60 protein-coding genes and 3 tRNA genes (1 of these 63 only partly in view) are annotated in these 55,461 nt (G+C 68.2%); 34 read left to right on the top strand and 29 right to left on the bottom strand.

Annotation, left to right across the window (positions count from 1 at the left end; all coding sequences use genetic code 11):
* From RU09_RS18700 to RU09_RS18900, 9 genes are all read left to right on the top strand, one after another.
* The coding region (locus RU09_RS18700) for a hypothetical protein (protein WP_042539704.1) at positions 1-225 on the top strand (225 nt) is incomplete at its 5' end.
* 97 nt (positions 226-322) lie between these two features.
* The gene (gene topA, locus RU09_RS08865) at positions 323-3,181 is read left to right on the top strand and encodes a type I DNA topoisomerase (RefSeq protein WP_042539705.1); all 2,859 of its coding nucleotides are present in this window, start codon (positions 323-325) and stop codon (positions 3,179-3,181) included.
* Entirely contained in the window at positions 3,178-3,807 is a 630-nt protein-coding gene (gene tmk / locus RU09_RS08870) for a dTMP kinase (RefSeq protein WP_042539707.1), read from the top strand. The genes topA and tmk overlap by 4 nt, the downstream gene beginning before the upstream one ends.
* A 90-nt stretch (positions 3,808-3,897) precedes the next feature.
* Complete coding sequence (locus RU09_RS08875; protein WP_042539709.1) at positions 3,898-5,055, top strand: DNA polymerase III subunit delta'; 1,158 nt, start codon at positions 3,898-3,900, stop codon at positions 5,053-5,055.
* Positions 5,052-6,608 (top strand): alpha/beta hydrolase, encoded by a 1,557-nt coding sequence (locus tag RU09_RS08880; protein ID WP_042539711.1) that lies wholly within the window; start codon positions 5,052-5,054, stop codon positions 6,606-6,608. The genes RU09_RS08875 and RU09_RS08880 overlap by 4 nt, the downstream gene beginning before the upstream one ends.
* Positions 6,609-6,659: 51 nt before the next feature.
* Positions 6,660-6,735: transfer RNA gene (locus tag RU09_RS08885), tRNA-Thr, on the top strand.
* Between the two features lie 85 nt (positions 6,736-6,820).
* On the top strand, positions 6,821-7,402 hold the full coding sequence (locus RU09_RS08890; protein ID WP_042539713.1) for an isochorismatase family protein: 582 nt from the start codon (positions 6,821-6,823) through the stop codon (positions 7,400-7,402).
* Complete coding sequence (locus tag RU09_RS08895) at positions 7,399-7,926, top strand: DUF1697 domain-containing protein (protein ID WP_042539715.1); 528 nt, start codon at positions 7,399-7,401, stop codon at positions 7,924-7,926. Before RU09_RS08890 ends, RU09_RS08895 begins: the two co-directional genes overlap by 4 nt.
* Entirely contained in the window at positions 7,923-8,135 is a 213-nt protein-coding gene (locus tag RU09_RS18900; protein ID WP_042539717.1) for a hypothetical protein, read from the top strand. Before RU09_RS08895 ends, RU09_RS18900 begins: the two co-directional genes overlap by 4 nt.
* An 8-nt stretch (positions 8,136-8,143) precedes the next feature.
* Here the strand turns inward: RU09_RS18900 and RU09_RS08905 are convergent, their stop codons facing one another.
* Positions 8,144-8,344 (bottom strand): hypothetical protein, encoded by a 201-nt coding sequence (locus RU09_RS08905; protein ID WP_042539719.1) that lies wholly within the window; start codon positions 8,342-8,344, stop codon positions 8,144-8,146.
* A gap of 25 nt (positions 8,345-8,369) precedes the next feature.
* Between RU09_RS08905 and RU09_RS08910 the strand changes: the two genes are divergently transcribed.
* Positions 8,370-8,891 carry a CGNR zinc finger domain-containing protein gene (locus RU09_RS08910; RefSeq protein ID WP_042539721.1) on the top strand — a complete coding sequence of 174 codons (522 nt, stop codon included), beginning with the start codon at positions 8,370-8,372 and terminating at the stop codon, positions 8,889-8,891.
* 23 nt (positions 8,892-8,914) lie between these two features.
* Here RU09_RS08910 and RU09_RS08915 read toward each other — a convergent pair whose 3' ends face one another.
* From RU09_RS08915 to RU09_RS08925, 3 genes are all read right to left on the bottom strand, one after another.
* Entirely contained in the window at positions 8,915-9,463 is a 549-nt protein-coding gene (locus RU09_RS08915) for a type 1 glutamine amidotransferase domain-containing protein (protein ID WP_042539723.1), read from the bottom strand.
* 109 nt (positions 9,464-9,572) lie between these two features.
* Positions 9,573-9,645 (bottom strand) — tRNA-Lys (locus RU09_RS08920).
* A 129-nt stretch (positions 9,646-9,774) separates the two neighbouring features.
* Positions 9,775-10,437: a fasciclin domain-containing protein gene (locus RU09_RS08925; protein ID WP_042539725.1), complete on the bottom strand. Its 663-nt coding sequence runs from the start codon at positions 10,435-10,437 to the stop codon at positions 9,775-9,777.
* Between the two features lie 223 nt (positions 10,438-10,660).
* On the opposite strand from RU09_RS08925, the gene sigK reads away from it, so the two are divergent.
* The 4 genes from sigK to RU09_RS08945 all read left to right on the top strand — a co-directional run bounded on the left by sigK (position 10,661) and on the right by RU09_RS08945 (position 13,804).
* A complete protein-coding gene (gene sigK, locus RU09_RS08930) occupies positions 10,661-11,260 on the top strand; it encodes an ECF RNA polymerase sigma factor SigK (RefSeq protein ID WP_194285951.1) in 600 nt (199 codons plus the stop codon).
* The gene (locus RU09_RS08935) at positions 11,257-12,078 is read left to right on the top strand and encodes an anti-sigma factor (RefSeq protein WP_042539726.1); all 822 of its coding nucleotides are present in this window, start codon (positions 11,257-11,259) and stop codon (positions 12,076-12,078) included. Before sigK ends, RU09_RS08935 begins: the two co-directional genes overlap by 4 nt.
* Positions 12,079-12,106: 28 nt before the next feature.
* A complete protein-coding gene (locus RU09_RS08940) occupies positions 12,107-12,736 on the top strand; it encodes a hypothetical protein (RefSeq protein ID WP_042539728.1) in 630 nt (209 codons plus the stop codon).
* A 183-nt stretch (positions 12,737-12,919) separates the two neighbouring features.
* Positions 12,920-13,804: an aminodeoxychorismate lyase gene (locus tag RU09_RS08945; protein WP_042539730.1), complete on the top strand. Its 885-nt coding sequence runs from the start codon at positions 12,920-12,922 to the stop codon at positions 13,802-13,804.
* Positions 13,805-13,880: 76 nt separating this feature from the next.
* Here the strand turns inward: RU09_RS08945 and pstB are convergent, their stop codons facing one another.
* The 7 genes from pstB to RU09_RS08980 form a co-directional block, all read right to left on the bottom strand.
* The gene (gene pstB, locus RU09_RS08950) at positions 13,881-14,660 is read right to left on the bottom strand and encodes a phosphate ABC transporter ATP-binding protein PstB (protein ID WP_042539732.1); all 780 of its coding nucleotides are present in this window, start codon (positions 14,658-14,660) and stop codon (positions 13,881-13,883) included.
* A 34-nt stretch (positions 14,661-14,694) separates the two neighbouring features.
* Positions 14,695-15,798: a phosphate ABC transporter permease PstA gene (gene pstA / locus RU09_RS08955; protein ID WP_042539734.1), complete on the bottom strand. Its 1,104-nt coding sequence runs from the start codon at positions 15,796-15,798 to the stop codon at positions 14,695-14,697.
* Between the two features lies 1 nt (position 15,799).
* Complete coding sequence (pstC, locus tag RU09_RS08960) at positions 15,800-16,768, bottom strand: phosphate ABC transporter permease subunit PstC (protein WP_042539737.1); 969 nt, start codon at positions 16,766-16,768, stop codon at positions 15,800-15,802.
* 128 nt (positions 16,769-16,896) lie between these two features.
* Complete coding sequence (gene pstS, locus RU09_RS08965; protein ID WP_042539739.1) at positions 16,897-18,000, bottom strand: phosphate ABC transporter substrate-binding protein PstS; 1,104 nt, start codon at positions 17,998-18,000, stop codon at positions 16,897-16,899.
* A 183-nt stretch (positions 18,001-18,183) separates the two neighbouring features.
* On the bottom strand, positions 18,184-19,161 hold the full coding sequence (locus RU09_RS08970; protein ID WP_042539741.1) for an NUDIX hydrolase: 978 nt from the start codon (positions 19,159-19,161) through the stop codon (positions 18,184-18,186).
* Positions 19,158-21,323 carry an RNA degradosome polyphosphate kinase gene (locus tag RU09_RS08975; protein WP_042539743.1) on the bottom strand — a complete coding sequence of 722 codons (2,166 nt, stop codon included), beginning with the start codon at positions 21,321-21,323 and terminating at the stop codon, positions 19,158-19,160. Before RU09_RS08975 ends, RU09_RS08970 begins: the two co-directional genes overlap by 4 nt.
* Before the next feature lie 54 nt (positions 21,324-21,377).
* On the bottom strand, positions 21,378-22,061 hold the full coding sequence (locus RU09_RS08980; protein WP_042539745.1) for a winged helix-turn-helix transcriptional regulator: 684 nt from the start codon (positions 22,059-22,061) through the stop codon (positions 21,378-21,380).
* Positions 22,062-22,133: 72 nt separating this feature from the next.
* Here RU09_RS08980 and RU09_RS08985 point away from each other — a divergent pair, with 72 nt between their 5' ends.
* From RU09_RS08985 to ygfZ, 3 genes are all read left to right on the top strand, one after another.
* The gene (locus tag RU09_RS08985) at positions 22,134-22,421 is read left to right on the top strand and encodes a hypothetical protein (protein ID WP_042539747.1); all 288 of its coding nucleotides are present in this window, start codon (positions 22,134-22,136) and stop codon (positions 22,419-22,421) included.
* Positions 22,422-22,585: 164 nt separating this feature from the next.
* Positions 22,586-23,188, top strand: coding sequence for an FABP family protein (locus RU09_RS08995; RefSeq protein ID WP_042539751.1), 603 nt, complete (start codon positions 22,586-22,588; stop codon positions 23,186-23,188).
* 1 nt (position 23,189) lies between these two features.
* Positions 23,190-24,311 (top strand): CAF17-like 4Fe-4S cluster assembly/insertion protein YgfZ, encoded by a 1,122-nt coding sequence (gene ygfZ / locus RU09_RS09000; protein ID WP_042539752.1) that lies wholly within the window; start codon positions 23,190-23,192, stop codon positions 24,309-24,311.
* 38 nt (positions 24,312-24,349) lie between these two features.
* Here the strand turns inward: ygfZ and RU09_RS09005 are convergent, their stop codons facing one another.
* Entirely contained in the window at positions 24,350-25,174 is an 825-nt protein-coding gene (locus RU09_RS09005; protein WP_042539753.1) for a class I SAM-dependent methyltransferase, read from the bottom strand.
* Between the two features lie 60 nt (positions 25,175-25,234).
* On the opposite strand from RU09_RS09005, the gene RU09_RS09010 reads away from it, so the two are divergent.
* Positions 25,235-25,984: a phosphoglyceromutase gene (locus RU09_RS09010; RefSeq protein ID WP_042539756.1), complete on the top strand. Its 750-nt coding sequence runs from the start codon at positions 25,235-25,237 to the stop codon at positions 25,982-25,984.
* Between the two features lie 63 nt (positions 25,985-26,047).
* On the opposite strand, the gene phoU is transcribed toward RU09_RS09010, so the two are convergent.
* The gene (gene phoU, locus RU09_RS09015; protein ID WP_042539758.1) at positions 26,048-26,746 is read right to left on the bottom strand and encodes a phosphate signaling complex protein PhoU; all 699 of its coding nucleotides are present in this window, start codon (positions 26,744-26,746) and stop codon (positions 26,048-26,050) included.
* A gap of 221 nt (positions 26,747-26,967) precedes the next feature.
* On the opposite strand from phoU, the gene RU09_RS09020 reads away from it, so the two are divergent.
* Together RU09_RS09020 and RU09_RS09025 are read left to right on the top strand one after the other, a co-directional pair.
* On the top strand, positions 26,968-28,185 hold the full coding sequence (locus tag RU09_RS09020) for a sensor histidine kinase (protein ID WP_042539760.1): 1,218 nt from the start codon (positions 26,968-26,970) through the stop codon (positions 28,183-28,185).
* Positions 28,182-28,865 carry a response regulator transcription factor gene (locus tag RU09_RS09025; protein WP_042539762.1) on the top strand — a complete coding sequence of 228 codons (684 nt, stop codon included), beginning with the start codon at positions 28,182-28,184 and terminating at the stop codon, positions 28,863-28,865. The genes RU09_RS09020 and RU09_RS09025 overlap by 4 nt, the downstream gene beginning before the upstream one ends.
* A gap of 69 nt (positions 28,866-28,934) precedes the next feature.
* Here RU09_RS09025 and RU09_RS09030 read toward each other — a convergent pair whose 3' ends face one another.
* Complete coding sequence (locus tag RU09_RS09030; protein WP_042539764.1) at positions 28,935-29,468, bottom strand: hypothetical protein; 534 nt, start codon at positions 29,466-29,468, stop codon at positions 28,935-28,937.
* Positions 29,469-29,603: 135 nt separating this feature from the next.
* On the opposite strand from RU09_RS09030, the gene RU09_RS09035 reads away from it, so the two are divergent.
* From RU09_RS09035 to RU09_RS09060, 6 genes are all read left to right on the top strand, one after another.
* Positions 29,604-30,086 carry a CarD family transcriptional regulator gene (locus RU09_RS09035; protein ID WP_042539766.1) on the top strand — a complete coding sequence of 161 codons (483 nt, stop codon included), beginning with the start codon at positions 29,604-29,606 and terminating at the stop codon, positions 30,084-30,086.
* A gap of 67 nt (positions 30,087-30,153) precedes the next feature.
* Positions 30,154-31,371 carry a 2-C-methyl-D-erythritol 4-phosphate cytidylyltransferase gene (gene ispD / locus RU09_RS09040; protein WP_042539875.1) on the top strand — a complete coding sequence of 406 codons (1,218 nt, stop codon included), beginning with the start codon at positions 30,154-30,156 and terminating at the stop codon, positions 31,369-31,371.
* 89 nt (positions 31,372-31,460) lie between these two features.
* Positions 31,461-32,051: a short chain dehydrogenase gene (locus RU09_RS09045; protein WP_042539768.1), complete on the top strand. Its 591-nt coding sequence runs from the start codon at positions 31,461-31,463 to the stop codon at positions 32,049-32,051.
* A gap of 73 nt (positions 32,052-32,124) precedes the next feature.
* Positions 32,125-33,531: a cysteine--tRNA ligase gene (cysS, locus tag RU09_RS09050; RefSeq protein WP_042539770.1), complete on the top strand. Its 1,407-nt coding sequence runs from the start codon at positions 32,125-32,127 to the stop codon at positions 33,529-33,531.
* Complete coding sequence (gene rlmB, locus RU09_RS09055) at positions 33,524-34,531, top strand: 23S rRNA (guanosine(2251)-2'-O)-methyltransferase RlmB (RefSeq protein WP_042539772.1); 1,008 nt, start codon at positions 33,524-33,526, stop codon at positions 34,529-34,531. Before cysS ends, rlmB begins: the two co-directional genes overlap by 8 nt.
* Before the next feature lie 11 nt (positions 34,532-34,542).
* Positions 34,543-35,184, top strand: coding sequence for an NAD(P)-dependent oxidoreductase (locus RU09_RS09060; RefSeq protein WP_042539774.1), 642 nt, complete (start codon positions 34,543-34,545; stop codon positions 35,182-35,184).
* A gap of 10 nt (positions 35,185-35,194) precedes the next feature.
* On the opposite strand, the gene RU09_RS09065 is transcribed toward RU09_RS09060, so the two are convergent.
* Entirely contained in the window at positions 35,195-36,499 is a 1,305-nt protein-coding gene (locus tag RU09_RS09065) for a DUF4032 domain-containing protein (protein ID WP_042539777.1), read from the bottom strand.
* 77 nt (positions 36,500-36,576) lie between these two features.
* A complete protein-coding gene (locus RU09_RS09070) occupies positions 36,577-37,680 on the bottom strand; it encodes an ABC transporter ATP-binding protein (protein WP_042539779.1) in 1,104 nt (367 codons plus the stop codon).
* Between the two features lie 229 nt (positions 37,681-37,909).
* Between RU09_RS09070 and RU09_RS09075 the strand changes: the two genes are divergently transcribed.
* Both RU09_RS09075 and RU09_RS09080 read left to right on the top strand, forming a co-directional pair.
* Positions 37,910-38,884, top strand: coding sequence for a DsbA family protein (locus RU09_RS09075; protein ID WP_042539781.1), 975 nt, complete (start codon positions 37,910-37,912; stop codon positions 38,882-38,884).
* A gap of 42 nt (positions 38,885-38,926) precedes the next feature.
* Positions 38,927-39,002 (top strand) — tRNA-Thr (locus RU09_RS09080).
* A gap of 100 nt (positions 39,003-39,102) precedes the next feature.
* On the opposite strand, the gene RU09_RS09085 is transcribed toward RU09_RS09080, so the two are convergent.
* Positions 39,103-39,567: a hypothetical protein gene (locus RU09_RS09085; protein ID WP_231567499.1), complete on the bottom strand. Its 465-nt coding sequence runs from the start codon at positions 39,565-39,567 to the stop codon at positions 39,103-39,105.
* 282 nt (positions 39,568-39,849) lie between these two features.
* Here RU09_RS09085 and RU09_RS09090 point away from each other — a divergent pair, with 282 nt between their 5' ends.
* Positions 39,850-40,803: an aldo/keto reductase gene (locus RU09_RS09090; RefSeq protein ID WP_042539785.1), complete on the top strand. Its 954-nt coding sequence runs from the start codon at positions 39,850-39,852 to the stop codon at positions 40,801-40,803.
* Positions 40,804-40,831: 28 nt separating this feature from the next.
* On the opposite strand, the gene RU09_RS09095 is transcribed toward RU09_RS09090, so the two are convergent.
* The 6 genes from RU09_RS09095 to RU09_RS09120 form a co-directional block, all read right to left on the bottom strand.
* On the bottom strand, positions 40,832-41,527 hold the full coding sequence (locus RU09_RS09095) for a response regulator (RefSeq protein WP_042539788.1): 696 nt from the start codon (positions 41,525-41,527) through the stop codon (positions 40,832-40,834).
* Positions 41,524-42,789: a sensor histidine kinase gene (locus tag RU09_RS09100; RefSeq protein WP_052492915.1), complete on the bottom strand. Its 1,266-nt coding sequence runs from the start codon at positions 42,787-42,789 to the stop codon at positions 41,524-41,526. The genes RU09_RS09095 and RU09_RS09100 overlap by 4 nt, the downstream gene beginning before the upstream one ends.
* Before the next feature lie 42 nt (positions 42,790-42,831).
* Positions 42,832-43,641 carry an ABC transporter permease gene (locus tag RU09_RS09105; protein WP_042539790.1) on the bottom strand — a complete coding sequence of 270 codons (810 nt, stop codon included), beginning with the start codon at positions 43,639-43,641 and terminating at the stop codon, positions 42,832-42,834.
* Positions 43,638-44,549, bottom strand: a complete 912-nt coding sequence (locus RU09_RS09110; RefSeq protein WP_042539792.1) for an ABC transporter ATP-binding protein — start codon at positions 44,547-44,549, stop codon at positions 43,638-43,640. Before RU09_RS09110 ends, RU09_RS09105 begins: the two co-directional genes overlap by 4 nt.
* Positions 44,550-44,653: 104 nt before the next feature.
* Positions 44,654-45,037, bottom strand: coding sequence for an MmcQ/YjbR family DNA-binding protein (locus RU09_RS09115; RefSeq protein WP_042539794.1), 384 nt, complete (start codon positions 45,035-45,037; stop codon positions 44,654-44,656).
* 2 nt (positions 45,038-45,039) lie between these two features.
* The gene (locus tag RU09_RS09120; RefSeq protein ID WP_042539796.1) at positions 45,040-45,693 is read right to left on the bottom strand and encodes an SOS response-associated peptidase family protein; all 654 of its coding nucleotides are present in this window, start codon (positions 45,691-45,693) and stop codon (positions 45,040-45,042) included.
* A gap of 75 nt (positions 45,694-45,768) precedes the next feature.
* Here RU09_RS09120 and RU09_RS09125 point away from each other — a divergent pair, with 75 nt between their 5' ends.
* Positions 45,769-46,710: a DMT family transporter gene (locus RU09_RS09125; protein WP_052492916.1), complete on the top strand. Its 942-nt coding sequence runs from the start codon at positions 45,769-45,771 to the stop codon at positions 46,708-46,710.
* A gap of 1 nt (position 46,711) precedes the next feature.
* On the opposite strand, the gene RU09_RS09130 is transcribed toward RU09_RS09125, so the two are convergent.
* Positions 46,712-47,311 carry a nitroreductase family protein gene (locus tag RU09_RS09130; RefSeq protein ID WP_042539798.1) on the bottom strand — a complete coding sequence of 200 codons (600 nt, stop codon included), beginning with the start codon at positions 47,309-47,311 and terminating at the stop codon, positions 46,712-46,714.
* Positions 47,308-47,712, bottom strand: coding sequence for a peptide-methionine (R)-S-oxide reductase MsrB (gene msrB / locus RU09_RS09135; RefSeq protein ID WP_042539800.1), 405 nt, complete (start codon positions 47,710-47,712; stop codon positions 47,308-47,310). The genes RU09_RS09130 and msrB overlap by 4 nt, the downstream gene beginning before the upstream one ends.
* A 68-nt stretch (positions 47,713-47,780) precedes the next feature.
* On the opposite strand from msrB, the gene RU09_RS09140 reads away from it, so the two are divergent.
* From RU09_RS09140 to groL, 4 genes are all read left to right on the top strand, one after another.
* Positions 47,781-48,776 carry a DUF2332 domain-containing protein gene (locus tag RU09_RS09140; RefSeq protein ID WP_042539802.1) on the top strand — a complete coding sequence of 332 codons (996 nt, stop codon included), beginning with the start codon at positions 47,781-47,783 and terminating at the stop codon, positions 48,774-48,776.
* 9 nt (positions 48,777-48,785) lie between these two features.
* Positions 48,786-49,043, top strand: a complete 258-nt coding sequence (locus tag RU09_RS09145; RefSeq protein ID WP_042539804.1) for a DUF3263 domain-containing protein — start codon at positions 48,786-48,788, stop codon at positions 49,041-49,043.
* A gap of 68 nt (positions 49,044-49,111) precedes the next feature.
* Complete coding sequence (locus RU09_RS09150; protein ID WP_331452205.1) at positions 49,112-49,690, top strand: LytR C-terminal domain-containing protein; 579 nt, start codon at positions 49,112-49,114, stop codon at positions 49,688-49,690.
* Positions 49,691-49,812: 122 nt separating this feature from the next.
* Positions 49,813-51,432 (top strand): chaperonin GroEL, encoded by a 1,620-nt coding sequence (gene groL, locus RU09_RS09155; RefSeq protein ID WP_042539806.1) that lies wholly within the window; start codon positions 49,813-49,815, stop codon positions 51,430-51,432.
* A 73-nt stretch (positions 51,433-51,505) separates the two neighbouring features.
* On the opposite strand, the gene RU09_RS09160 is transcribed toward groL, so the two are convergent.
* The 4 genes from RU09_RS09160 to RU09_RS09175 all read right to left on the bottom strand — a co-directional run.
* A complete protein-coding gene (locus RU09_RS09160) occupies positions 51,506-51,793 on the bottom strand; it encodes a WXG100 family type VII secretion target (RefSeq protein ID WP_042539808.1) in 288 nt (95 codons plus the stop codon).
* 171 nt (positions 51,794-51,964) lie between these two features.
* Positions 51,965-53,662 (bottom strand): sensor histidine kinase, encoded by a 1,698-nt coding sequence (locus tag RU09_RS09165; protein ID WP_042539810.1) that lies wholly within the window; start codon positions 53,660-53,662, stop codon positions 51,965-51,967.
* 56 nt (positions 53,663-53,718) lie between these two features.
* Positions 53,719-54,405, bottom strand: coding sequence for a response regulator transcription factor (locus RU09_RS09170; protein WP_042539813.1), 687 nt, complete (start codon positions 54,403-54,405; stop codon positions 53,719-53,721).
* 101 nt (positions 54,406-54,506) lie between these two features.
* Positions 54,507-55,461, bottom strand: the 3' portion of a protein-coding gene (locus RU09_RS09175; protein WP_042539815.1) for a DNA repair helicase XPB. 686 nt of this gene lie beyond the right edge of the window; only the last 955 of its 1,641 coding nucleotides appear in the window; its start codon lies off the right edge, out of view; its stop codon occupies positions 54,507-54,509.

Genomic DNA, 55,461 nt, shown 5'->3' on the forward strand with positions numbered 1-55,461 from the left:
GGGGCCGCCGACGCCGCGGCGCTCGCCGCGGCCGACGCGGCCAGCGGTGCGATCGTCACGGCCGACGACCCGTGCGCCCTCGCCGCGCGGGTCGCGGCTGCCTCAGGCGCGGCCCTCACCGAGTGTGCCGTCGAGGGCTTCGTGGCGACTGTGCAGGTGAACGCGGCGTACGCTGGACTCGCTGCCGTCTCCCGAGCCCGTGCTGGGCCACCCGAGGGATCCTGACGGCGGCACGAGCACTTTCCGGCGAAAATGCAGGCGACCACTGTGACCAACCCATCACGGCGGTGTGTATGGTGTGCTTCGAAGAAAGGACGCTCCCTTGGCTGAAGGCAAGAAGCTCGTCATTGTCGAGTCCCCGACGAAGATGCGGTCGATTCAGGGATACCTCGGCGATGGCTACGAGGTGCTCAGCTCCGTCGGCCACATCCGCGACCTCGCAGACAAGAAGGACATCCCCGCCGCCGACAAGCAGGCGTACGGGAAGTACTCGATCGACGTCGACAACGACTTCGATCCCTACTACGTCGTCTCCGATCGCAAGACGAAGACCGTCGCCGAACTCAAGCGTGCGCTCAAGACCGCCGACGAGCTCCTGCTCGCCACTGATGAGGACCGCGAAGGCGAGGCCATCGCCTGGCACCTGCTCGAGACTCTGAAGCCGAAGGTCCCCGTCAAGCGCATGGTCTTCCACGAGATCACGAAGGACGCGATCCAGGCGGCCATCGGCAACACCCGTGAGCTCGACACCGACCTCGTCGACGCGCAGGAGACCCGCCGCATCCTCGACCGGCTGTACGGCTGGGACGTCTCGCCCGTGCTCTGGTACAAGGTCAAGACGGGGCTGTCTGCCGGACGCGTGCAGTCCGCCGCCACCCGCATGATCGTCGAACGAGAGCGCGAGCGCATGGCGTTCGTCTCCGCCGAGTATTGGGACGTCGAGGCGCTCGCCTCGTCGTCGTCAGCATTCAAGGTTCGTCTTGTGCGTGTCGACGGCGGCCAGCTCGCCCGAGGCACCGACTTCGACGACAACGGAAAGCTCAAGAAGGCCGTCGTCATCCTCGACGAGAAGCAGGCCGCTGAGCTCGCACTCGCCGTCGACGCCGCCGGTACAGGCTCGGTCACGAAGGTCGAGGCGAAGCCGGGAACCCGCAGCCCCTACGCGCCGTTCACCACCTCCACCATGCAGCAGGAGGCGGGCCGCAAGCTCTCGATGAGCGCCAAGCAGGCGATGAGCGTCGCGCAGCGGCTGTACGAAAAGGGTTACATCACCTATATGCGAACCGACTCGGTCGCGCTGAGCACCCAGGCCGTGCAAGCCGCTCGCAGCCAGGCCGTCGCGCTCTACGGCGACACCGCGGTGCCGCTGAAGCCGCGCGCCTACAAGTCGAAGAGCAAGAACGCGCAGGAGGCGCACGAGGCGATCCGTCCCTCGGGCGAGAACTTCCGCACCCCGAAGTCCGTCTCGTCGGAACTGGACCGCGAGGAGCACCGTCTCTACGACCTGATCTGGAAGCGCACCGTCGCCAGTCAGATGGCCGATGCGAAGTACGAGACCACGACCGTCACCATCGCGGTCGACGCCGCGGGGCGCAACGCCGAGTTCACCGCGTCCGGCACCGTGTACACCTTCAAGGGCTTCCTCGAGGCCTATGAAGAAGGACGCGACGAGAAGCGCAACGACAGGGACACCGACGAGAACCAGTCGCTCCCGGTCGTCGCCGTCGGCGACGAGCTGCGCATGTCGGAGTCCGAGGCCAAGGGGCACCGCACGACCCCCAAGCCGCGCTATACCGAGGCATCGCTGGTCAAGGCACTCGAGGAGCACGGCATCGGCCGCCCCTCGACGTTCGCCAGCATCATCGGCACGGTGATCGACCGAGGCTACGCGACCAAGCGCGGCCAGGCCCTCGTGCCGACCTGGCTCGCGTTCAGCGTGGTCCGTCTGCTCGAAGAGCATTTCGCCGACCTGATCGACTACGACTTCACCGCGGCGCTCGAAGACGACCTCGACGCGATCGCACGAGGCGAGCAGAAGCGCGTCGAGTGGCTGCGTTCCTTCTATTACGGCTCCGATTCGCACGTCGGCCTGCGTCAGACCGTCGACAACCTCGGCGAGATCGATGCGCGGGCGCTCAACTCCACGCCCATCACCGACACCGCCACGCTGCGCTTCGGCAAATACGGTCCCTACCTCGAGGTCGCGAACCCCGAGGCGCCCGACGAGAAGCCGCGCATCGTGAACGTGCCCGAGGATCTCGCCCCCGACGAGCTGACCGCTGCGAAGGCGCAGGAGCTCATCGACGCGCCGGTCGCCGGCGACCGGGTGCTGGGCACCAACCCCGACAACGGCAAGATCGTCGTCGTCAAGGACGGACGCTTCGGTCCCTATGTGCAGGAGAACGACCCGGTGTCCGAAGATGCCGCCGTCGACGAGGCGACCGGCGAGGTCGTCGACGCCCCCAAGCCGAAGCGGGGGGCCAAGAAGGCGGCCGCGCCCAAGCAGCGCACCGCCTCACTCTTCCGCTCGATGTCGGTCGACACGATCGACCTCGACACCGCCCTGCAGCTGCTCAGCCTGCCGCGGGTCGTCGGCGCCGACCCCGAGAGCGGCGAGGAGATCACCGCACAGAACGGCCGATTCGGTCCGTACCTGAAGAAGGGCACGGACTCCCGATCGCTCGAGAGCGAGTCGGAGATCTTCGACGTGACGCTCGAGAAGGCGCTCGAGATCTACGCGCAGCCGAAATACGGCGCAGGGTCCCGCCGTGCGTCCAGCGCGCTCGCCGAGTTCGAGGCCGACCCCGTCAGCAACAAGCCGATCCGCATCCGCGACGGTCGCTTCGGTGCCTACGTCACAGACGGAGAGACGAACGTGACGATCCCTCGCGGCCAGAAGGTCGAAGACATCACGTTCGAGATCGCCGTGCAGATGCTCGCCGACAAGCGCGCCAAGGGTCCGGCCCCGAAGCGCGGCGCAGCCGCGAAGAAGGCGCCGGCCAAGAAGCCGGCCGCGAAGAAGCCTGCGGCCAAGAAGCCTGCCGCGAAGAAGCCCGCGGCGAAGAAGGCGCCGGCCAAGTCGACCGGGACGGATGCCGAGAAGGCCGCCGCACGGTCTGCAGCAGCCAAGAAGGCCGCGGCGACGCGTGCCGCGAACGCCGCGAAGAAGGCCGGTTCGTGACATCAGGTCCCGGAATCTGGATCACCCTCGAGGGCGGAGACGGATCGGGGAAGACCACGCAGTCGAACCTCCTCGCCCAGTGGATGACGGATGAAGGGCGAACCGTCGTGCGCACCCGCGAGCCCGGCGGTTCGGAGGTCGGCCAGCTGATCCGAGACATCGTGCTGCACCATCGTGGGGACATCGCGCCGCGTGCCGAGGCTCTTCTCTACGCCGCCGACCGCGCGCATCACGTCGCGACGGTCGTCCGGCCTGCTCTCGCCCGCGGTGAGGTCGTGCTGCAGGATCGCTATCTCGACTCATCCGTCGCCTATCAGGGCGCAGGGCGAGTGCTCGACGGCGACGAGATCCGCGACCTGTCGCTGTGGGCCGCCGAGGGCGCGCTGCCCGACCTCACCGTGCTGCTCGACCTCGACCCCGAATCGGCGCGTGTGCGACTCGACTCGGCTGACAAGCCCTTCGACAGACTCGAAGCCGAGAAGAACGAGTTCCACGCGCGAGTCCGCGACGCGTACCTCGCTCTGGCGCAGGCCGAGCCGGATCGTTTCCTGGTTCTCGACGCCGCAGCGACGCCCGAGGTCATCGCCGAGCAGATCCGCGAGCGGGTCGCCACGCTGATCGGCTGAGCCTTCCGCACAGCACGCCGTCCGCCTGTGCGCCCCTCGCAGACGGGGACGGTTGCCGCGCACGTCGGTGCTCCCGATTAGGCTGAGGGCATGCCCCAGACTGTCGCCGCACCTTTCCCGTGGGCCGATGTGTGGGGGCAGGATGCCGCGGTCGACACGCTTCGCAACGCCGCATCCGATCCCTCCGCGCTGTCGCACGCCTGGCTCATCACGGGTCCGCCCGGGTCGGGGCGCTCCACGCTCGCGCACGCCTTCGCCGCAGCGCTCGTGGCGGACCACCCCGATGACGAGGCGTCGATGCGTCAGGTTCTCGCGGGAACGCATCCGGATGTGACGGCATTGCGCACCGACAAGGTCATCATCACGATCGCGGAGGCTCGTGCGCTCGTCGAGCGCTCGTACTTCGCCCCGTCTGCCGGCCGCTATCGCGTGATCGTGGTCGAAGACGCCGACCGCATGGTCGAGCGCACCTCCAACGTGCTGCTGAAGGCTCTCGAAGAGCCGCCAGAGCAGACGGTCTGGATACTCTGCGCCCCGAGCGAAGCCGACCTGCTGCCGACCATCCGTTCGCGCGTGCGCTCACTGCGACTGCGCGAGCCCGATGTCGCAGACGTGGCACGTCTGATCACGCTGCGCACAGGGGTCGATGAGGGCATCGCCGAGCAGGCCGCTCGTCATGCGCAACGGCACATCGGCATGGCCCAGCGACTCGCCACCGATGAGGCTGCCCGCCGCCGCCGTGACGAGACCCTGCGGTCTGTGCTGGGGGTTCGCGGTGTCAGCGACGCCGTCGAGGTCGCCGGCCGCATCATCCAGGCGGCCACTGACGACGCCAAGGCGCTCACCGCCGAGCGCGACGCGGCCGAGCGCGCATCCCTGCTGCGTATGGTCGGGATCGCCGAGGGGCAGGCCGTTCCGCCGGCCCTGCGCACGCAGATCTCCGCGCTGGAGGACGACCAGAAGAAGCGTGCGACCCGAAGTCTGCGTGACGGGATCGACAGAGTCCTCACCGATCTGCAGTCTCTCTTCCGTGATGTCGTCATGCTGCAGTTCGGCCGAGACGACGAGCTGATCAATCGCGAGCTTCGCGAAGACCTGGCCGCGCTGGCTGCGGCCTGGCCGGAGACCCGTACTCTTGTCGTACTCGACCACCTTGCCAACACACGCCAGTCGCTGGAGCGCAACGTCGCACCGCTGCTCGCCCTCGAGAGCTTGCTCGTGACTGTCACGAGCGGGAGGACACCGTGAACAATCGACCGACTTCCCGCATCCGACGTGCCGTCGCCGTGATCGCCGGCCTCGCCGCGGCCTCGGTCGCCCTCTCCGGGTGCCTGTACTCGATGATCCCCGAGCAGGCCGAGCCGAAGCCGTCCACCACGAACGCGCCAGACACCGAAGGCGTGGCAGAAGACCTGCTGCCGTTCTACGGCCAGACGCTCACCTGGAGCGAGTGCGGCACGGGGTTCGACTGCACCGAGGTGACCGCTCCGCTCGACTGGGAGAACCCGGGCGAGGGCGAGATCACCCTCTCCGTCGTGCGCCACCAGGCGACGGGAACGGCTCAGGGCTCACTGCTGACGAACCCCGGTGGTCCTGGCGCCAGCGGCGTCGAGCTCATCCGCGACAGTCTCGACTTCGCGGTCGGCGCCGATCTCATCGAGAACTACGACGTGATCGGATTCGACCCCCGCGGCGTCGGAGAATCCACCGCAGTGACGTGCTTCGACGCTGCAGGCATGGACGACTACCTCTACACGATCCCCGCAGGCAAGCGGGGGAGTGCGGAGTGGGAGGCCGAGCTGCTCGAGGCCCACAAGGAGTTCGCCGACGCGTGCGAGGCGAACAGCGGCGGCATCCTGCCCTACGTCACCACGATCAACGCCGCACGCGACATGGATCTGATCCGCGCGGTGCTCGGCGACAAGCAGCTGAACTACCTCGGCTACTCCTACGGCACTTTCCTCGGTGCGACCTACGCCGACCTGTACCCCGAGAAAGCGGGCCGACTCGTGCTCGACGGTGCGATCGACCCGGCCGTCTCGGGGCTCGATGTCGGTGCCACTCAGGCGCTCGGATTCGAATCGGCCCTCCGCGCGTACATGCAGAACTGCCTCGACTCGGGCGAGTGCCCGTTCAACGGCACGGTCGACGAGGCCATGGCCGATCTCGGTGCACTGCTCGCGAGCGTCGACGCGTCTCCGCTCGAGAACGGCGACGGGCGCATGCTCGGCGCGGACTCGCTGATGACCGCGATCATCGCCGCCCTGTATTCGGCAGACAGCTGGCAGTACCTCACGCAGGCGCTCGACGAGGCTCTGCAGGGCGATCCGACGACGGCGTTCTTCCTCGCCGACTTCTACAACGGACGTGAGAACGGCACCTATCTCGACAACTCGAGCGAAGCCTTCCGCGCCTACAACTGCATGGACTATCCCGTCGAGGACGACCCGGCGGCCGAGGCGGCGACCGAGAAGAGGATCGCCGACGGCGCACCGACCATCGCTCCGTACTGGAACGGCCCCGACTCCTGCTCGGTGTGGCCCTACCCGCCGACCGGGACGCGAGGCGAGATCAACGCCGAGGGTGCCGGCCCGATCCTCGTGGTCGGCACGACCAACGATCCGGCGACCCCGTACGAGTGGTCCGAGTCGCTCGCCGAGCAGCTCGACGAGGGCGTGCTGATCACCCGCGTGGGCGAAGGCCACACCGGATACAACAAGGGCAACACGTGCGTCGACAGCGCCGTCGAGGCGTTCCTCCTCGACGATGTCGTGCCCGAGAGCGACGTCCGCTGCGAGTGATCGCGGCTCGATTCGCGGTGCGGCTCCGGAACGGGTAATATCGATGATCGCGCCGCTTTAGCTCAGTCGGCAGAGCATTTCACTCGTAATGAAAAGGTCGTCAGTTCGATTCTGACAAGCGGCTCCAGCAGGCCCCGTGATGTGAACAACATCTCGGGGCCTTTTGGTTTCCTGCCTTGGGGAGACCCGCGAGGGCGGCGTACGCTCAGACCATGAGCAGAGCGCTTCTGATCGTCGATGTGCAGAACGACTTCACCGAGGGCGGCGCTTTGGCCGTCGACGGCGGGGACGCCGTGGCATCCGCTGTCTCAGCGTTCCTCGCCGCACATGCGACGGAGTACGACGTCATCATCGCCTCGCGCGACTGGCACGACGCCGAAGGCGACAACGGCGGCCACTTCGGAGAGGCGCCGGACTACGTCGACACGTGGCCCGTGCACTGCGTCGCAGGCACGCCCGGCGCCGACTACGACCCGCTGCTGGTGACCGATGCCGTCACGCACCATGTGCACAAGGGGCAGGGTCGCCCCGCCTACTCGATGTTCGAGGGCGCGACCGAAACGGGAGACACCGTCGGCGCGATCCTCACCGCCGCGGGTGTCCTCGAGGCCGACGTCGTCGGCATCGCCACGGACCACTGCGTGCGGGCCTCTGCGCTCGACGCGGTGGCGCACGGAGTCCGAGTGCGCATCCTCACTGACCTGATCGCGGGTGTCGCACCGGGGCCGAGTGCGGCGGCTCTCGCAGAACTCGCCCATGCGGGTGCCGTGCTCGTCGAGAGCGACTCTGCGTGACACGCAGCGTCCTGCTGCTGCGAGCGGTCAACGTCTCGGGCCGCAATCGAGTGCCGATGGCACAGCTGCGCGAGGTGCTCGCTCCGGTGCTGGGTGAGGTCTCGACCTACATCGCGAGTGGGAACATCGTGTGCGAGCATCCGGATGATCCGACGTCGGTGAGCGCTCGGGTCCGGGAGCTGATCGCCGACGAGTTCGACGTCGACACCCCGGTCATCCTGAGGACTCACGACGACCTCGTGCACGCCCTGGATGCGCGCCCGTTCGGCGGAGCGTCGGAGAAGCTGCTCCACGCGATGTTCCTCGAGGCGCCGGCCGCGCCCGGGGTCGTCGAGGCGCTGCAGGAGCGGCTCGTGCCGGGGGAGCGGATCGCGCTGGTCGGCGACGATCTGTGGATCGACTACGCCGAGGGCGGTGTGCACAGCACGAGGCTCACCAAGGCCGTCCTCGATCGTGCGCTCGGCGTCGCAGGCACGGCGCGCAACCTCCGCACGATCCGGAAGCTCGCCGAGCTGACCGCATGAGCGAGAGGGCGCCGTTCACGCTGGCTCTGCCCTTCACGGGGCGGTGGATCGTGCAGAACAGCCCGGCGTCGCGCGTCCCCAGCCACAGCACAGAGCTGTTCGGCAGCTCGCACGCGATCGAGCAGGACGGCCGGGGGATCCCGCTCGCCTTTCTCCGCGAAGGAGAGCAGGACTGGGTGCCGCGGAACGGCGAGATCGTCGCTGTCTGATCAGTGGTTCAGTCCGAGGTCTCGCGGCTGATCGCCGAGGGAGGCATCAGCGGGTGCGCCTGCAGGTCGACGCGATGCGTGCCGCAGTCGGCGCAGCGGACGTACACGACGACGCCTTCGCTGGTCGGATGCCGCGAGTCGGCGACCCAGGCATGCTCGTGTGCGGTGGTGGTCTGACGAGGGATCGGCAGAGCGTGCAACGTGGTCATGCATCCAGCGTGATGTAATGGCCTTATGCATCTCAACCCTTACGGCGAATATGCGGTTCTCCTGGCCGCGTCCCTCGCCGACGACTTCCCCGTCGATCGAGCGGGAATCGAGGAGCGCACCCTCGAGATGGGGATGACGATGACGTTCCCTCCCGCCGCCGACGACCACGAACGGGTCAGAGAGGTGGTCGACGACTGGCTGCGGATCGTCGACGCGGCGGACCCGGACTCTCGCGCGGAGATCCTCAACGCGCAGATGGCGGAAGCTGCGGCGTACCCGCGCCTGACGAACCACGACGGCGAAGGCTGGCACCTGCACTACCGCGACGATGTGCGATCTCTGCCGTATGTGCTCCGGGCCGTCTTCGCGGTCGGCACGTCGCTGCACCTCGTCACCCGCGGCATGGACCGACTGGGTCGCTGCGAGGCCTCACCCTGCACGAACGTGGTCGTCGACGTGACCCGCAACGGGCGGCAGCGATTCTGCTCGGTGCGCTGTGCGAACAGAGCGGCGGTCCGGCGTCACAGGGCGCGCGCTGGCGCCTGACTACGGACCGCCGGGAATTCAGATCACGCGGTCTGCCCTGCGTGCTTCCCCTCGGCGACCTCTTCGATCAGCTTCGCGTTGAAAGCGGGGAGGTCGTCGGGAGTGCGGCTGGACACGAGACCTTCGTCGACCACCACTTCCTCGTCGACCCAGGTGGCTCCGGCGTTGCGGAGGTCGGTCGCGAGGCTCGGGTAGCTGGTCAGCGTGCGTCCGTCGACCACGCCGGCTTCGATCAGGATCCACGCGCCGTGGCAGATGACCGCGACCGGCTTGTGCTGCTCGAAGAACGAGCGGGCGAGGTCGATCGATGCCTTGTCGAGCCGCAGGTGGTCGGCGTTCACGACGCCGCCCGGGAGCACGAGAGCGTCGAACTCGTCGGCCTTCGCCGTCTCGGACGTGAGGTCGACGTGCTGCACGTGACCGTTCTTGCCGGTGATCTGCTGTCCGTCCGGTGCGATGAGCGTGGCGCTCGCGCCTTCGCCCTGCACCGCTTCCCACGGACTGGTCAGCTCGCTGTCCTCGAATCCGTCTGTCGCGAGGAATGCCACTCGGCTGTCGGTGAGAGTCGCCATGATGCGTCCTTTCGTGGGGTGAATGTCCCGGATGGGGACGCCACGACTCTCTCGCAGGGTGCCGACGGAGTGAAGGGGGTGGCCGGATCCGGCCGGTGGTGATAAACGGTGGGCCCCGTGGGGCTCGAACCCACGACCCGCGGATTAAAAGTCCGATGCTCTGCCAACTGAGCTAGAGGCCCGCCCCTCCAGTCTAGGGCGCAAAGAAGGAGCCGCTGACGACGTGTCGTCAGCGGCTCCTTCTCCATCCCACCGACCTCCCCCGAGAGGTGGGACGGCTTACCGAGTGTCCGCCTCGGCGTTCCCGGGCCTTACTCGGCCGGGGGCATCAGGACCGTGTCGATGAGGTACACGGTCGCGTTGGCGGTCTGGACTCCACCGCAGATGACGGTGGCGTCGTTGACCATCAGGTCGTCGCCGCTGCCGGTGACCTCGAGGTCAGCACCCTGGACGGTGGTGTGCATGCCGGCGATCTCGTCAGGTGCGACCTGGCCGGGGACCACGTGGTAGGTCAGGATCGAGCTCAGCGTGGCGCTGTCGGTCTTGAGTGCCTCGATGGTGGCCGGGTCGATCTTCGCGAAAGCGTCATCGACGGGTGCGAAGACGGTGAACTCGTCGCCGTTCAGCGTGTCGACGAGGTTGACGTCGGGGTTCAGCTGTCCGCTGACTGCGGCCACGAGCGTGGTGAGCAGCGGGTTGTTGGATGCTGCGGTGGCGACCGGGTCGAGCGACATGCCCTCGACGGATCCTGCGCCGTCCGGAACAGCCTCTGCGTATGCGGCGCAGCCGGGGCCGACCAGGTTCGCGGCCGGGTCCATCGTCTCGGTCTCGGGAGCCATCGTCTCGGACGACTCGGGGGCCGTCGACTCTGCCGGCTCTTCGGTGGTGCCGCCCATGGAACATGCGGAGAGCAGGAATGCGCTCGCAAGGCCGAGGGTGATGGCTGCGGTGACCTTCTTCTTGGTGCTGAACATCTCAAGCTCCTTCAGAACACTGCCACGGCCTCTCCGTGGCGTTGACAGTCGTTCGGAGCCCCACCGGGATCGGATGGGAGAAACGTCAAAGTTTTTTCCGAGCCGCCGAATCCAATCCGTTTCGAGGGTCTGCAGCGAACAGGTTTCGACGAGGAGCACTTAAGAGGACTCGTTTCCGTCACTTTCAGGTGGCGGCTGCACGGGAAAGCGGGGTGAATGCGGCATGCTGTTAGAGATGGTCATCGATGGAATGGACGTACCCGAAGACGGTACGGCTCGGGATGCTGTCGCTGACCTGCTCCTTCGCATCGGCGACGGTGATCAGCGCGCATTCGCGGAGCTCTACGACACTCTGTCGTCACGCGTCTTCGGCCTCATCCTCAGGGTCCTCGTGAATCGCTCGCAGAGCGAAGAGGTGCTCCAAGAGGTCTTCTTGGAGATCTGGCAATCCGCTACGAAGTTCGCTCCGAACAAGGGTCAGGGAAGAACCTGGGTGATGACGATCGCGCACCGTCGTGCGGTCGACCGGGTTCGGGCGTCCCAGTCCAGCGCGGACCGAGACGTACGAGCCGGGTTCAGGGACATCGGGGTCGCGCACGACAGTGTGGCGGAGACGGTGGAGCTGGGCATCGAGGGCGAGAAGGTGGTTCACGCGCTCTCAGGCCTTCCCGAGGTGCAGCGCGAAGCTCTCGTCCTGGCCTATTACGGCGGTTACAGTCAGAACGAAGTGGCAGCTCTCGTCGGGGCGCCGCTGGGGACGATCAAGACACGGATGCGAGATGGGCTCTCGCGACTGAGGACAGCTATGGGGGTGACGGCATGAACGAGAAGGACTTCGCAGAACTCGCGGCAGGAGCAGCGCTCGACGCGCTGTCGCCCGATGACCAGCAGCGGTATCACGCCGCACTCGCAGCGCACCCGGAATGGCAGGGCATCGTGGATGCCGATGCCGACAGTGCCGGCTTCCTCGCCGACGGAGTGGCGCAGGCCGTTCCTTCGCCCGACATTCGTGCCGCTCTGCTCGCACGTATCGCCGTCACGCCGCAGAGCGGCGATGTCGTTCTCTCGGACTCGGCGCCCGACTCGATGCCCGACCCGGCGCCCGGCGAGACGGCAGATGCCGCGCCCGTGGCGGACTCAGCGCCCGCCGCACGCGATGGCGACGACGCCCCGAAGGCTCCGGCACATCGCCTCCGCTTCCTCTTCGCGCTCGCGGCATGCCTCGCGCTGCTCGTCGGTGTGGGGGCAGGCGCCGTCGCGATCAACACCTACATCAACCGACCGGCGAGTGTCGTCGCACTCGAGGACATCCAGGCGGCCGGCGACGCTCAGCAGGCCAGCGTGTCGCTCGAGAGCGGCGGCACTGCGACCGCGCACTGGTCGGCGTCGCTCGGCAAGTCCGTGCTCGTGACCGACGGCATCCCGTCGCTCGCCGAGGGCAAGACCTACGAGCTCTGGTATGTGCGCGGTGACACTCCGGTGTCGGCGGGCGTGTTCGCGGCCGACGACGGCGAAGCGACAGCGGTGCTCGCGGGCGAGATGCACGCGGGTGATGTGATCGCCGTCACGGTGGAGCAGGACGGAGGCTCGCCCTCGGGCCTGCCGACATCCGATCCCGTCGTCGTGATCCCGACGGCCTGATGCCTCGGATCGCGCGTACCCTGGACTGATGCCTGAGCAGTTCTCCCGTCCGGTGCGCCGGCCCACCAGTGCCTTCGACAACATCGTGGGCAGTCACGATCCCGCCGAGGAGACGCGCGTCGCGCATGCGACCGCATCCGCTCTGCTGACCCGCGTGCGCGCCGATGAGAGCGGCGTGAGCGCCGACCGGCTCGTCGCCTTCACCGACGAGCACGGCATCGACGAGATCGCCGAGCTCTGGTCGAAGGCTCCGTCTCGCACTCTGCCGGGCGCGCTGTGGCGGCTGTACCTCCTGCAGCTGGCCATCCACGGCGATCCGCACACCGCGGCCCTGCTGTACGAGCGGGGCAGAGTGGAGCTCGCATCCGTGGATGCCGTGATCGCCGGAGCACCGGTGCCGGCGAACCCCGACGAGCTCGTCGCACTGATCGACACGATCCTCCGCGGTGCGTTTCGCGGCGACTTCGCGGTCGCCCTCGATCGGGCCGCGGCGTTCTGCCGAGTCCAGGCCTCTGGCGCGACCCACGCGGCGGACGACTACGAGCCGACCGAACCGTCGCGCGCGAGCGAGCTCACCACCCGCGCCCTGCGGCTGAGCAGCTATGCGCAGGACCTGTCTGCCGCTGCCGTGCTGTGGCGCTCGGGCGCATTGGCCTGAATCGACGCGGCGGCCGGGTTCTCGTCGGGCGCCGTGCCCGCATGAAAAGACCGGGCCGCAAAAACGCCTCTCGGCGGAAGGCCGCTCGCAGCGGCAAAAATTGGAGCCCGGGGTTATGCGGCCCGGCCACTCCAGTGTAACAAGTTCGCGCTGAAGCTATTCCCGGGGCTCTAGGCTCGGATCATGACACGGCGCTTTGCTCTGATGATCGATCCTGCGGCGGCCGACGTCGCCCGCTCCGACTTCGCAGACACGTTCACCCTCGTGGATGCGGCCGCACCGGCGCTGAGCGTGGGGGAGCTGAGCACGCAGCGCGGCGACGGGGTGTTCGAGTCGATCGGCGTGATCGACGGGCATGCGCAGGAGGTCGTGCCGCACCTCGAGAGGCTCGCGCACTCGGCGCAGCTGTGCGACCTGCCGCTCCCCAATCAGGCGCAGTGGCACCAGGCCATCGAGCGAGCGGCCGCCCACTGCGAACAGGGCGAATACGTCATCAAGCTCATCCTCAGCCGTGGGGTCGAGCACGGCCCCACACCGACCGCCTGGGTCACGGCCGCACCGGCATCCGACTTCTCGGCGGTGCGCGAGCAGGGGATCCGCGTGGTCACCCTCGACCGCGGGTACGACCTCGACGTTGCTGAGAAGGCACCGTGGCTGCTGCTCGGGGCCAAGACCCTCTCGTATGCGGTGAACATGGCGGCGCTTCGCGAAGCGCACCGACGTGGAGCTGACGACGCGATCTTCCTCTCGCGTGACGGCTTCGTGCTCGAGGCGCCGACCGCGTCGCTGATCCTGCGCTTCGGCGAGCGTTTCGTGACGCCGGCGCCCAACGGCGGCATCCTGCACGGTACGACACAGCTCAGCGTCTACGAGCACCTCACCGCGCGCGGATTCGTCGCCGAGTATGCGCAGGTGCCGGCATCCGATCTGTCGCGTGCTGACGCCGCCTGGCTCGTCTCCAGCGTCCGCCTCGCCGCCCCGATCACCGCCGTGGACGGGGTCGAGCTGCCCGTCGATCGCGCGCTCACGGCCGAGCTCAACGACTACCTCCTCTCGCCCCGAGACTGAGGCGCGCCCGGTCGCAGGACCGAGAGAGGGCCCGACGCCGAAGCGCCGGGCCCTCTCTCGGTCCGAGACCGGTTGCTTATCCGAAGCGTCCCGAGACGTAGTCCTCGGTCGCCTGCACCGACGGGGTGGTGAACATCGTGCGGGTGTCGTCGTACTCGATGAGCTTGCCGGGCTTGCCGGTGCCGGCGATGTTGAAGAATGCGGTCCGGTCGGACACGCGGCTCGCCTGCTGCATGTTGTGCGTCACGATGACGACGGTGTACTCCGACTTGATCTCGGCGATGAGCTCCTCGATCGCGAAGGTCGAGATCGGGTCGAGCGCCGAGCAGGGCTCGTCCATCAGGATCACGTCGGGGGAGACGGCGATGGCACGCGCGATGCACAGACGCTGCTGCTGGCCGCCCGAGAGACCCGAACCGGGGCGGTCGAGGCGGTCCTTGACCTCGTTCCAGAGGTTCGCGCCACGCAGGGACTTCTCGACGAGAGCATCCTGATCGCTCTTCGCCATGCGCGTGTTGTTGAGCTTGACGCCCGCGAGCACGTTCTCCTTGATCGACATGGTGGGGAACGGGTTGGGACGCTGGAAGACCATGCCGACCTGACGGCGCACCAGCACGGGGTCGACGCCGGCGCCGTAGAGGTTCTTGCCGTCGATCAGCACTTCTCCCTCGACACGCGCGCCGGGGATGACCTCGTGCATGCGGTTGAGGGTGCGCAGGAACGTGGACTTGCCGCAGCCGGACGGGCCGATGAACGCCGTGACGGTGTTGGGCTTGATCTCGATGCTGACGCCTTCGACGGCGAGGAAGTCGCTGTAGTAGACGTTGAGGTCGTTGACTTCGATGCTCTTGGACACGTGTGATCCTTCTTCTTCAGTCGGGAAAGACGGCTCAGCGGCCGTTGATCTTGGGGGCGAACACCTTGGCGATGATCCTGGCCAGCAGGTTCAGCACCATCACGATGACGATCAGGGTGAGGGCGGCGGCCCAGGCCCTGTCGAGGTAGGCATCGACGGGGATGCCGGGGTACTTGGCCTGCATGTACGAGAACACGGGCAGCGTCGCCATCTGCCCGCTGAACATGTTCAGGTTCATGCCCTGCACGATGCCGACCGTGAGCAGCAGCGGCGCGGTCTCGCCGATCACGCGTGAGATGGCGAGCATGATGCTGGTCAGGATTCCGGCGATGGCGGTCGGCAGGACGACCTTGATGATCGTCAGCCACTTCGGCACACCGAGCGCGTATGCGGCCTCTCGGAGCTCGTTCGGGACGATCCGCAGGAGTTCCTCGGAACCGCGCACGACCACGGGGATCATCAGCACCGAGAGGGCGAGCGAGCCCATGATGCCCATGCGGGTGCCGGGGCCGACGATCAGCGAGAAGACGGAGTAGATGAACAGACCGGCGACGATCGACGGGATGCCCGTCATGACGTCGACGAGGAACGTGATGCCGCGGGCGAGCTTGCGTCCCTCTCCGTACTCGACGAGGTAGATCGAGGTCATCAGACCGATCGGCACCGAGATGATCGTGGCGCCCAGCGTGATGAGGAGCGTGCCCCAGATGGCGTGCACCGCGCCGCCGCCTTCGCCGACGATGTTGCGCATCGAGAAGCTGAAGAACTCGCCGTCGAACCGCATGAGGCCGTTGACGACCACGGTGTACAGCAGCGAGATGAGCGGGAGGAGCGCGACGACGAAGGCGCCGGACACCAGCGCCGTCATGAGGCGGTCGATCGCGTGGCGACGGCTCTCGACCACGGTGGAGATCACGAAGATCAGAACCATGTAGAAGATGAGGCCGACGACGAGGGTGAGTGCGATGTTGAAGTCGGCGGGGTCGTTGCCCGCGTTGACGAAGGCGAAGATCGTGGCCGACACCACGAAGGCGGCCAGCAGCAGCGCCCAGGGTGCCCACCGGGGAAGATGACCTGCCGACGTGCTGTGCACCGGAGCGGCGACGGATGACGGCGAGGGCGTGAGGGTGGCGGTCATGTCAGTTGGCTCCCGAGAACTCAGCACGGCGCGAGACGATCCAGCGGGCCACGAAGTTGACCGCGAAGGTGACGATGAAGAGGATCAGACCCGCCGCGATGAGCGTGTTGACGCCCTCGTCGTGGGCCTCGGGGAACCGCAGCGCGATGATCGCGGGGATCGTCGTCGGGTTCTCCGGGTTGATCAGGTTGAACGTGACGATGCCGAGAGGCGAGAGCACGAGGGTCACGGCCATGGTCTCGCCGAGCGCGCGTCCGAGGCCGAGCATGGCGCCCGACACCATTCCGCTGCGTGCGAAGGGCAGGACGGCCATGCGGACCATCTCCCAGCGGGTGGCCCCGAGCGCGAGCGCCGCCTCCTCGTGGAGCTTCGGCGTCTGCAGGAACACCTCGCGGCAGATCGCGGTCATGATCGGCAGGATCATGACGGCGAGCACGAGGGATGCGGTGAGGATCGTCTTTCCCGTGCCCGAGGGCGTGCCGCTGAAGATCGGGATCCAGCCGAGGTTCTCGTTGAGCCACTTGTAGAAGGGCACGAGCATCGGGGCGAAGGTGAGGGCTCCCCAGAGGCCGAAGACGACCGACGGGACCGCCGCGAGCAGGTCGATGATGTAGCCGAGGAACCCGGCGAGGCGCCGCGGGGCGTAGTGCGAGATGAACAGCGCGATGCCGATAGCGATGGGAGCGGCGATCACGAGGGCGATGAAGCTCGACCACAGCGTTCCGAAGACGAACGGCCAGACCCAGGACAGGAACGACTGACCCTCGAGGATGTGGTTGCCGCTCGTGTCTCCCGAGAGCGCGGGGATCGACTGCACGATGAGGAACAGGGCCACGGCGGCGAGCGTGACGAGGATGATGATTCCCGCGGCCAGCGCGGTGCCCGAGAAGACGAGGTCTCCCCGTCGACGCAGCTTGGGGGGTGTCCCGGCTGAACGGGTGGTATCGGGACCCGTTGTGGTTGTGGACATCGGAGCGACTCCAGGCTCTGAGGGACTTTCGGGGGTTTTCATGCGGGTGCCCCCGGGTGTCGGTCGAGTCCTCTCGACCGACACCCGGGGGCGTCGGACCGGGGCTCAGCGGTGGGCTGAGCCTTCGGTCACTCCGTGACGATCGCGTCGATCGCGGTGCTGATCTGGTCGCGCAGGCTGTCCGAGATCGGCGCGCTGCCCGCGGCCTCGGCTGCGGCATCCTGACCCTCGGCCGATGCGACGTACTGGAAGTACGCCTTCACGAGGCCGGCGGTCTCGGCGTCGTCGTACTCGACGCAGCCGATGAGGTAGGACACGAGTGCGATCGGGTACGAGCCGGCGGGTGCGGCGGCCGGGTCGACGGCGAACGCGAGGTCGTGGTCCGAGCGGCCCTCCTCGAGCGGCGACGCCTCGACGAGCGCGGCCGCGGCGTCTGCCGAGTAGGGGACGTACTCGCCCTCGACCTCGACGGCGACCTGTCCGAGCTCGGAGGTGCGCGACGCGTCGGCGAAGCCGATGTAGCCGGAGCCGTTGGTGATCGCGTCGACGACGCCCGAGGTGCCGTCGCCGGCCTCGCCGGTCTGCAGCGGCCACTCGTCGCTGGGCTCGTAGGTCCACACGTCGGGGGCGACGGCGCTGAGGTACTTGGTGAACGTCTCCTGCGTGCCCGAGGGGTCGGAGCGGTGCACGGTCACGATGGCCTGGTCGGGCAGTTCGACGCCCTCGTTCTGCGAGGCGATCGCGTCGTCGTTCCACTTCGTGATGGTGCCCGCGAAGATCTTGGCGATGGTCTCGCCGTCGAGGTTCAGCTCGTCGACGCCCTCGAGGTTGAACGCGACGGCGACGGGGGAGATGTAGACGGGGATCTCGACGATCTCGTCGGAGGCGCACGAGCCGAAGCCGCCCGCGGCGAGCTCGTCGGCGTTGAACGCGCGGTCGGAGCCGATGAAGTTCGACGAACCGGCGATGAAGTTCTCGCGGCCGGTGCCCGAACCCGTCGCGGTGTAGTTCACCGTGGTGTCGGGGTTGGCGGTCTGGAATGCGGCGACCCAGGACTGCTGGGCTGCTTCCTGCGAGGAGGCTCCGGTGGCCTCGATGGTGCCGGAGAGAGTGGATTCGCTCGGCGCGTCGGTGGTTCCGCCGGTTCCGCCTTCGTTCGCGGCACAGCCGGCGAGGGCGAGAGCGGCCACGGCGCCGACGGCGCCGATACGTGCGATTCGGGAGATCTTCACTGTGGATCCTTCGATCTTTGATGTGGTGGGGCCCGGTGCAGGGCACACAGTGACGCTATGTGCGGCGGTTAACGAGACTCTCCCGCGCAGGTGAACGGCAGGTGAACGGCGCGCGTCTCTCTGGGGCATGCGAAAGGCCGCATCCGTTGACGGATGCGGCCTTTCGTCGTCTTTCGCAGCGCGCTAGACCTTGGGGATGTGCGTCTCGATCGCGATGATCCCCGACCCCGGGTTGGAGGCCGAGAGGTGCGCGACCGAGAAGGCGGCCGGTTCGAGGTCGGCCGCGCTGCTGACATAGGAGCCGCGGACGGTTCCGGTGGCCAGGGCGATCTCGGTCAGGATTCCCGGGAGCACAGGGCCATGGCTGCACAGCACTGCCGGCTTGCCCGACCGCACGCGGCGACCGACGATCGAACGCAGATCGTCTTCGCCGTCCTCCCACGCGTCCTGACTGATCTTCGGCGTGGTGACGGTCTTCCGATCGAGGGCCTTCGCGAGCGGGGTCACGGTCTGCATGCAGCGCACGGCATCACTCGTGATGATCTTGCGCACGCCGAAGGCCCGCAGCGGGCCGACGATCGACTTCGCCTGATTCAGGCCTCGATCGGTCAGAGGACGTTCGGCATCCGCTCCGTCCCAGTCGCCGCGCGAGAGCGCCTTCGCGTGGCGCAGGGCGATGATCGGGAACGTGCGCAGCACGCCGTCATCGACGAGCTGAGCGAAGAAGTCGAGGATCTCGATGTCGACCGGGTAGCTCAGCCGGTCGCGCGCCTTCTTGACGCTGACCCATTCGAGCGCGGCGATCTCGCGATTCGGCACGAACGTCGAGGCGCGGATCGCGTCGGACGTGGCCTCGGCCGCCCAGTAGTGCACGACCTTCTGCTTGCTGGAGGGCAGATGGTAGCGGCTCACACCGACGGGGACTCCGAGCGAGACGCGGATGCCGGTCTCTTCGTGCACCTCCCGCACAGCCGTCTCGGCGAGCATCTCACCGGGGTCGACCTTGCCCTTGGGAAGCGTGACGTCGCGGTATTTGGTGCGATGGATCAGAAGGATCCGCAGCTTGCCGTCGATGAGTCGCCAGACGACCGCGCCGGCCGCGTACACGGCCTTGTCCGTCCACTTCGACCGTGCTGCTCTGGTGCTCGAATCGTCGTTCATCGAACCGCCCGTGCGCGACGGCGTCGCTGGACCAACCCCATGGTCTTGTCCTGCAGGTCGATGAGCGGCTTGCCTGCGGCATCCGTGGCGTGCCGGGTCCAGACGCCGTCGGCGCCGAGGTGCCACGAGGTGGTTCCTGGGTCCATGGCGAGGTCGAAGAAGTCGAGCAGGTCCTTCATGTGACCGGGGTCGGTGACGCGCACCAGCGCCTCGACGCGGCGGTCGAGGTTGCGGTGCATCATGTCGGCGCTGCCGATGTACACCTGCGCGTCGCCGTCGTTGTGGAACGCGAAGATGCGCGAGTGCTCGAGGTAACGACCGAGGATGCTGCGGACGGTGATGTTGTCGCTGATCCCCTCGAGGTCGGTGCGCAGACTGCAGATGCCTCGCACCCACACGTCGACCTTCACGCCGGCGGCGCTCGCGCGGTACAGGGCGTCGATGACCTCTTCGTCGACCATCGAGTTCACCTTGATGCGGATGCTCGCCGGCTTGCCGTTCTCGGCATTGCGGCGCTCGTGGTCGATCTGGCGCACGAGGCCCTTCCGCAGGTGGAGCGGCGCGACGAGCAAGCGCTTGAACTTCTTCTCGATCGCGTATCCGCTGAGCTCGTTGAACAGGCGCGTGAGATCCTTGCCGACCTGGGCGTCGGTGGTGAACAGCCCGAAGTCCTCATAGATGCGGCTGGTCTTCGGGTTGTAGTTGCCCGTGCCGATGTGCGAGTAGTGACGCAGCACCCCGTCTTCCTCACGGATGACGAGCGCGAGCTTGCAGTGGGTCTTGAGTCCGACGAGGCCGTAGACGACGTGGACGCCCGCCTTCTCGAGCTTGCGCGCCCAGACGATGTTGTTCGCCTCGTCGAAGCGGGCCTTGACCTCGACCAGCGCCAGCACCTGCTTTCCCGCTTCGGCGGCGTCGATCAGCGCCTCGACGATCGGGCTGTCGCCCGAGGTGCGGTAGAGAGTCTGCTTGATCGCGAGCACGTGCGGGTCGCGCGCCGCCTGCTCGAGGAACGAGACGACGCTCGTGGTGAACGACTCGTACGGGTGGTGCACGAGCACGTCCGACTTGCGGATCGCCTTGAAGATGTCGGCTCGGGTGTTGCTCCCGGTCGGCTGGAAGGCGACCGCCGTGGTCGGAAGATGCGGCGGGTAGCGGAGATCCGGGCGATCGATGCGCGACAGGTCGAAGAGACCTCGGAGGTCGAGCGGTCCGGGGAGTCGATAGATCTCCTGGTCGGTGATCTCGAGCTCGCGCACGAGGAGGTCCATCGTGACCTCGTCCATGTCGTCGGTGATCTCGAGGCGGATCGGCGGACCGAAGCGGCGGCGGAGCAGCTCGGCCTCGAGCGCCTGGATGAGGTTCTCGCTCTCGTCCTCCTCGATCTCCACATCCTCGTTGCGGGTGAGGCGGAAGGCGTGGTGGTCGAGGACCTCCATGCCCGGGAAGAGATCGCCGAGGTGGTTCGCGATGAGCTCTTCGAGCGTGAGGAAGCGCTTGATCTCGCCGGAGCCCGGAACCTCGACGAATCGGGGAAGCATGGGCGGCACCTTGAGGCGCGCAAACTCCTGACGCCCGGTGCGGGCGTTGCGGATGCGGATGGCGAGGTTCAGCGACAGCCCGGAGATGTACGGGAACGGGTGCGCCGGGTCGACCGCGAGCGGCATCAGCACGGGGAACACCTGGGCGCCGAAGTACTCGGAGAGCTTGGCTCGCTCCTCGTCGGTGAGCTCGGCCCACTCGGTGATCTCGATGCCGGACTCGGCCAGCGCCGGACGCACGAGCGACTTCCAGGCGTCGGCGTGACGCAGCTGCAGCGCGTGCGCCTCACGGGCGATGTCGGCGAGGGCGTCGGCGGGGGAGCGGCCGATGTTGGTGGGCACCGCCAGACCGGTCAGGATGCGGCGCTTGAGTCCGGCGACGCGCACCATGAAGAACTCGTCGAGGTTGCTCGCGAAGATGGCGAGGAAGTTCGCACGCTCGAGTTCGGGGAGCGACGGATCCTCCGCGAGTTCGAGCACGCGCTGGTTGAAAGCGAGCCAGCTCAGCTCGCGATCGTGGTAGCGGTGGTCGGGGAGGAGCGAGTCGGGGGACTCGACGGCATCGAAGTCGTCATCTTCAGCGTCACCGAGACCTGCGTCGGCGAGTGCGGGATCGATCATGGGGTACATCTAAGCACCGTGAGGTGACGCGCGTGTGAACTGACGGTGCGTGCGTCACCGCGATGCGGCGACCGTCTCCTCGTCGTACACGTTGAATCGGTAGCCGACGTTGCGGACCGTGCCGATGATCTGCTCCTGGTCGCCCAGCTTCGCCCGCAGGCGTCGCACGTGCACATCGACGGTTCTGGTGCCGCCGAAGTAGTCGTAGCCCCACACCTCGCTGAGCAGCTGCTCGCGCGTGAACACCCGCGACGGGTGCGTGGCGAGGAAGTGCAGGAGCTGGAACTCCTTGTACGTGAGGTCCAGCGGGCGCCCTCTGAGCTTCGCCGAATACGACTGCTCGTCGATCGTGACGCCGGAGGCCTGCACGCGCGTCGGCTCTGCGACCTCGTCCCGGCGGGCGAGGGCGAGCCGCACGCGGGCATCGGTCTCGGCCGGGCCGGCGGTGGCGAGGAGCACGTCGTCGATGCCCCAGTCTCCGGACAGCGCGCTCATCCCGCCCTCCGTCACGACGAGCAGCAGCGGCGCATCCTGACCGGTGGCTCGCAGCAGGCGGCAGAGCGACTTCGCGCCGACGAGGTCGAGACGCCCGTCGACGATCACGATGTCGTATTCGGGGGCGCTCACGAGTTGGGCGGGCTCGGCCGGGATCTGGCGCACTCGATGGCTGAGGAGCTCGAGTGCGGGCAGGACCTGCTCCGAGACCGGAGCATTGGTCAACACCAGGACCTGGGCCACACGCACTCCTTCCGGACGGCGGGGTACGCCGTGCCGCAATGATACCGGGCGCCGATGGGTCACAATGGAGTCATGACGGATCCAGCGCTCGCACCGCGTAATGCTTTCGTCGGCGTGCTCATCGTCTGGGCGGTCGCCTTCGTCGCCTCGATCGGCGTGGGCATCTTCGTCGCCGAGGAGTGGCGAGTGCCGTGGCTGCTCGTGGTCTTCGGCGCGATCGTGCTCCTCTCCTTCGCCGTGCAGCTGCAGTACGGGCGCACGCAGGGCTTCATCTTCCGCGTGGGTGCCAGCACCATCGGCGCCTTGCTGCTGATGGGCGTGATCTCGGTCGGCTTCGGCCTCGCCGCTCTCGTCACCTGATCAGCGGACGAGACACCCGGCCTGCTGGAGGGTAAAGTGGAGGCCATGGACCTCATGGCGCTCGAACTCTTCTTCATCGGCCTTCTGGGCCTGGCGAGCCTCGCGATCGCCTTCGTCTCGGTCGTCGTGCTGCGGAACCTCTTCCGCGGCCAGCGCTGAGCATCGTGCTCGAGCTGCCCACCGATCTCTCGGCCGACCTCGCGCCGCTCTCGTGGCTGATCGGCGTCTGGGAGGGCACCGGGGTCATCGACTATCCGGTCGGCGACGACCGTCTGCAGGGCGAGTTCACCCACCGGGTGAGCTTCAGCCATGACGGCGGTCCCTTCCTGAACTACTCCGCGACGGCGATTATGGCGGGCGAAGACGGCGCCGTCTCGATCCCGCTCGTCGCCGAGAGCGGCTACTGGCGTCTGTCCCGGCCGGCCTCCGACTCCGACGCCGGCCCCGCACTGCTGCCGCCGCGCGCCGAGCAGGTCGTGCGCAGCGTCGACGACGTGGAGGAACTGCGCGCTCCCTCAGGCGGCTTCCCGATCGAGGTCTCGATCGCCCACGCCGACGGGACGCTCGAGCTCTACCTCGGCGAGATCAACGGTCCGCGTATCGACATCGCGTCCGACGCCATCGTGCGCGGAGCCGGGGCCAAGGAGTACGGCGCAGCCACGCGGATGTACGGCCTGGTCGACAACCACCTTCTCTGGGCCTGGGACATCGCGGCTCTCGGCACGCCGATGCGGTCTCACGCCTCCGCTCGACTCGCGAAGGTCTGACATGACCGGATTCACCGACCTCCCGGGAGCTGTGATCGCCGAGCACGGGATCGCGCACTTCGGCGACGCCTTCCGCGAGCAGCGTCGTCTCGCAGACGGCGCGGCCCTGGTTCCGCTCGACGACCGGACGGTCATCGAAGTCGCCGGTCCCGAACGGCTGGGGTGGCTGGACTCGATCACCTCTCAGTCCGTGGGGCGACTCGCTGCCGGCGAGAGCACGGAGCTGCTGGTGCTCGACCCTCAGGGGCGCGTCGAGCACGCGGCAGGGGTCGTCGACGACGGCTCGTCGACCTGGCTGATCGCCGACACCGACGACGCGGAGGCACTCGCGACCTGGCTGACGCGCATGAAGTTCCGCACCCAGGCGACCGTGGCTGTGCGCCCCGATCTGGCGTTGCTCGGCTTCGTCGACGGTGGCGCGGCGGCTGAGCGGGCGACTGCTGCCGCATCCGCTCCGTCCGGCGCTCCGCTGATCTGGGCCGACCCCTGGCAGCGCGTGAGCGCGGGTGGTCATCAGTACGCCGAGGTCACCGATCACCCGGGCGCAGAGCTCGCGTGGAGGGTGGCGATCGCGACGACGGACGCCGCTGACGCGCTCGCCGCGACCCTGTCGTCCGAAGAGGTGGCAGGGCTCCTCGCCGCCGAGGCACTGCGCGTCGCCGCCTGGCGTCCGCGGTGGTCGGCCGAGGTCGACGAGCGCTCGCTGCCCCACGAATCGGACTGGATCCGCACCGCGGTGCACCTGAACAAGGGGTGCTACCGCGGCCAGGAGACGGTGGCCAAGGTGCACAACCTCGGACACCCGCCTCGCAGGCTCGCGGCGCTGCACCTCGACGGCAGCGAGGCGGTGCTGCCGGCAGTCGGCGATGCGGTCTTCGCCGGCGACGGCGAGGTGGGGCACATCACCTCCGTCGCCAGACACCATGAAGACGGCCCGATCGCGCTCGCGATCCTGTCTCGTCGCACACCGGTGGGCGATCTCGTCGTCCGAGCCGAGGGCGCCGACATCGCCGCGACCCAGCAGGTCATCGTGCCGGCGGATGCGGGTGCCATGGCCGACATCCCGCGCCTCACCCGGCTGTCCCGTCGCCCCAGTGCCCCGGATCCCCGTCAGGCGGGCTGAGCGAGGCGTGCAGGGCCCACCCGTCAGGGAAGCACCCGTCAGGGGAGCGGAGCCACCGCATCCCAGGGGAGCGTGAGCTCGCCCAGTCGCCACCTGGTCTTGCCGCCCAGCACCGGCCACCCCTGATCCCGGAGCGCCGCGACCGCGGCCAGGAACCGCTGCGTCGCGCCGAAAGTCGACAGCGGTGCTGCACGGTCCCATTCGCGGTCGAGGTCGACGAGCAGGGAGTGGATCCGCTCGCCAGGCACGTTGCGGTGGATGAGAGCCTTCGGCAGGCGCTCTGCGACGATGCTCGGATGTTCGAGGTCGGCGAGTCGGAGCGAGATCGTGAATCGCAGCGGCGCCCCCGTCGGGCCCACGTCGACCCAGCTCGACACGCGCCCGATCTCATCGCAGGTGCCTTCGACCAGAAGCCCGTCACGAGACAGCCGAGTCGACATGGTGCGCCAGGCGCTCGCGACGTCGCCCTCGTCGTACTGCCGCAGCACGTTCATGGCCCGGATCACTGCGGGTCGGCGTCCGGCCGGCAGCGGCACCTCGAACCCTCCACGGGCGAACGAGACTCGAAGGTCGGGTGAGAAGGGCGTGCGCGCAGCCCGCACCTCGGCGAGCTGGCGGTTCGCGGTGGCCACTCGCTCCGGATCGATCTCGAGGCCACGCACCTCGGCATCCGCGCGGACGCGCTGCAGACGGGTCGCGAGCTCGAACGCCGTCACGCCGCTGGCGCCGTAGCCGAGGTCGATCACCAGCGGGTCTTCGGCTCGGCGGAACGCGGGGCTCGCCGCGATCCATCGATCGTTGCGGCGCAGCCGGTTCGTCCCGGTTGTGCCGCGGGTCGGCCGACCGAGAGGAGATGACGCCATGCGTCAATCCTCGCAGGGCACGGGCGTGGACGCGTCGAGCTGCGCCGATAAACTGACGTCATGACTTCGAAGCGCACCCTGATCCTGCTCCGTCACGGCCGGAGCGAGTGGAACGAACTGAACCTGTTCACCGGCTGGGTGGACGTCCGCCTCAACGAGCAGGGAAAGAAGGAGGCTCAGCGCGGCGGCGAGCTGCTGGCCGAGGCCGGCATCCTTCCCGACGTGCTGCACACCTCTCTGCTCAGCCGTGCGATCCAGACCGCGAACATCGCGCTCGACGCAGCCGACCGCCTGTGGATTCCCGTGACGCGCTCGTGGCGCCTCAACGAGCGTCACTACGGCGCCCTGCAGGGCAAGGACAAGGCGCAGACCCTCGAGGAGTTCGGCCCTGAACAGTTCCAGCTCTGGCGTCGCTCGTTCGACGTGCCGCCGCCCCTGCTCGACGATGAGAGCGAGTTCAGCCAGGTCGGCGATGTGCGATACGCCGACATCGACGGCGAGGTGCCCCGCACCGAGTCGCTGAAGCTCGTGATCGACCGTCTGCTGCCGTACTGGAACGACGCGATCGTCCCCGACCTCGAGGCCGGCAAGACGGTTCTCGTCACCGCCCACGGCAACTCGCTGCGCGGCCTGGTGAAGCACCTCGAGGGCATCAGCGACGACGACATCGCCGAACTCAACATCCCCACCGGCATTCCGCTGGTCTACGAGCTCGACGAGAACAACGTCCCGACCGGCCCCGGTCGTTACCTCGACCCCGAGGCCGCTGCCGCAGGCGCCGCCGCCGTGGCTGCGCAGGGCAAGAAGTAGCACCGGACGACGAAGGGGGCGGATGCTGTCAGCATCCGCCCCCTTCTTCTCTGTCGTGACGCCTCAGGCGTGACCGAACTCGCGCTGCTGCTCGGCCGCGAGGGGGATGTCCTCCTCTTCGACGCGCCAGTCACCGGTCGCGAGGTACACGACCTTCTTGGCGACGGCGACGGCGTGGTCGGCGAAGCGCTCGTGGTAGCGGCTGGCGAGCGTGGCGTCGACCGTCGCGGTCGCCTCGCCCTTCCAGTTGTCGCTGAGCACCTTCTCGAACACGCTGGCGTGCAGCTCGTCGATGTCATCGTCGGTGTTGCGGATGGTGTCGGCCAGGCGCAGGTCCTGGGTGCGCAGCAGCTCCGAGAGAGTGCGCGAGATCTCGACGTCGAGCTCGCCCATCTTGGTGAAGGTGCCCTTGAGACCCTTCGGGATCGCGCGCTCCGGGAAGCGGAGGCGAGCGAGCTGGGCGATGTGCTCTGACATGTCGCCCATGCGCTCGAGCGAGGCGCTGACACGCAGCGCGATCACCACGATGCGCAGGTCGCGGGCGACGGGCTGCTGACGGGCGAGGATCTCGATGGCCTGCTCGTCGAGCTTGACCGCCAGCTCGTCGATCTTCGCGTCGTCGGCGATGACCTCTTCGGCGAGCTCGACGTCGCTGGTGGCGAACGCACGCGTCGCCTTGTCGATCGAGACCGTGACGAGGTCGGCGATCTCCACGAGACGGGACTGCAGGTCCTCGAGGGACTGGTGGAAGACTTCGCGCATGTGGGCGCAACCTTTCATTCGGGTCTCGACTGTGGTGACAGCGCGAGACGGCTGGGTCGTCCGCGCGGGAGGAGAGGTCCGCGCTCCCGCACAGGCCCGAAAGCGATTGTCTGCTTCGAAGGTTAACGAACGGTGCCCAGCACGTGAATAGTACTTCTCGCGTTGTTGCCAGCACAGGAGAACCCGCCGATCCGGCGGTGAACGCACTCTACGCTGTGGTTATGACCTTGCCGCAGATCGCGCTGCTCGCGTTGGCCGTCGGCCTCGTGATCGGCATCGGCCTATCGCTTCTCATCGCCTGGGCGTACCGCGCCAGGGCACGGGTCGCCGACGAGACGTCACTCGCCGTTCCGGCGGGCGTCACCGCGGTGCTGGGCAGCATGGACGACGCAGCCTGCGTGGTCGATTCCTCGGGGCTCGTGCTCGCCGTCTCCAAAGCAGCCACGCGATTCGGCATAGAGGTGGGAGCACCGCTGGAGAATCCCGAGCTGCGTCAGCTCGTGCGCGGCGGCCGCAACGACGGCGGCTCGGCGACCGAATCCCTGCGCATCACACGGGGCGGGCTCAGCCTCGATCCCCGACTCGTCTCGGCACGCGCGAGTGTGATCAGCCCCCGCATGACCCTGCTGATCATCCGCGATGTCACCGAGCAGGAGCGCCTGGATCAGATGCGCCGCGATTTCGTCGCCAACACCAGCCACGAGCTCAAGACCCCCGTCGGGGCGGTGACCCTGCTGGCCGAGGCCATCGAGTCCGCGGCGGACGATCCTGCGCAGGTGCGCCATTTCGCCACCCGGATCTCGGCCGAGGCCGCTCGTCTCGGTCAGCTGACCGGCCGCATCATGAGTCTGTCGAGGCTCCAGACCGACGACGCGCTGTCGGACGTGCGCCCCGTCTCGATCGACGAGGTGCTGGCGACCGCCCTCGAGGCGCATGTCGTGCAGGCCGACTCGGCCGGGGTCGAGCTCGCTCGCGGCGGCGACCGGGGAGTCTGGGTGCGCGGTGACTCGCAGATCCTGATCGAGGCATTCGGCAACCTCATCGCCAACGCGATCGTGTACTCCCCGAAGGGGTCCCGCGTCGGCATCGGAGTGAAGGCCGACGACGGTGTCGTCGAGATCGCGGTGTCCGACCAGGGCATCGGCATCGCGGAGGCGGATCGAGAGCGGATCTTCGAGCGCTTCTACCGTGCAGACGAGGCGAGGTCGCGCCGCACCGGCGGAACCGGACTCGGACTCTCGATCGTCAAGCACGCCACACAGCGCCACGGTGGCGAGGTGCGCCTCTGGTCGCGCCCCGGACGAGGCTCGACCTTCACCATCAGGCTTCCCACGATCGATGCTCCCCCGAGTATCGACAGGGACAAGAAGAACAAGAAGAAGCGCGAGCGCAAGGCGGCGAAGGCCGCAGCTCGCGTCCGAAACGGAGAGAACGCATGACCCGCATCCTTCTCGTCGAAGACGAGCCCGACCTCGCCGACCCGCTCGCCTATCTGCTGCGCCGAGAGGGGTACGAGGTCGAGATCGCCGAGGACGGCCCGGGGGCGCTGACCGCGTTCCGCGAGCGCGGCGCCGATGTGGTGCTCCTCGACCTGATGCTGCCCGGCATGCCGGGCACCGAGGTGTGCCGGCAGATCCGCTCGACCTCTGCCGTGCCGATCATCATGGTCACGGCCAAGGACTCGGAGGTGGACATCGTCGTCGGGCTCGAGCTCGGCGCCGACGACTACGTCACCAAGCCGTACTCGTCGCGTGAGCTGCTGGCTCGGATGCGTGCTGTGCTGCGCCGCGTGGTCCAGGCCGACAGCGAGCTCGACGAGCGCGTGCTCGACGGCGGCCGCGTCTCACTCGACATCGACCGCCACACGGTGACGGTCGCCGGTCAGCAGATCAACATGCCGCTGAAGGAGTTCGAACTTCTCGAGGTGCTCATGCGCAACTCGGGTCGCGTGCTCACGCGCGGCCAGCTGATCGACCGGGTGTGGGGCAGCGACTACTTCGGCGACACCAAGACCCTCGACGTGCACATCAAGCGCATCCGCTCGCGGATCGAGGAGAACCCGGGCGAGCCGGTCATGCTCGTCACCGTCCGGGGCCTCGGCTACCGCTTCGAGGGCTGAGCCCCAGCGCCGTACAGAAGAGGCCGTCACCCCGGGGGTGACGGCCTCTTCTTCAGCGTGTGCGCCGGATCACTCCGAGGGAGCGGGGGCGGCCGTGTCGGACGGGACCGGCTCGGGCGTGGGGGTCGACTTCGTGGCGCTGGGCACCAGGTCGGCGTAGTACGGCAGCGCGCCGTCGAGAACCGGGACCTCGGTCTTGGTGCCGGCGCCGTCACCCGACTGGAAGTGGATCTCGATCGTCGCACCGGGCATCGTGTCGAGGTCTTCGATGCGCAGCGGCTCCTCGTCGGCGCCGAAACTGACGGTCTTGCCTGCGGGCACCGACACGGTGAACGGGTCGAGCCCCTCGATCGTCATCGTGAGCGTGGCCTTCTCGGTGGTCGGGTTCACAACGGCGGCGACGAAGTTGCCGACGGAGCCGTCTTCGTTCGCGACGATGAACGCGTTGCGCACGTCGATCGGGCCGTCCGAGTCCGAGACGTTGACGCCGTCCGAGGCCGAGTACTGGACCTCCGTCGACTGCGGCGTAATGAACGTGCAGCCGGTCGCGCCGAGAAGAACGAGGGCGCTGATGGCGGCAGACGCAACAAGGCGCGATTTCACGGGTCCTCCTGAGGTCCGACGGGATATCCGCATCCATTCTATGCGCATGCGGGGTGCCCCCTGAGGACGTGGAGGCGCGAACCTTAGCGCATTCCCCCTGTGGTATCCTTGAGGTTGCCGAAAGGACAAGTTTTTATGCTTTTTGAGGTTGGCGAAACTGTCGTCTATCCGCACCATGGCGCTGCGACCATCATCGAGGTCAAGGAGCGCATCATCAAGGGTGAGGCGAAGAAATACCTGAAGCTCAACGTCACCCAGGGGGACCTCATCATCGAGGTGCCCGCTGAGAACGTCGATCTCGTCGGGGTCCGCGATGTCATCGGCCGAGAGGGCCTCGACGCTGTGTTCGAGGTGCTTCGCGCGCCGTTCACCGAAGAGCCGACCAACTGGTCGCGTCGTTACAAGGCGAACCTCGAGAAGCTCGCCTCCGGCGATGTCATCAAGGTGAGCGAGGTCGTGCGCGACCTGTGGCGTCGTGACCAGGACCGCGGGCTGTCTGCGGGTGAGAAGCGGATGCTGGCCAAGGCGCGTCAGATCCTCATCTCCGAGCTCGCGCTCGCTGAGAAGACCGACGAGGACAAGGCGAGCGCACTGCTCGACGAGGTCCTCGCGTCCTGAGTGGACTGAGAGAAGGCGGGTGCTTCGGCATCCGCCTTTTTTCGTGCGCGCCGGTAACGTGAACCTGGTGAGCATCCTTCCCGTTCCTGACACCGCGATCATCGTCGTCGCCGCCGGTTCCGGCACCCGACTGGATGCCGGAGCGCCCAAGGCGTTCGTCGGCATCGACACGCATTCGATCCTCCGCCACGCGCTCGACGGCGTCTTCGCCGCCGCCCCCGCCCAGGTCATCGTCGTCGCGCCTGCCGGGTTCGAGGGCGATGCCGAGACCGAGGTCCGCGCAGCCGCCGGCGACCGCATCGATCTCGGCAGGGTCGTGACGGGCGGGGCTACGCGGCAGGAGTCCGTCTCCGCCGGTCTCGCAGCGCTGTGGGGCGATGTCACGCGAGTGCTCGTTCATGACGCGGCGCGCGCTCTGACGCCCCCCGAGATCATCGATGCGGTGGCGGCGGCCATCGACGGCGAGAGCGGGGTGATCCCGACGCTCCCGGTCGTCGACACGCTGAAGCGGGTCGAGGGGGATGCCGTCATCGCGCCGGTCGATCGCTCCGAGCTCGCCGCGGCGCAGACTCCTCAGGGGTTCCCGCGGGCTCTGCTCGAGGCCGCATACGAAGCGGCGGCCGCGTCGGGCATCGAGTACACCGACGATGCGGCGCTGTTCGCGGCGGCCGGGCATCTCGTGCGACAGATCGCCGGGTCGCCTCGCGGATTCAAGATCACCACGCCGGCCGACCTCGAGCGCGCCCGTCATCTGCTGGCGGACGTGCAGACGCCGACGTCCGTGCCGGACTCCGCACCGGACTCCACATGGACCGGACCCCGGGTCGGGCTCGGCACGGATGTGCACGCGTTCGGCGGAGACGGCAACCTGTGGCTGGCCGGCATCGAATGGCCGGGCGAGCGAGCGCTCTCGGGTCACTCCGACGGCGACGCCGTGGCCCATGCGATGGTCGATGCCCTGCTGGGCGCCGCAGGGCTCGGCGACATCGGCGAGCACTTCGGCACCGCGCACCCCGAGTACGCCGGCGCTCACGCAGAGGTCTTCCTCGCCCGCACCCGCGAGCTCCTCCACGAAGCGGGCTATGCGATCGGCAACGTGTCGGTGCAGTTCCAGGGCAATCGACCGCGCTTCAGCGGCCGCCGTGCCGAGGCTGAGCGGGTGCTCTCGGCGGCACTCGGCGGCGCGCCGGTCTCGGTCACGGCCACCACCACCGACGGCTTGGGGTTCCCCGGGCGCGGTGAGGGCATCGCGGTGACCGCGGTCGCCATGGTCCACCCGACCTGACGCTGCGGACGGCATCGGGGAATGCGTCGGCATCCGCCGTCGTTGTGGGGCATCGTCGTGCGGCAGTCGCATGCGGAGAAGGAGGCGTCATGAGGATTCTCGTCATCGGAGCCGGCGGTCAGGTCGGACGAACCGCCGTCCACGCCTTGGACGGTCATGAGATCATCGCCGCGTCGCGCAGCAGTGAGCCCTCGGTGGACGTCACGGATCCGGCTTCCGTCGAACGCCTGTTCGCGACAGTCGGCCAGGTCGATGCCGTGATCGTCGCGGTGGGGGAGGTGCCGTTCCGGCCCCTCGACGGGCTGACCCGTGGAGACTACGAATCCGCTTTCCGCGGCAAGGTGCTGTCGCAGCTCGACGTCGTGCGCATCGGCACGTCGTTCGTGCGCGACCGCGGGTCGTTCACCCTGACCTCCGGCATCCTCGCGCGTGAGCCCATCGCGGCGGGCGCCGCCGCGTCGTTCGCGAACGGGGCCGTCGAGTCCTTCGTGCTCGCGGCGGCCACCGAACTGCCCCGCGGCATCCGCATCAACGCCGTGAGCCCGTCGGTGCTCGAGGATGCGCCGTCGTATCACTCGTCGTTCCCCGGCTTCGTGCCCGTGTCGTCGCACCGCGTCGGACAGGCGTACGCGAAGAGCGTGCTCGGAGTGCAGACCGGGCAGGTGTTCCCGGTCGACTGAGGGTCGGCGAGGCGGTTCGAGGGCCCGGGGTCACACCCAGTCAACGGGATCGGCGGCCCGGTAAGCTTGTGCGGTGACTCTCCGCCTCTACGACACCCGCGCACAGCAGCTGCGCGACTTCGTGCCTCTCGATCCCGAGAACGTCACGATGTATGTCTGCGGACCCACGGTGCAGTCGGGCCCTCACATCGGGCACGTCCGCGCAGCTCTGAGCTTCGATCTGCTGCGACGCTGGCTGACGCACCGGTACGGCCGGGTCACGTTCGTGCGCAACGTCACGGACATCGACGACAAGGTGCTCGCGAACGCGACCGACACCGAGCCCTGGTGGGCGCTGGCGTACCGGATGGAGCAGGAGTTCACCGCGGCGTATGCCGGAGTCGGCATCCTTCCGCCGACCTACGAGCCCCGCGCGACGGCCTCCGTGCCCCAGATGCAGGAGATCATCGCGACCCTCATCGAGCGCGGTCACGCGTACCCTGCGCCGGACGGCTCGGGAGATGTCTATTTCGACGTGCGCTCGTGGTCGGACTACGGCTCACTGACGAATCAGTCGATCGACGCCATGGAGGCAGCGGAGGACGCCGACCCCCGAGGCAAGCGCACCCCTCAGGACTTCGCGCTCTGGAAGGGCGCGAAGGTCGATGAGCAGGCGGATGCCACGTGGCAGTCTCCCTGGGGCGCGGGCCGCCCTGGCTGGCACATCGAGTGCTCGGCGATGTCGAAGCGCTACCTCGGCCCCGAGTTCGACATCCACGGCGGCGGCCTCGATCTGCGCTTCCCGCACCACGAGAACGAGCTCGCGCAGTCGACCGCTGCCGGAGACCGCTTCGCGAGGTACTGGGTGCACAACGGCCTCGTGACGGTGGGCGGGCAGAAGATGTCGAAGTCCCTCGGCAACTTCACGCTCGCTCGCGATGTGCTCGCCGAACGCGACCCGCAGGTCGTGCGCTACGCGCTCGCCGCCGCGCACTACCGGTCGAGCCTCGACCTCTCGGAGTCGTCGTGGACCGAGGCCGAGGCGGCGCTGGGGCGGATCCGCACGTTCGTCGAACGCGCGGAGCGCATGCTCCCCCGGGCGATCGGCTGGGCGGAGCCCACCCCGATGCCCGACGCCTTCGCGACCGCGATGGATGACGACCTCGGCATTCCGCAGGCGCTCGGGGTGCTGCACGACACGGTGCGCGCAGGCAACGCGGCGCTCGACGCGGGCGACATCGACGGTGCGGCCTCGGCGAGGCACGAGGTCATCGCGATGCTCGACGTGCTCGGATTCGATCGTGTCGGTGAGGCGTCGGGAGGCGGCGACGCGCAGGCGTCCGCTCTCGACACGCTCGTGCAGACGATGATCACGCAGCGTGCGCAGGCGCGCGCTGACAAGGACTGGGCGGCGGCCGATCGCATTCGTGATGCGATCGCCGCCGCAGGAATCACGCTGGAGGACTCTCCGGCCGGAACTCATTGGAGTATCGATGGCTAAGCCAGGCAACCCCTCAGCGGGCAAGGGCAAGAAGAAGGGCCCGAGCAAGGGCACAGGCGGACTCGGGCGCAAGGCGCTCGAGGGCCGCGGACCGACCCCCAAGGCCGAGGACCGCGCATGGCACCCTGCCGGCAAGCGCAAGGCCGCGGCCGAGCGCTATGCGGCGTCCGGTGGAAAGGGCAAGCCGGGGCAGCGTCAGACCGCCGGCGGCAACCCCAACCGCTCGGCACGCGCGAAGGACAACACCACCGAGGTCGAGGTCGTCACCGGCCGCAACTCGGTGCTCGAGGCTCTGCGTGCGAAGATCCCCGCGTCGGCGTTCTACATCGCGCAGCGCGTCGAGATGGACGACCGCGTGAAGGAGATGCTGTCGCTCGCGACCAACCGCGGCATCCCGGTGCTCGAGGTCACGCGCCAGGAGCTCGACCGCATGGCCGGGTACGACGGAGTGCACCAGGGCGTCGCCGTCAAGGTTCCGCCCTACGAGTACGCCCACCCGCAGGATCTGCTCGAGGCAGTGATCGACAAGGGCGAGGTTCCGCTGTTCGTCGCCCTCGACGGCATCACCGACCCGCGCAACCTCGGCGCGATCATCCGCTCGACCGGTGCTTTCGGCGGCCACGGCATCATCCTGCCGCAGCGTCGCTCGGCCGGTGTGAACTCCGCGGCCTGGAAGACCAGCGCCGGCGCGGCAGCGCGTGTGCCGGTCGCTCTCGCGACGAACCTCACGACGCAGCTCAAGGAGTTCAAGAAGCAGGGTGTGTTCGTGCTCGGCCTCGACGGCGACGGCGACGTGCTGCTGCCCGAGCTGCAGCTCGCAGACCGTCCTGTCGTGATCGTCACCGGTTCCGAGGGCAAGGGCCTGTCGCGCCTCGTCGCCGAGACCTGCGACCAGATCGTGTCGATCCCGATCTCTGCTGTGACCGAGTCGCTCAACGCCGGTATCGCGACCTCGGTCGCGCTGTACCAGGTGTCGACCATCCGCAACGCGAAGAAGTAGGGGAGAAGCTCATGGCTCGCATCGTCGTGCTCGGGGGAACCGGCTATGCCGGACGCCACATCGTCTCGGAGGCGGTGAGCCGCGGGCACGAGGTCGTCTCGGTCTCTCGCTCCGCACCGTCGAACCCGGTCGAGGGTGCGCAGAACGTCCAGGGGTCCGTGCTCGACCTCGCGAGCCTGGGCGACGTCTTCGACGGTGCTGACGCCGTCGTGTCGGCATTGTCTCCTCGCGGCGACATGGAGAACTCGGTGCTCGATGCGCTCGGCGGCCTCGTCGAGAAGCTGAGCGGCACCGAGACGCGCCTCGGCGTGGTCGGCGGCGCGGGCGGAAGCCTGATCGCCCCCGGAGGGCCGCGACTCTTCGACCAGGGCTTCCCGGAGGAGTACAAGCACGAGGCGCAGGTCGGCATCGACTCGCTCGCGCTGCTGGAGCAGACCGACGACTCGCTCGACTGGTTCTTCATCCACCCCGCCGAGGTCTTCGGACCCTGGGCGGAGGGCGAGCGCACCGGTCACTACCGCGATGGCGGCGACGTCATCGTGCGCGACGCCGACGGCAAGTCGTTCATCTCGGGTGGCGACTTCGCCGTCGCCGTGGTCGACGAGATCGAGCAGGGCAACCACCACCGCGAGCGCTTCACGGTCGGTTACTGAGGCTGCACGGTCAGACCAGGTCGCGCCAGTCGACCTCGTCGTCGTCATCGGCGACCGGATTCGTGCCGGTGACGACGGGCAGGCTCATCGTCTCGGTGGGCGGGCCCATGATGGTCGCCTCGTCGCGGCGGTGCCGCAGCACCTCGTTGATGTAGCTCGTCAGCACCTCGGCGAGCGGAACGGAGCGTCCCTGGGCCTGTGACAGGTACCACCGGTGCTCGAGGACCTGGTGGAACACCTCGGCGGGTTCGAGCTTGGCCCGCAGCTCCCAGGGGATCGCACGGACGACCGGTTCGAAGACGCGGGTCAGCCACTCGTGCGCGTACATCTCCTCGTCGGCCCACTGCTTGGTGGAGCGCGCGCGGAACTCATCGAGGTCGTTGAGCAGGCGTCGAGCCTGGTTCTCTTCGACGTCGAGGCCGGTCAGACGGATCAGGCGACGCTGGTGGTGTCCCGCGTCGACGACCTTGGGTTGGATCTCGACGACGGTGCCGTCGGAGGTCGTCGACATCGACATCTCATCGATGTCGAACCCGAGGGCGTTGAGACGCTCGACACGTTCGGTGATGCGCCAGGTCTCGGCAGAGGCGAAAGACTCCTGCGCGGTCAACTCGGCCCACAGCGAGCGATATGACGAGACGATGCCGTCGGCGATCGCGACCGCATCGACGCCGTGCTCCAGGCGCCCGCCGGCGGCGAGGTCCATGATCTCGCCGGCGATGTTGGTGCGGGCGAGGTCGAGATCGTAGGCGCGCTGGCCGTCGGTCAGTCCCTCCTCGTGCAGCTCGCCGGTCTCGGCATCGACGAGGTAGGCCGCGTACGCACCGGCGTCGCGGCGAAAGAGCGTGTTCGACAGCGACACGTCGCCCCAGTAGAAGCCGACGTTGTGCAGGCGCACGAGCAGCACGGCCAGGGCGTCGACGAGACGCGTGGCGGTGTCGGGGCGCAGCACGCGGGTGAAGAGCGCACGGTAGGGCATGGAGAACCGCAGGTGCGATGTGACGAGGGCGGCAGCGAGCGGTTCGCCGTCGGCATCCGAGCGCCCGGCGATCACTGCGACGCGGTCGACGCAGGGCACGTCGAGCCTGGCGAGGTTGCCGAGCATCTCGTACTCGCGCCTCGCCATCTCATCGGTCGTCTCCTTGACGGCGACGACCTTGCCCGACAGATCGGCGAACCGCACGAGATGGCGCGAGAGCCCCTTCGGGAGCGACACGATCAACTCGGACGGCCACTTGGCGAGCGGTGTCGACCAGGGCAGCGCGAGCAGTCCCGGATCGATCGAGCTCGCGGTGATCCGCAGCGCATCCTGCATGTCTCTCCAGTCGGTGGGGGAAAAGAAGAAGCGGCGCGGGCGACCGAAGTCAGCCCGCGCCGCGTCCGTGGATCCGATCAGGCGGAGACGATCGGCTTGTCGTTCAGGCGCACGCCCGACTCGATGTCGAACGCGTGCACGTGGCCCGCGTTCGCCGCGAGGGTGACGGTCTCGCCGGCGTTGGGGTGGCTGCGGCCGTCGACACGAGCGACCAGGTCGGCGCGCTTGCCGTTGATCTCGGTGTGACCGTAGAGGTAGCCGTCGGCGCCGAGCTCCTCGACGAGGTCGACGACGACCGAGAGGCCCTTGCCGTCGGCCGGGCCGACGGTGATGTCCTCGGGGCGCACACCCACGGTGACCTGCGAGCCGTTGGCGCGGCCGACCGTGTCGCGGTCGAGCGGGACGACCTCGGTGCCGAAGCGCACACCGCCCTCAGCCAGGTCTGCGCTGAACAGGTTCATGGCAGGCGAGCCGATGAAGCCGGCGACGAACACGTTCTCGGGCTTCTCGTACAGGTCGCGCGGCGTTCCGACCTGCTGGAGCAGGCCGTCCTTGAGCACGGCGATGCGGTCGCCCATGGTGAGCGCCTCGGTCTGGTCGTGCGTGACGTAGACCGTGGTGACGCCGAGACGACGCTGCAGCGACGCGATCTGCGTACGGGTCTGGACGCGGAGCTTGGCGTCGAGGTTCGACAGCGGCTCGTCCATGAGGAAGACCTGGGGCTGACGGACGATCGCACGGCCCATGGCGACACGCTGACGCTGACCACCCGAGAGGGCCTTCGGCTTGCGGGTCAGGTACTCCTCGAGGTCGAGCAGCTTCGCGGCCTCCAGAACGCGGGTCGCACGCTCTTCCTTGCCGACGCCGGCGATCTTGAGCGCGAAGCCCATGTTCTCGGCGACGGTCATGTGCGGGTACAGCGCGTAGTTCTGGAACACCATCGCGATGTCGCGGTCCTTCGGCGGCACGTCGGTGACGTCGCGGTCACCGATCAGGATGCGCCCTGCGTTGACCTCTTCGAGGCCGGCGAGCATGCGAAGCGAGGTGGACTTTCCGCAGCCGGACGGGCCGACGAGGACGAGGAACTCGCCGTCGGCGACCTCGAGGTTGAGCTTGTCGACAGCCGGGCGGGTTCCGCCGGGGTAGAGGCGGGTGGCCTCGTCGAAAGTCACAGATGCCATTGTGTTTCTCCTTCACCGGCAGGTACGTGCCGGACGATCCGTAGTGATAGAGCGGCGGAGCGATCCACCGTGACCCCTCATCGGGTCGGAATCAGTATGGCAGAAGCTCGTCCATCTGGGTATTTCTCAGCCTGGCTGGTTAACATCGATCTCGGCCGCCTTTCGCGGCGTTCGCCGCCCGAGTGGCGTCCGGGGCCACCCTGCCCCCCTGAGACTGTCTAGAGGAACGATGTCGAGCGACGAGACGCCGAACGTCCCCAGCCCTCGCAACACGCGTGAGGCCGTGCGGGAGAAGGCCCAGAAGGTGCACGCCCAGCAGTCGAGGGCGCGCGTGATGCGACGGATCATCCTCGGCGCGATCGCCATCGTCGCCGTGGGCGCCATCGGCACCGCCATCACCCTCGCCGTCTCGGCGCAGGTGTCGAAGCCCCAGCTCACGCCGGGCGGCATGGACGACGACGGCATCCTCGTCTCGGACATCAGTGCGTCCGCGATGTCGGATTCGACCGTCGCACCCCCGAGCCCGGGAGAGACGGAAGCGGGTGGCGAGGCCACGCCGACCCCGGAGCCCACCACCTCGAGCACGGTCGACATCCACATCTACGTCGATTACCTGTCGCCGGATGCCGGCGAGTTCGAGCGCGCGAACGCGCGTCAGCTCGTCAACTGGATCTCCGAGGGAGCGGCCACCGTCACCTACCACCCGGTCGCCCTGCTCACCGCGAGCTCGAACGGCACCAAGTACTCGCTGCGTTCCGCGGCAGCCGCGGCCTGCGTCGCCACGCACTCGCCCGCGCAGTTCTACGCGTTCAACCACGACCTGCTCGACGATCAGCCAGAGGTGAACACCGACGGCTTCTCGGATGCGCAGCTGGCCGACATCGCCGGCGCAGTCGGCTCGGACAACGTGAAGAGCGTCCGATCGTGCATCGAGGACCAGGACTACGTCACGTGGGCGAAGGAAGCCACCTCGCGCGCTCTCGAGGGCCCGCTCGTCGGCTCGGACGATCTCGTGCTCACCGCCGCTCCCATGATCGTCGTGAACGGCGAGGCCTATGTGGGCGCGCTCGACGACCCGAGCGAGTTCTCGCAGTTCGTTCTCACCGTCGCCAGCGACGCCTACTACGCCACGGAGACCCCGACGCCGGCCCCGACGCCCACCGAGACCACGGAGCCCGCTCCCTCGGAGACTCCCGCGTCGTAGTTCGTCGGCCCCCGCCGCCCATCGCTAAGCTGGGAGGCGTCCGCCGACTTGGCGCAATTGGTAGCGCACCGTACTTGTAATACGGGGGTTGCAGGTTCGAGTCCTGTAGTCGGCACCAGACGCGAAGGCCCGCGTCCCCTTGACAGCACCGGGGACGCGGGCCTTCTTCGTGTCTGGGCGAGGAGCTTTGCCCATGCCTCCGCCTCGCGGCGAGAGGCTCACCGCAGGCCGTCTTCGCAATCGCTCCCCGGTCGTGCTCTCGACCACAGCGCGTACTCGCCACCGTCGTCCGTGTCGATCAACCATGGAGGGAACTCGACGTACCGGTCCATGGCCAGGCCCCACGACGCGTCCGCTCGCGTCGATTCGGGGTCGTCGGCGGGCAGTTCATCCTCTGTCGTCCAGTGCTCCGCCGGATGGTCCTTCGCCCATTCGTAGATGAGCTGACCTGTGTCGGACCAGTCACGTTCGTTCATGCTCTCGGCGATGTCGGCAGGCATCCGCACGCGTTCCGACGTGCTGTAGTCGTATGTGCAGGAGTAGGTTCGCCCGTCGTCGCCGACATAGCTCAAGGAGATCGTCACGTCGGTGGTGAGCCACGGCCTCTGGCCTATGGCGATCACGGCGACGAGGGCCCCGATGACGACCACGGCGGTCGCAGTGAGCGCGATCAGCCATCGCACACCCCGTCGCCTTCGAACGAGTCCGGAAGGCGGCGGAACAGAACGAGTCACCGGCGGTTCCTTTCCCGTCGCAGGCGTCCAGCTGTGCGGCATGCGCAGCATCCGCAGGTTGCAGCGAGCTGACCCCGCGTGAAGTCACCAAGTTACCGCGCCTCACCGGCGAGCGGCGGGTGCACGCCGAGGACGCGCTGCGAGGCGGAGCCGGTGAAGGAGTGCTCCGGGGCGAGTGACACGCGACGTCACACACGAAATAGTGCGCGGGGGTGACGGGTTGTCCCGAGTATGACTCGTATCGGAAACAGTGACCTTGACGTCTTCCCGCTCTCGCTCGGCGGCAACGTATTCGGCTGGACGGCCGATCGCGAGGCATCGTTCGCGGTGCTCGACGCGTTCGTCGACGGGGGTGGCGACTTCATCGACACGGCAGACGGCTACAGCGCCTGGGTGCCCGGCAACTCAGGCGGCGAGAGCGAGACGATCATCGGCGAGTGGCTCGCGTCTCGCCAGCCGAAGGGCGTCGTCGTCGCGACCAAGGTGAGCCAGCACCCGGACTACAAGGGCCTCTCGGCGTCGAACGTCCGCCGGGCCGCCGAAACATCGCTCGCTCGCCTGGGTGTCGACACGATCGACCTCTACTACGCGCACTTCGACGATGAGACGGTTCCGCTGGAGGAGACGGTCGCGGCCTTCGGCGAGCTCGTCTCCGACGGTCTCGTGCGCCACGTCGCGGTGTCGAACTACACGGCAGAGCGCATCCGCGAGTGGGTCGAGATCGCCCGCCGCACAGGAGTCGCGCTGCCGGTCGCCGTGCAGCCGCACTACAACCTCGTGCACCGGAACGACGTCGAGGAGACGATCATCCCGGTGGCCCAGGAGTTCGGCCTCAGCCTCGTGCCCTACTACTCGCTGGCGAGCGGCTTCCTCACCGGCAAGTACCGCTCGGTCGACGTCGAAGGGCAGACGTCTCCGCGTGCCTCCGGCGCGGCGAAGTACGCGACCGAGGCGGGACTGCGGATCATCGACACCCTCGAGGAGATCGGTGACGCGCACGGAGCCTCGATCGCTGCGACCTCGCTGGCCTGGCTGCGTGCCCAGCCGACGGTCGCCGCCCCCATCGCGAGCGCCCGCACGGTCGAGCAGGTTCCCGATCTCCTCGCCGGCGCGCGTCTCGAGCTGACCCCTGACGAGGTCGACGCTCTGAACCGCGTCTCGGAGTGGACCCCGGCGAAGGCCTGAGACCGCTCGCTATGCCCTCCACCCCGACCTAGGGGCCGGAGGGCAGAGCGTCGTCGTCGACGAGACCGAGCCGGTGCGCCAGAATCACCAGGTGGATGCGGTCACGGGATCCGAGTTTTGAGAGGATCCTGCCCACATGGGTCTTGACGGTGGACTCGCTGACGAACAGCGCCTGGGCGATCTCCGCGTTCGTGAGCCCGCGCGCGATCTCGACGAAGACGTCGCGCTCACGGTCGGTGAGCTGCGCCGTGAGATCGTCGATCGCATGGACCTGTGGTGCGGGCGTCGCACCGAGCGTCGGCGTCACGTGCTCCAACAGCATCCGCGTGATCCGAGGCGAGAGCGCGGCATCGCCCCTGTGAATCGCACGGATCGCCGCGATCATCTCGTGCCGCTGTGCGTCCTTCAGGAGGAATCCGCTCGCTCCGGCGCGGATCGCACCGAAGGCGTACTCGTCGAGATCGAACGTCGTCAGCACCAGGACGCGGGTCTGCGGGTGCTCGCGGACGATGGCCGCGGTCGCGGCGATCCCGTCGAGCCCCGGCATCCGGATGTCCATCAGCACCATGTCGGGGCGCAGCTCGGTCGCCTGGGCGATCGCGTCGTGCCCGTCCGCGGCCTCGCCGACCACGACCATGTCGTCCTCGGCGTCGAGCACCATCCGGAATCCGACGCGGATGAGGGCCTGGTCGTCGACGAGCAGCAGCCTGATCGGCTCGGTCATGGTCCGTCCTTCGGGTCGTGGTCTGGCAGGTCAGGTGGCGTCATGGGGAGCTCTGCGCGCAGCATCCACCGCCCGCCGTCGACGGGTTCGGAGACGATGGTTCCGCCCGAGTGCGCTGCGCGCTCGGCGAGCCCGCGCAGGCCGAACCCCGATGAGCCGACAGGGCCGGTGACACCGTCGTTCACGATCTCGATGGTCACCGCATCCGGGGCGTGCACGAGTCGGACCTCGATCGACGTCGCCGCGGGTGCGTGCCTCATGGCGTTCGTCACGCCCTCCTGCACGATGCGCCCGACGGCGTGTGCCTGAGCGGGGGAGAGCGAGGCGGCCCCGGTGACCGAGAGCGACACCGGAAAGCCGGCTCGCTGTGCCGCAGCGACCGTCTCCTGCGGGGGCGTCGGCTCGAGCGGAGCGAGGGGCAGCGGCGAATCGTCGGCCCGGAGGACGCCGAGCATCGCACGCATCTCGGTGAGTGCGCTGCGAGCCGTCTCTGCGGCCGAGGACGCCGCCGATCGTGCCTGGCCCGGATCCGGGGTGGCAGCCGCTCCCTCGGACAGTGCGACGATCACGGTGAGCGAGTGGGAGACGATGTCGTGCATCTCACGGGCGATGCGGGCGCGCTCGCCGGCCGCGGCCAGCTGCGCCTGCTGATCGCGTTCGACGAGCAGCTGACGGGAGCGGTCGATCACGGCAGCGAGGTAGCGCTTGCGTCCACCCACGTTCACGCCGACGAGAGTGCCGATCAGCCCGAGGACGAGCGACATCACGACGGCGTTCGCGGCGATCTGCAGAGTGATGACGCCGGTGAGCGTGAGCAGTCCGCCGAGCGCGGCGAGCGACCCGAGGGCGATGCCGAATCCCGTCCATGCGGCCCGCGAGGATCGGTAGACCGCGAGCGAGTAACAGGTGACCAGCAGCAGCGGCGAGCCGATCGGCTGCAGTGCGAAGAGGAACCCGGCCTCGAGTGCGAAGGACGCGACGAACGGCACGAGCGGCCGTCGACGCCTCCACAGAAGCGTGGCGCAGGCTGCGACGACGGACGCGGGCACCAGGATCGCGACGCCGATGGCGAGGGGCATCGGAAGGTCGCGGGTGATGACACCGGCCGGCACGAGCGAGAGCAACAGGCACACGAGGGTGATCAGGACATCGGCGAACACCGGATGCCGCGCCCAGAAACGGCGCAGAACGCCCGGGGGACGCGGCAGCCGCAGCCCCTCGTCCTCGCGGACTGAGGTGCTGCGGCTGCGCGTGCGGGTCACCGGGCGACTCTACGCGGGTTCATCGATCTCGCGATCTCGCGGTCACGCATCGCGCGTGCGGAGCACGGCCCAGGCGCCGAGCATGCCCGCGGCGACCCAGGCTGCCAGCGTGAGGTAGGCGACCGGAGCCTCGAGCGCAGCGCCCTCGGGGAGGATCGCGCTCTGGGCTGCGGCCACCGGGAGGTAGCCCGCGGCGTCCATGACCCAGGCCCAGGCCTCGCCGGCGACGGCGAAGAAGCTCGCGACGATCGGCAGCACGAACAGCAGGCCGACCGTCGCGGCGATCGCTCCGGCGCCCGAGCGCAGGATGAACCCGAACGCCACCCCGATCAGGGCGAACACCGCCATGGCGAGCGACGAGACCACGATGGGCAGGAACGATGCTGCGGGGTCGCCCCAGTCGATGCCCTGATCCCGCGAGGCGACGACCGCGGAGACCGCCACGGCCGCCGCCAGGAAGATGACCAGCGACGACACGAACATGAACAGGCCGACCACGACCGCCTTGGCGCCCAGCACCGATCCGCGCTTCGGGTTGGCCGCGAGCGTCGAACGGATCATCCCGGTCGAGTACTCGCCCGTCACGGAGATCGCGCCGAGGATGCCGGCGAGCAGCATCGTGAACTGGATCGGCATGACGACGGCCTGGATGGGCTCGAAGCCCGGCATGTCGATCGCCTGCGCGATGAGCACGGCGATGCCGATCGTGAGGATCGCCGCGATGCCGATCGACCACCAGGTCGAACGGAGCGTGGCCAGCTTGATCCACTCGCCGCGCACGGCGCGGATGAACGTGAGCCGGCGATCGGTGTCGACATGCTGACGGCGGAGGGGAGGAGCCTGGACGGTCATGAGATCTCCTTCGTGCGGTACTCGACCGAGTCGCCGGTGAGGGCGAGGTAGGCGTCTTCGAGCGATCCGGTGGTCGGGGTGAGTTCGTGCAGGGGGATGCCGCGCTCTGCGGCGAGGTCGCCGATGCGCGACGCGGGGAGGCCGACGATGTCGATCAGATCGGGGGCGGAGCTCACGATCTCGACGGACGGGCCGCCCACTGCGGCAGCCAGGTCGGCGGCTCGAGGCGTGCGAACACGCACGGTGTTGGTCGTCCAGGCCCGCACGAGCTCCTCGAGCGGGGCGTCGGCGAGCACCTTTCCCCGGCCCATCACGATCACGTGATCGGCGGTCTGCGCCATCTCGCTCATCAGGTGGCTCGAGAGCAGCACGGTGCGTCCCTCGGACGCCGCGTGACGCACGAACTGGCGCACCCACCGCACGCCCTCGGGGTCGAGGCCGTTGACCGGCTCATCGAGGATCAGAGTGTGCGGGTCGCCGAGCAGGGCGGAGGCGATTCCGAGCCGCTGCCCCATGCCGAGCGAGAACTTGCCCGCGCGCTTGCGGGCCACGGGGCCGATGCCCGCGAGGTCGATGACCTCGTCGACGCGGGATGCCGGGATGCCGTGGGTCGCCGCCATCGCACGCAGGTGATTGCGCGCGGTGCGGCCGGTGTGCACGGCCTTGGCATCGAGCAGCACTCCCACCTCGGTGAGCGGGGCGCGGAGCTTGCGGTATTCCCGTCCGCCGACGGTGGCGATGCCCGAGGTCGGCCGGTCGAGGCCGACGATCATGCGCATCGTCGTGGACTTGCCCGCGCCGTTGGGCCCGAGAAACCCCGTGACCGTGCCCGGCTGCACCGTGAACGACACGTCCTGGACGGCTGTCTTGTCTCCGAATCTCTTCGTGAGGCCTTCTGCTGTGATCATGTCTACGACGCTATCGACCACGCCATCGCCCCCGCGTCCTCCCTGGGTACCGTTCCACGGATGTCCGGAGTCATCCTCTCGGCGGATGCCGTGGCCCGGCCGCCTCAGCCGGCAGGGCGCCCGAACAGGTCAGGGTCGATCGGCCGCTGCGCTCGGGGGAGCTTCTCGACCACCAGTCGGTACGACTCGGTGACGAGTTCGGTCACCAGCTCCTCGTCGAGCGATGCCCCTGGCATCAGGGTGATCCAGTGCTTCTTGTTCATGTGGTAGCCGGGCACGATGTCGGCGAACGTCTCTCGCAACGCGACGGAGTCCTCGGGATGGGACTTGAGCGTCACGCGCCCGGTGCCGTCGAGAGGGATCAGCAGGAAGACACGCCCTCGCACCTTGTAGACGTCCCACTCGGGGCCGAACGGGTTGTCGCGCTCCGCACCGGGAAGCTCTTCGGCGCGCGCAGTGGCGGCGGCGCCCAACTGGGTCGAGTCCATGCTCAGAACAGCCGATCGGCGCCCTTGTCGTCGGCGCGGGGCGCGGCCTGAACGCGCTCGTCGATCGCGGCCGCGGCGAGCAGGGCCTCGTCGATGATCTCCTTCGTGGGCTCGGCGGTCAGCCAGTCGTCGCTCAGCGCCGCGGGGATCAGCAGCGGCATCCGATCGTGGATGCCGGCGAGGTGAGGGGGAGCCGGGCGCATCACGATCGAGTAGCAGGTGAAGGACTCGCCATCGGCGGTGCGCCCCCGCTGGGTGACGGCGGCCATTCCGAAGAGCGCACCGTCGTCGACGACGAACTCGTGCCAGACGCGCTCGGGCTTCTTCATCTCGTACCAGCTCGTCGCCGGCACGAGAGCACGGGTCTTCAATCCGCCGGGGCGCTCCTGCAGGCGCTCGGATCGGGTGTTGATCGACGGGAACTTCGAGGGCTCCCCGCCGATCAGGAACCCCCACCAGGCGGGTTCGAGCACGGGCTCGGCCTCGGGCTGCACCACGATCGGGTTGAGGTTGCGCAGATTCTTGCCTGTGGGGCGCACGGTCTCGCGCGCGTTCTGCTCGGCCCAGCCACGCAGACCCTCGAGCACCGCCTCGTCGGCGGCGGCCAGGAGCTCGGTGTCGGTGAACCGGGGGTCAAGTCCGTAACTCGCGCACATGCCGTCAGGGTACGCCCGGCCGCCGACATCGTGCGCACGGCGAGATGGCGATCAGCTCTCGGTTAGGGTCGACAGGTGACCCAGGCCCGTCGACTGTCTCCGCCCCTCGCGCTCGGCGGAGCAGTGGCGATCGGTGTCATGACGGCCATCCAGGCGCGCATCAACGGCGTGCTGGGCGTCGAGGTCGACAACGGCATCGTGGCCGGCCTCATCTCCTTCTCCGTAGGACTAGCGGCCCTTGCGGTGGTGATCGTCTGCATTCCCTCCGCGCTTCGAGGCGTCGGACGTCTGCTCGGCGGCATCCGCGATCGGACGATCCCGTTCTGGATGCTGCTCGGCGGTGCCTGCGGTGCACTCACCGTCTCCACTCAGGGCATCACGGCCGGGGTGCTCGGCGTCTCGCTGTTCACGGTCGGAGTCGTCGCAGGACAGACCCTGCACGGGCTCGTGCTCGACCGCATCGGGTTCGGTCCCGCCGGGGTCGTCGCGATCACGCCGGGGCGCGTGCTGGGCGGAGCGCTCGCGCTCGCCGCGGTCGGCATCTCGCTGAGCGGCGATGTCCTGGCCACGGCCCCGCTCTGGATGCTCCTCCTGCCGTTCGCGGCAGGCGTCGGCATCGCCTGGCAGGCTGCGACCAACGGCCGTCTGTCGCAGCGCGTGCGCTCGCCCCTCGCGGCGACGTTCATGAGCTTCATCGCCGGCACCATCGCGCTGCTGGTCGCCGCCGGCATCAGCATCGCGGTGCGGGGCGCACCAGACGCGCCGCCGACCGAGCCGTGGCTGTACCTCGGTGGATTCCTCGGCGCCGCGTACATCCTGCTCGGCGCTTTCATCGTCGCGCAGACAGGGGTGCTGCTGATGGGACTCGGATCGGTGCTGGGCCAGCTCGCGACCTCGGTGATCATCGACCTGATCTGGCCGGCCGCGGCGGGCCCCGCGCCCTGGCAGATCATCGGGATGGTGGTCGTCGCCGTGGCATCCGTCGCCGTCGCGCTGCCTCGCAGCAGACGGAACTGACCTACTGCTTCTTCTGCTTCTTCGCCTTCTTCTTGGCTTTCGGCTCGGGCGTCGGCTGGGGCTTGGGCTTGGGCATCCGCGTCACGAGGCCTCGCGCATCGACGGGCTTGCGGCGACCGGGCCTGCGGCCCGAGGGCTTGCCGCCGATGTACAGCCATCCGAGCAGCTCCTCGTCCTTGCCGAGGCCATGGGCCTTCGCGACGGCCTTCGATCGCGTGTAGTGACCCGTGCGCCACAGCACGCCGAAGCCGGCCTCGTCGAGCAGCAGACTGAGCATGTGGGCCACACCCGAGGCGACGGCCTCCTGCTCCCAGCGGGGGACCTTCTCGCTCTTGCGGTAGCTGGCGACGACCGCGATCAGCAGCGGAGCGCGCAGCGGCTTCGTGGAGGGGGACTTGTCGCCCTCGGCCTTGGCGATCGCGGCCCCCAGCAGCTCTCGGTCGGATCCGCGCAGCTCGATCAGGCGCCACGGGCGCAGCGAAGAGTGGTCGGCGACGCGTCCGGCGGCTGCGACGAGCTTCAGCAGTTCGTCCCGCGACGGCGCCTCGTCGGTGACCTTCGAGGAGGACTGCCGTGCGCGAACGGCCTCGAGGGCGCTCACGACTCTTCAGGTGTGAAGTTCAGGGCGATGGAGTTCATGCAGTAGCGGTCGCCGGTGGGCGTGCCGAAGCCGTCGGGGAAGACATGCCCGAGGTGCGATCCGCAGTTCGCGCAGCGCACCTCAGTGCGCACCATGCCCAGGGTCGTGTCCTCGATGAGCTGCACCGCGTCGGGGCGGATCGACTCGTAGAAGCTCGGCCACCCGCATCCGGAGTCGAACTTGGTGCCGCTCTTGAACAGCTCGGCGTTGCACGCGCCGCAGGTGTAGAGGCCGGCGCGGCCCTCGTCGAGCAGCTCGCCCGTCCAGGCGCGCTCGGTCGCGGCTTCGCGAAGCACCGCATACTGCTCCTCGCCGAGCTCTTCGCGCCACTCTTCTTCGGTCTTGTCCACGCTGTACGACATAGGTCCTCCTGGGGTCTGCTCCATTCTCTCGCGTTCAGAGGGGGTCGGCGTCACGAGACAATGGATGGATGACGGATGCCGTGCGGCTGCGCTATCGCCGTTTCGCCGATGAGGAGGCGCCGGGGCGCAGCGATCTCTATGTCGACTGGGCTTCCGGCGTGGCCGGTGACCCCGAGGTGCAGCGGGTGCTCGCTCGGATCCCTGAGAACCGCAGGCAGCCCCCGCTCGTGTTCGCCGTGACGCGGATGCTGGGCGTCGGCCTCGTCCGCTACGACGCGTGGCGCGCGTTCGTGCTCTCCCGTGCCGACGAGATCGTGAGCGAATGCAGCGGCCGGCGTCTGCAGACCAACGAGCCGCTCCGACTCGCACCGCTGCTTCCTGTGCTGTCCGAGATCGATGGACCGATCGCCCTGCTCGAGGTCGGCGCCTCCGCGGGCCTGTGCCTGTACCCCGATCGCTACTCGTACCGCTTCGTCGGCTCCGACGGTCAGGTGCGCGCGGCACTCGACCCGCACGACGGGCCGAGCCCGGTCGTGCTGCAGAGCAGAGTCGACGGGCGCCTCCCCGCCATGAGGATGCCGGACATCGTCTGGCGCGCCGGCATCGACCTCGCGCCTCTCGACGCCCGAGACGACCGAGACCGTCGCTGGCTGCAGGGGCTCGTCTGGCCGGGGGAGGAAGGGCGGGAACAGCGGGTGAGAGCGGCGCTCGACATCGCCGCATCCGATCCGCCCCGCCTCATCGCCGGCGACGCGCTCGAGAGGATCGACGCGCTCGCAGCCGAGGCGCCCCGGGGTGCCACTCTCGTGATCACGACGCCGGGCGTGCTCGTGCACATTCCGCGAGAGGCGCGCACAGCACTCGTCGAGCGCATCAGGGGTCTCGATGCCCGCTGGGTGACGATCGATCCTCCGGCAGTGCTGGGCGACGTCTGGCAGCCGGCCGTGGTCGCCGAGGAGTGGACCGGGTTCGTCGTGGCGCTCGACGGCGACGTGCGCGCGGCAGCCGATCCGCTCGGCAGATGGTGGGAGTGGCGCACCGGAATCGCCGCTTCCTCGACCTAATCTGGTCACATGCTGGGAGATCTGAGCGAGCGGGATCGCACGATCCTCGCGCTCGAGACCGCCTGGCCGCGGCACGGCGGCGCGAAGGAAGAGGTCATCCGCGCCCAACTGGGCATGAGCGCCGCCCGCTACTACCAGCTCCTCGGCCGTCTGATCGAGTCGGAGGAAGCCCTGGAGTACGACCCGATGCTGGTGCGACGGCTGCGCCGCATCCGTGACGCCAGATCGTTCCAGCGCGCCGCACGCACTCCGGGCTTCGTGGGCTGACGAGGCTCGCGCCACGCAGCGGCGTCGTCGGAAGCGGATTCACGGGCCGGTGCCATTAGCATCGAGGAGTGTCAAAGCTCAGCCGAGATCGATTCGACGACGTCCCCCGATCGTCCGGACGCGTCGGAGCGCACCGCGCCGAAGCCCCGGGGATGAACGGCTGGGTGGTGCTCCTGTGGTCGTTCGTGGCCGCTCTGGTGCTCATCATCGGCGGCATCTTCGGCTCGCTCGTGGTGATGGGACGCATCACCCTCTTCCCGGAGGCCGTCCCCTCGTCGAGCCCGACGCCCGTCGAGACCGGTGTCGTCGACGTCACCTATTCGGTGATGATCCTCAACGCCTCACCCGACGAGGGTCTGGACGAGCAGATGCGCGACCTGCTCATCAACAACGGCTGGGCCGCCGACGTCGTGTTCGCGAGCGACAGCGCGAGCCAGGACTTCTCGACGACGACCGTCTACTACGTCGCCGAAGAGGATGAGCTCGCCGCCCTCGGCCTCGCGAACCTGATCGGCGGTGCCGCGGTCGAGCAGAGCGACTTCTACTCCGACCTGAACGACACGGGTGCGAAGCAGCTCACGGTCGTCATCGGACTCGATCGTGCGACGACCGCGCCGGAGACGCCCGCAGACACTCCTGCCCCGTAGACCGCCGCGCGGTCCGTCCGCGCAGCTTGCACTCGATGGGGTCGAGTGCCAGAATGGCGTTAGCACTCTCTCACTCTGAGTGCTAAACCCAACGTCTACGTCCAGGAGGGACGAAAAAACTCATGGCAAAGATCATTGCTTTCGATGAGGAGGCCCGACGCGGCCTCGAGCGCGGCCTCAACATCCTCGCCGACGCTGTCAAGGTGACCCTCGGCCCGCGCGGTCGTAACGTCGTGCTGGAGAAGAAGTGGGGCGCCCCCACGATCACGAACGACGGTGTCTCCATCGCCAAGGAGATCGAGCTCGACGACCCGTACGAGAAGATCGGCGCTGAGCTCGTCAAGGAGGTCGCCAAGAAGACCGACGACGTCGCCGGCGACGGAACCACCACCGCCACGGTGCTCGCTCAGGCTCTGGTCCGCGAGGGCCTGCGCAACGTCGCAGCCGGCGCAGACCCGATCTCGCTGAAGCGCGGCATCGAGAAGGCCGTCGCGGCCATCACCGAGGAGCTCCTCGCCAGCGCGAAGGAGATCGACTCCAAGGAGCAGATCGCCGCCACCGCGTCGATCTCCGCTGCTGACCCCGCCATCGGCGAGCTCATCGCCGAGGCGATCGACAAGGTCGGCAAGGAAGGCGTCGTCACCGTCGAGGAGTCGCAGACCTTCGGCACCGAGCTCGAGCTCACCGAGGGCATGCGCTTCGACAAGGGCTACCTGAACCCGTACTTCGTGACGGACCCGGAGCGCCAGGAGGCTGTCTTCGAAGACGCCTACATCCTCATCGCGAACCAGAAGATCTCGAACATCAAGGACCTTCTGCCCATCGTCGACAAGGTGATCCAGGACGGCAAGGAGCTCGTCATCATCGCCGAGGACGTCGAGGGCGAGGCTCTCGCGACTCTCGTGCTCAACAAGCTCAAGGGCATCTTCAAGTCGGTCGCCGTCAAGGCTCCCGGCTTCGGCGACCGTCGCAAGGCGCAGCTGCAGGACATCGCGATCCTCACCGGTGGTCAGGTCATCACCGAAGAGGTCGGCCTGAAGCTCGAGAACGCCACGCTCGACCTGCTGGGTCGTGCTCGCAAGGTCATCGTCACCAAGGACGAGACCACGATCGTCGAGGGTGCCGGTGAGGCAGACCAGATCGAGGGTCGCGTCACGCAGATCCGTCGCGAGATCGAGAACACGGACAGCGACTACGACCGCGAGAAGCTGCAGGAGCGCCTCGCCAAGCTCGCAGGTGGCGTCGCCGTCATCAAGGCGGGCGCGGCAACCGAGGTCGAGCTCAAGGAGCGCAAGCACCGCATCGAGGACGCCGTTCGCAACGCGAAGGCAGCCGTCGAAGAGGGCATCGTCCCCGGTGGTGGCGTCGCGCTGATCCAGTCGGGCACCAAGGCTCTCGACGCTCTCTCGCTCACGGGCGACGAGGCGACCGGTGCGAACATCGTTCGCGTCGCGATCGAGGCTCCGCTGAAGCAGATCGCCCTCAACGCAGGCCTCGAGCCCGGCGTCGTCGCGAACAAGGTCTCCGAGCTCCCCTCGGGCCAGGGCCTCAACGCGGCAACGGGCGAGTACGTCGACATGTTCGCCGCGGGCATCATCGACCCGGCGAAGGTGACCCGCTCGGCTCTGCAGAACGCAGCGTCGATCGCGGCTCTCTTCCTCACCACCGAGGTCGTCGTCGCTGACAAGCCTGAGAAGGCTGCTGCTCCGATGGGTGACCCGTCGGGTGGCATGGACTTCTGATCCATCAGCACTGACAGAAACGCCCCGACCTCGGTCGGGGCGTTTCTGCGTTCGCGGGGGCTCGAACCGTGAATCAGCGGAACAGGCTCGCCGAGTACTGATCAGCGTCTGCATACTGCGTCGCCGCGCTGCCCAGCGAATGCCCGATCGATTCGAGCACCTGCTCGACGTGCAACTGCGCTCCACGCCACTCCTCGGCACATGACTGGAACGCGGCCGACGCGGTGCCGACCCACGTCGCCTGCAGCTGCGTGAGCTGCGACATGAGCGTCGCGGACTCCGTCTGCAGGCGCTCCATCGTGGCCAGCGCCGCGCCTTGGGCGGCACCTACGGCTTCGGTGTCGACGGTGATGACGGACATGGGAACTCCTCTCGATTGGTGCTCCGACGATAGGGGAGAGGAGATCTCCGGATGCGGGTGCGCGCGCACGTCCCGACGCCCGCTGTGGAGAACCCGCATGGGCGCCGCGCCGTGCAGGAGCGCCGATCAGGAGCGCCGAGCAGGAGCACCCGCGCGAGAAGCGAGGTGCGGTCAGAGATCCAGTCGCTCGAGGGGCTGAGTGTCTTCGAGAAGGTGGGCGGGCGTTGCGCGTGAGGGAGCGAGGGGCAGCGTGACGGTGAAGGTCGCTCCGCCACCCGGCGTCTCGGACACCGCGACGCTTCCGTGCAGCGCTTTCACGATGGATGACACGATCGCGAGCCCGAGCCCGGACCCACCGGTCTCGCGTGCTCGTGAGGTGTCGGCGCGCCAGAAGCGCTCGAAGATCTGCTCGCGGATCTGGGGAGGGATACCCTCGCCGTGGTCGACGATCGCGATGCTCGCCGTGCCACGCACGCGGTCCGCGTCGACGACGATCTCGATCGGACTCTCCTCAGGCGAGAAGCGACGCGCGTTGCCGAGCAGGTTCGTGACCACCTGGCGCACCTTGTTCTCCTCGCCGAGCACGATCGGCGGGGTGCGCACGGGGATGTCCGCGGCTTCGGTGAAGTCGATCGCCGGCACGTTCGCCGCGGAGCTTCGCGAGCGACGCCGCAGACGGGCGAGCGTGCCGCGGGAGAGCCCACGCGGAGCGGGAGTCTCGGGTGCGGCGGGGACGACAGGCGTCGACCGAGTCGTGAGGTCGATCAGCGGGGCCTCGACCGTGCGGTCGACGACGGTCACGGTGCGTGCCGGAGCCGCAGCACGCAGATCGAGGGCGGCGTCGCGGGCGATGGGACGGAGGTCGAGTGCCTCGATCTCGGGTTCGCGCTCTTCGTCGAGACGCGCGAGCGCAAGCAGATCCTCGACGAGCACGCCCATGCGGATCGCCTCCTTCTCGATGCGCTCCATGGCACGGGCGGTGTCCTCCTCGCCCTTGATCGCACCCATCCGGTAGAGCTCCGCATACCCGCGCACGCTCACCAGAGGCGTGCGCAGCTCGTGGCTGGCGTCGCCGATGAAGCGACGCATGTGCTGCACGGTGCGGTCCCGCTGCGCGAGCGAACCGTCGACTCGATCGAGCATCGTGTTGATCGCGCTGTTCAGGCGGCCGACCTCGGTCGTCGGCTCGAGATCGGTGAGGCGCTGTGTGAAGTCGCCCGCGGCGATCGACATGGCCGTGGACTCGACCTGACCGAGCCGTCGGAACGTCAGTGTCACAAGCCCTCGGGTCAGCAGCGCGGCCAGGAAGATGGTGACGAACGCGACGGTGATGTAGATGCCGAAGTACTGGCTGATGATGCGATCCGCGTACTCGAGCGGCATCGCGACGATCTGGATCCGCAGCGATCCGTCGCCCTCTCCGGGCACCCGTGCCACAGCCGCCCGGAAGCTCGATCCCTTGGTGCCCTCGATCGTGAACCGGGTGTCCTCGTTGGCCTGCACGTCGAGGGGGGAGTACGACGAGGGGAAGAGCGGTGCCCCGTTGTCGGAGTTGCCAGTGGTCGTCTGCAGCACGCCCTCAGCGTCGTAGATCGCGACGAAGAAGTCACGGGGCGAGTCCGTGGGGGTGTAGACGGTCTTGCCGTCTTCGACCGTCACCTCGAAGTACCGGTTCGCGAGATCGGCAGACACCAGAGCAGGGAGCTGAGCGTCGATGTTGCTGACCAGCGAGTTGCGCAGGATCGGCACGGTGCCGAGGCCCGCCGCGAGCAGGCCCAACGCGAGCACGGCGACCGTGACGCCCGTCACCTTGGCGCGCAGGCTGATCGACCGCCACCACTTGGTGATCGCGTCAGGCTTGTGCGCCATGCGGACCTCCCTGGAGACGGATGCTGTGCGGCGTCAGCGTGCGGCGGTGAGCCGGACTACTTGCCGACCTTGAGCATGTATCCGAAGCCGCGCTTCGTCTGGATCACCGACTCCTCGGTGTGCGGATCGATCTTGCGACGGAGGTAGGAGATGTAGCTCTCCACGATGCCGGCATCCCCGTTGAAGTCGTACTCCCAGACGTGGTCGAGGATCTGCGCCTTCGACAGGACGCGGTTGGGGTTCAGCATCAGGTAGCGCAGCAGCTTGAACTCGGTCGGGCTCAGCTCGATCGATTCCTTGCCGACATGCACGTCGTGGGTGTCCTGGTCCATCGACAGCTCGCCGGCACGGATGATCGACTCCTCGTCGGCCTGCATGGTGCGGCGCAGGATCGCCTGGGCGCGGGCGACGATCTCGTCGAGGCTGAACGGCTTGGTGACGTAGTCGTCGCCGCCGGCGTTGAGCCCCTCGATCTTGTCGTCGGTGCCGTCCTTCGCGGTGAGGAACAGGATCGGAGCAGTGAAACCGGCGCCGCGAAGGCGCTTGGTCACGCTGAACCCGTTCATGTCCGGGAGCATGACGTCGAGGATGATGAGGTCCGGCTCTTCCTCGAGCACCGCCGAGATGGTGGCGGCGCCGTTGGCCACCGTCTTCACCTGGAACCCGGCGAAGCTGAGACCTGTCGAGAGCAGGTCGCGGATGTTGGGTTCGTCGTCGACGACCAGGATGCGCGCATCAGTCATGTCCCCATTATGGTGACTTCGGCCATGCGGATGCTGATTATCCGTCGGAGCGGCGCTTTCGCCCTCCGCGTAGCGATGCTGCAGGGAGGGCCCGCAGGCGGTCAGGCGGCGAGGGCGTCGGCGTCCATGATGGTGTAGCTGTAGCCCTGTTCGGCGAGGAACCGTTGGCGGTTCTGGGCGTAGTCCTGGTCGATCGTGTCGCGGGCGACCAGCGTGTAGAAGCTCGCCGTGCGGCCGGACTGCTTGGGACGCAGGAGCCTGCCCAGGCGCTGGGCCTCCTCCTGTCGCGAGCCGAACGAACCCGACACCTGGATGGCGACGGATGCCTCGGGGAGGTCGATCGAGAAGTTCGCGACCTTCGACACCACGAGCAGTGAGATCTCACCTTCGCGGAAGGCGCGATAGAGCTCCTCGCGCTCGTCGACGGGCGTGGCGCCGGTGATCTGCGGCGCGTTCAGCGACTGCGAGAGCGAGTCGAGCTGGTCGAGGTACTGACCGATCACGAGGATCCGCTCGTCCTTGTGCTTCTCGATGAGCTCTCGCACGGCCGCGATCTTCGCCGGTGCGGAAGCGGCGAGACGGTAGCGTTCGTCGTCTGTCGCGGCGGCGTACTCGAGCCGGTCGTCCGGCGGCAGGTCGACGCGCACCTCGTAGCAGACGGCGGGGGAGATGAACCCCTGGGCCTCGATCTGCTTCCACGGAGCATCGAAGCGCTTGGGGCCGATCAGGCTGAACACGTCGCCCTCGCGACCGTCCTCGCGGACGAGCGTGGCGGTGAGGCCGATCCGGCGCCGAGCCTGGAGATCGGCGGTCAGCTTGAACACGGGCGCGGGGAGCAGGTGCACCTCGTCGTAGACGATGAGACCCCAGTCGAGGGCATCCAGCAGGGCGAGGTGGGCGTACTCGCCTTTCCGCTTCGCCGTGAGGATCTGGTAGGTCGCGATGGTGACCGGCTTGACCTCCTTGGCCTGGCCGGAGTACTCGCCGATCTCCTCGGGTGTGAGGCTCGTGCGCTTGAGCAGCTCGTCGCGCCACTGCCGTGCCGAGACGGTGTTC

Origin of the sequence: Microbacterium sp. MEJ108Y (assembly GCF_000834175.1) — a bacterium.
GTDB classification, from domain to species: Bacteria; Actinomycetota; Actinomycetes; order Actinomycetales; family Microbacteriaceae; genus Microbacterium; species Microbacterium forte.

Coding starts and splice junctions, on each gene's coding strand:
- pstC (WP_042539737.1), bottom strand. CDS start 16,768: ATGTCCACAACCACAACGGGTCCCGATACCACCCGTTCAGCCGGGACA.
- RU09_RS08975 (WP_042539743.1), bottom strand. CDS start 21,323: ATGATCGATCCCGCACTCGCCGACGCAGGTCTCGGTGACGCTGAAGAT.
- RU09_RS08925 (WP_042539725.1), bottom strand. CDS start 10,437: ATGTTCAGCACCAAGAAGAAGGTCACCGCAGCCATCACCCTCGGCCTT.
- RU09_RS09140 (WP_042539802.1), top strand. CDS start 47,781: ATGACGGATGCCGTGCGGCTGCGCTATCGCCGTTTCGCCGATGAGGAG.
- RU09_RS09165 (WP_042539810.1), bottom strand. CDS start 53,662: ATGGCGCACAAGCCTGACGCGATCACCAAGTGGTGGCGGTCGATCAGC.
- RU09_RS08940 (WP_042539728.1), top strand. CDS start 12,107: ATGCCTGAGCAGTTCTCCCGTCCGGTGCGCCGGCCCACCAGTGCCTTC.
- RU09_RS09005 (WP_042539753.1), bottom strand. CDS start 25,174: ATGGCGTCATCTCCTCTCGGTCGGCCGACCCGCGGCACAACCGGGACG.
- RU09_RS09160 (WP_042539808.1), bottom strand. CDS start 51,793: ATGTCCGTCATCACCGTCGACACCGAAGCCGTAGGTGCCGCCCAAGGC.
- RU09_RS09095 (WP_042539788.1), bottom strand. CDS start 41,527: ATGACCGAGCCGATCAGGCTGCTGCTCGTCGACGACCAGGCCCTCATC.
- RU09_RS09025 (WP_042539762.1), top strand. CDS start 28,182: ATGACCCGCATCCTTCTCGTCGAAGACGAGCCCGACCTCGCCGACCCG.
- RU09_RS09060 (WP_042539774.1), top strand. CDS start 34,543: ATGGCTCGCATCGTCGTGCTCGGGGGAACCGGCTATGCCGGACGCCAC.
- RU09_RS09170 (WP_042539813.1), bottom strand. CDS start 54,405: ATGACTGATGCGCGCATCCTGGTCGTCGACGACGAACCCAACATCCGC.
- RU09_RS09045 (WP_042539768.1), top strand. CDS start 31,461: ATGAGGATTCTCGTCATCGGAGCCGGCGGTCAGGTCGGACGAACCGCC.
- RU09_RS08985 (WP_042539747.1), top strand. CDS start 22,134: ATGACGGATCCAGCGCTCGCACCGCGTAATGCTTTCGTCGGCGTGCTC.
- RU09_RS18900 (WP_042539717.1), top strand. CDS start 7,923: ATGAGCGAGAGGGCGCCGTTCACGCTGGCTCTGCCCTTCACGGGGCGG.
- RU09_RS09110 (WP_042539792.1), bottom strand. CDS start 44,549: ATGATCACAGCAGAAGGCCTCACGAAGAGATTCGGAGACAAGACAGCC.
- RU09_RS09105 (WP_042539790.1), bottom strand. CDS start 43,641: ATGACCGTCCAGGCTCCTCCCCTCCGCCGTCAGCATGTCGACACCGAT.
- phoU (WP_042539758.1), bottom strand. CDS start 26,746: ATGCGCGAAGTCTTCCACCAGTCCCTCGAGGACCTGCAGTCCCGTCTC.
- RU09_RS09020 (WP_042539760.1), top strand. CDS start 26,968: ATGACCTTGCCGCAGATCGCGCTGCTCGCGTTGGCCGTCGGCCTCGTG.
- rlmB (WP_042539772.1), top strand. CDS start 33,524: ATGGCTAAGCCAGGCAACCCCTCAGCGGGCAAGGGCAAGAAGAAGGGC.
- RU09_RS08915 (WP_042539723.1), bottom strand. CDS start 9,463: ATGGCGACTCTCACCGACAGCCGAGTGGCATTCCTCGCGACAGACGGA.
- msrB (WP_042539800.1), bottom strand. CDS start 47,712: ATGTCGTACAGCGTGGACAAGACCGAAGAAGAGTGGCGCGAAGAGCTC.
- RU09_RS09120 (WP_042539796.1), bottom strand. CDS start 45,693: ATGTGCGCGAGTTACGGACTTGACCCCCGGTTCACCGACACCGAGCTC.
- RU09_RS08945 (WP_042539730.1), top strand. CDS start 12,920: ATGACACGGCGCTTTGCTCTGATGATCGATCCTGCGGCGGCCGACGTC.
- RU09_RS08970 (WP_042539741.1), bottom strand. CDS start 19,161: ATGAACGACGATTCGAGCACCAGAGCAGCACGGTCGAAGTGGACGGAC.
- RU09_RS08875 (WP_042539709.1), top strand. CDS start 3,898: ATGCCCCAGACTGTCGCCGCACCTTTCCCGTGGGCCGATGTGTGGGGG.
- RU09_RS08905 (WP_042539719.1), bottom strand. CDS start 8,344: ATGACCACGTTGCACGCTCTGCCGATCCCTCGTCAGACCACCACCGCA.
- RU09_RS08890 (WP_042539713.1), top strand. CDS start 6,821: ATGAGCAGAGCGCTTCTGATCGTCGATGTGCAGAACGACTTCACCGAG.
- sigK (WP_194285951.1), top strand. CDS start 10,661: ATGCTGTTAGAGATGGTCATCGATGGAATGGACGTACCCGAAGACGGT.
- RU09_RS09070 (WP_042539779.1), bottom strand. CDS start 37,680: ATGGCATCTGTGACTTTCGACGAGGCCACCCGCCTCTACCCCGGCGGA.
- pstA (WP_042539734.1), bottom strand. CDS start 15,798: ATGACCGCCACCCTCACGCCCTCGCCGTCATCCGTCGCCGCTCCGGTG.
- RU09_RS09010 (WP_042539756.1), top strand. CDS start 25,235: ATGACTTCGAAGCGCACCCTGATCCTGCTCCGTCACGGCCGGAGCGAG.
- RU09_RS09145 (WP_042539804.1), top strand. CDS start 48,786: ATGCTGGGAGATCTGAGCGAGCGGGATCGCACGATCCTCGCGCTCGAG.
- RU09_RS09065 (WP_042539777.1), bottom strand. CDS start 36,499: ATGCAGGATGCGCTGCGGATCACCGCGAGCTCGATCGATCCGGGACTG.
- ygfZ (WP_042539752.1), top strand. CDS start 23,190: ATGACCGGATTCACCGACCTCCCGGGAGCTGTGATCGCCGAGCACGGG.
- RU09_RS08910 (WP_042539721.1), top strand. CDS start 8,370: ATGCATCTCAACCCTTACGGCGAATATGCGGTTCTCCTGGCCGCGTCC.
- RU09_RS09075 (WP_042539781.1), top strand. CDS start 37,910: ATGTCGAGCGACGAGACGCCGAACGTCCCCAGCCCTCGCAACACGCGT.
- RU09_RS09035 (WP_042539766.1), top strand. CDS start 29,604: ATGCTTTTTGAGGTTGGCGAAACTGTCGTCTATCCGCACCATGGCGCT.
- RU09_RS09115 (WP_042539794.1), bottom strand. CDS start 45,037: ATGGACTCGACCCAGTTGGGCGCCGCCGCCACTGCGCGCGCCGAAGAG.
- RU09_RS08935 (WP_042539726.1), top strand. CDS start 11,257: ATGAACGAGAAGGACTTCGCAGAACTCGCGGCAGGAGCAGCGCTCGAC.
- groL (WP_042539806.1), top strand. CDS start 49,813: ATGGCAAAGATCATTGCTTTCGATGAGGAGGCCCGACGCGGCCTCGAG.
- RU09_RS09090 (WP_042539785.1), top strand. CDS start 39,850: ATGACTCGTATCGGAAACAGTGACCTTGACGTCTTCCCGCTCTCGCTC.